Source organism: Streptomyces sp. bgisy027, assembly GCF_057710365.1.
The window spans coordinates 56,299-111,171 of record NZ_JBYIVZ010000024.1; the positions used below are offsets into that span (position 1 = coordinate 56,299).

Consider the following 54,873-nt stretch of genomic DNA (forward strand, 5'->3'; position numbering starts at 1 on the left):
CCTGAACATCGGCTGGACCGCGACCGAGGGCGAGGACGCCACGCAGAGGGCCTTCCACGGTGCCGCGGACGACTGGCGCGAGGCGGCTGCCGCGAGGCTGCCGATGGGCAAGCTGGGCCAGCCGGACGAGATCGCCGACTTCGTGGTGTTCCTGTTGTCGGAACGGTCCGGGGTGGTGACGGGGTCGGTGATCGACTGGGACCAGAACGTCCTGGGCGGCCTGGACTGAAGTAGCAGCACGGACAGCACTCACACCTGACGAAAGCAGTACAGCTCATGCGTATCGGAATCCTCGGCCTCGGCCGTATCGGCGCTTTCCACGCCGAGACCCTCTCCGGTCTCGACGCGGTCGACTCCCTCGTCGTCACCGACCCGTTCGCGGAGGCCGCCAAGGCCGCCGCGGAGCGCTTCGGGGCGGAGGTCGTGGACTCGCCGGAGGCCCTGCTGTCGGCCGGCGTGGACGGCATCGTCGTCGCCGCGGCGACCGACGCCCACCCCGCGCTGATCCTGGCCGGCGTCGAGGCCGGCATCCCCGTCTTCTGCGAGAAGCCCGTCGCGAGGACCATGGCCGAGGGCGTCGAGGTGCTCAAGGCCGTCCAGGGCTCGGACGTGCCGATCCAGATCGGCTACAACCGGCGCTTCGACACCGGGTTCGTCAACGCCCGCGCCGCCGTGCAGAGCGGCGAGCTGGGCAAGCTGCACACCGTGCGCTCGACCACGCTGGATCCGGCGCCGCCGCCGGCCGCTTACATCGCCGCCTCCGGTGGCATCTTCCGGGACTGCTCGGTGCACGACTTCGACATCATCCGCTGGGTGACCGGCCGCGAGGTGAGGGAGGTGTACGCCGTCGGCGGCAACAGGGGTGCCGACTTCATCAAGGAGGCGGGCGATGCCGACACCACCGGCGCGATCCTCACCCTGGACGACGGCACGATCGCGGTGGTCTCCAACTCCCGCCACAACGCCCGTGGTTACGACGTCCGCATGGAGATCCACGGCTTCAAGGACTCCATCGCCGTCGGCCTGGAGGACAAGCTGCCGCTGCGTTCGGTCGAGCCCGGCGTGACGTTCCCCGCGGGCACCCCGCACGACTTCTTCATGGACCGCTTCACCGCGGCCTACCGCGCCGAACTCACCGCGTTCACCGAGGTCGTCGCCGGCACCAGGCCCTCCCCGTGCACCATCGAGGACGCGCTGGAGGCGGGCTGGATCGCGGACGCCTGCACACTGTCGCTGCACGAGCACCGTCCGGTCACGATCGAGGAGGTACGTCAGGGATGAACGACACGGGCCGGGAACCGCTGCGCATCGGCGTGCTGGGCGCGGCACGCATCACCGAGCTCTCTCTCGTGGGTCCGGCCCGGACGACCGGCCACCGCCTCGTGGCGGTGGCCGCGCGCGACCGGTCCCGCGCCGCGGCGTTCGCCGACGAGCACGACGTGGAGCGGGTGGTGGACTCCTACGCCGACCTGCTCGCCGACCCCGAGGTCGAGGTCGTCTACAACCCGCTCGCCAACGGTCTGCACGGGCCGTGGAACCTCGCCGCGCTCGCGGCCGGCAAGCACGTGCTGTCGGAGAAGCCGTCGGCGAGCAACGCCGAGGAGGCGGCCGAGGTGCGAGACGCTGCCGCCAAGTCCGGGAGCGTGTTCATGGAGGCGTTCCACTACCTCTTCCACCCGGTGACCCGGCGTCTGCACGAGATCGTCGACAGCGGCGAACTGGGCGAGCTCCAGCGGGTGGAGACGCTGGTGGCGATCCCGGCCCCCGGCGACTCCGACCCGCGCTGGTCGCTGTCGCTGGCCGGCGGCGCCCTGATGGACCTCGGCTGCTACGGCCTGCATGCGGTGCGGATGCTCGCCCCCTGGGCGGGCGGTGCGCCGCGCCTTGTCTCGGCACGCGGCGAACAGCGGGCGGGCGCTCCCGGCGTCGACGAGTGGCTGGACGCCGACCTGGAGTTCCCCGGCGGGGCGACCGCGTCGGCCCGCTGCCACATGGCGTACGACGACCTGGCGATGGGCTGCCGCGTCATCGGCTCCCGGGGCGAGGCCCTGGCCCCGAACTTCGTCCTGCCGCACCTGGACGACCGTGTCGTGGTGCGCACCCCGGACGGCGAACGCACCGAACGCCTCGGCACCCGTTCGTCGTACACCTACCAACTGGAGGCCCTCGCCGCCCACATCCGCAGGGACACCCCCCTCGCGCTGGACGCGGACGACGCCCTGGCCACGATGCAGCTGATCGACGAGTCGTACCGGGCGGCGGGGTTCGAGCCGCGGCCGCGCACGACGCCGGCGAACTGAGCCGAACACGCCGCAGGGCCGGGGGAGACTCCCCCGGCCCTGCGGCGCGCCGTCGTCAGGCGTACAGCGCGGGTCGTTCGGTCAGGGCCACCGGGACCCGGCCGCCCTCCTGAAGTGCCCGAACCGCCGCCTCGCACACCGCGGCCACCGCATAGCCGTCCCAGGCGCTGGGGCCGGTGACCTCGTCGCGGCGGGTGGCGTCCACCCAGGCCTGGACCTCGCGGTCGTAGGCGTCGGCGAAGCGTTCGATGTAGTCCTGGGCGATGATGCCGCCCCAGCGGCCGGCCGCGTTGGTGACCATGGCGTGGCCGTCGCCGACGCGGGCGGTGCCGCGTTCGCAGACGACCTCGGCCTGGACCTGGTAGCCGAAGCCGCAGTTGACGTAGATCTCGACGTCGACGACGGTGCCGCCGTCCGTCTCGAAGACCACGAACTGCGGGTCGCGGATGCCGTCCGGGGCGTTCGCGGACGGCGTCGGGGCGAGCACGGTGACGGCCGTGATCTCGTGGCCGAGCAGCCAGCGGGTCACGTCCATCTCGTGCGTGACGGAGTCGTTGATGAGCATCTCGGAGGTCCAGCTGGGCGGGCTTGCGACATTGCGGTGCCGGTTGTGCAGCATCAGCGGCCGGCCCAACTGGCCGGTGGCCAGGAGGGACTTGAGCTTCATGTACTCGGCGTCGTAGCGCCGCATGAAGCCGACCTGGACCCGGCGCCGGCCGAGCCTCCGCTCGGCCTGAAGGACCCGCAGCGCGGACGCCGCGTCCGGGGTGAGCGGTTTCTCGCACAGCACCGGCAGGTCGTGCTCGAAGGCGGCGAGGAGGGCCGCCTCGTGGGCGGGGCCCGGCGAGGCGACGATCACCGCGTCGACGTCGGCCGACGCCATCGCGGCGGCCGGGTCGGTGTGGACGGTGCAGCCGTCGACACGGGCCGCGACCGATTTGGCGCGCTCCGCGTCGACGTCCACCACGGCGGTCACCCGTGCCCCGCTGGTGACCTCCTGGATGCGGCGCACATGGTCCGCGCCCATCCTTCCGGTACCGATGACTGCGACTCCGAGCGTGTGCGGACGCTGGGTCATGGTGATCGGCCGTCCTTTCGGATCGTCAGGCGCCGCAGGACCTCAGGAACTTGCGGGTGCGCACCGCGATGGGCATCGGCTTGTCCGGCTCGCAGGGGTACATGTCCTGCTCGACGATGGCGAACAGGTCCACGTCCAGCTTCTGCGCGGCCTCCAGGACCGGGCCCAACGCCGGTACGCCGGAGGGGGGTTCGCACATCACGCCGCGCTGGACCGCAGGCCCGAACGGGATCTCGTTCTTCACCACGTCCGCGAGGATCTCCGGGTCCACCTGCTTGAGGTGCAGATAGCCGATGCGCTCGCCGTAGGTCTCGATCAGCTTGACGCTGTCGCCGCCGCAGTAGGCGTAGTGACCGGTGTCCAGGCAGAGGTTGACCAGGTCGGAGTCGGTCGAGTCGAGGAAGCGCTCGACGTGGGCCTCGGTGTCGATGTGCGTGTCGGCGTGCGGGTGCACGACGATGTCGAGGCCGAACGTCTCCTTGACCTCGTGCCCGAGCCGCTCCATGCCCTGGGTCAGATGGGCCCACTGCTCGGCGGTGAGCTCCGGCGGCTCCAGGATCTCGGCGGTCTTGTCGTCCCGCCAGAAGGACGGGATGACGACCAGGTGCTTCGCCCCCATGGCCTGGGTGAGCGCGGCGACCTCGCTGACGTGGCTCCAGGTCGACTCCCAGACGGCGGGGCCGCGGTGCAGGCCGGTGAAGATCGTGCCCGCGGACACCTTGAGGTTGCGCTTGCCGATCTCGTCGGTCAGACGCGCCGGGTCGGTCGGCAGATAGCCGTAGGGGCCCAGTTCGATCCAGTCGTAGCCGGCCTCGGCGACCTCGTCGAGGAAGCGTTCCCAGGACACCTGGACGGGGTCGTCGGGGAACCAGACGCCCCAGGAGTCGGGGGCCGAGCCGACCCGGATTCGGTCCAGTGCAGGGGCCATGTCAGGACTTCCCTTCCGAGGTGGCCACGGGTGCGGTGAGGTCGGACTCCTCGGGGAGTTCCTCCACGTCGACGCCGCGTACCTGGGACAACTCGTGCTTGAGCGCGGCGAGTTCGGTGCCGCCGGCCATGTGGTTGGTGAGCTCTTCCAGGCTCACCTCGTCACGGGAGGCGTTCAGCTCCATGGTGCCCAGGCGCAGGACGCTGAAGTGGTCGCCGACCATGTAGGCGTGGTGGGGGTTGTGGGTGATGAAGATGACGCCGAGGCCGCGGTCGCGGGCGGCGGCGATGTACTTCAGGACCACGCCGGACTGCTTGACGCCGAGGGCGGCGGTGGGCTCGTCCAGGATGAGGACGCGGGCGCCGAAGTAGACGGCGCGGGCGATGGCGACGCACTGGCGCTGGCCGCCGGAGAGGGTGCCGATGGGCTGTTCCAGGTCGTCCAGGACGATGCCCATGTTGCGCAGCTCTTCGTCTGCGGTCTTCTTCATCTTCTCGATGTCGAGACGGCGCACGGGCCAGGGGCCCTTGGTCATCTCGGAGCCGAGGAAGAAGTTCCGCCAGACCGGCATCAGGGGGACCACCGCGAGGTCCTGGTAGACCGTCGCGATGCCCTTGTCCAGCGCCTCGCGCGGGGTGGAGAAGCGCACCGGTGCGCCGTCGACGAGGAACTCGCCCTCGGTGTGCTGGTGCAGACCCGAGATGATCTTGATGAGGGTCGACTTGCCGGCGCCGTTGTCGCCGAGCACGCAGGTGACCTGGCTGGGGAAGACCTTCAGGTCGACACCGTGCAGGGCGCGGATGTTGCCGTACGCCTTGCCCGCGCCGCGCAGTTCGACGATCGGGGCGTCCTTGTCGGGAACCTCGTCCTTCAGGACGGCGCCGTGGGTGCCGGTTTCTTTGCTGGTCATTCGGGTCACCTCCGGGTCGCCGTGCGCTGGACCCACAGATTGATGAGAACGGCGCCGAGGAGCATCACGCCGAGGAATGCCTTGAACCAGTCCGGGTTCCAGCCGGCGTAGACGATGCCCTGCTGGACCATGCCGAACATGAAGGCGCCGAAGACCGGGCCGATCGCGGAACCGGCACCACCGGTCAGCAGACAGCCGCCGATCACGGCCGCGGCGATGTAGATGAGCTCCTGGCCCACGCCCTCGCCGGACTGCACGGTGTTGAACGAGAACAGCTGGTGCATGCCGACGAACCAGGCGCCGAAGCCGACCAGCATGAACAGCGAGATCTTCGTGAAGGTCACCGGCACACCGACGGCGCGGGCGCTCTCCTTGTTGCCGCCGACCGCGAAGATCCAGTTGCCGTACTTGGTACGCAACAGCACCCACGTGGCCAGCGCCGCGAAGACCAGCCACCACACCACGGTGATCTTCACATTGACCCCGCCGACGTCGAAGGACGAGGCGAAGACCGCCTTGGCCTGCTCGAAGCCGTCCATGTCACTGATGTCGTCGGTGGCGACGTTGCCGGTGACCAGCTTGGTCACGGCGAGGTTCACGCCCTGGAGGATCAGGAACGTGCCGAGGGTGACCAGGAAGCTGGGCAGCCCGGTCCTGACCAGCAGCCAGCCGTTGAACAGACCGACCGCGAGGGACACGATCAGGGCGACGATCACGCCGACCCAGACGTTCATCGTCAGCTGGTAGCTGACCATGCTCGCGGTCAGGGCCGAGGTGATCACGGCGACACCGGCGGACAGGTCGAACTCGCCGCCGATCATCAGCAGCGCCACCGGGAGCGCCATGATCCCGATCGTCGACGACTGATACAGGATGTTCGCCATCGAGCTGCCGTCACGCACGGCCGGGGCCGTGATGAGGAAGAAGATCAGCACCGCGACGGCGCCGAGGAAGACGCCGACCTCGGGACGGGCGAGGAGGCGCAGCGCAAGGGGCCGCTGCCGGGTCCGCCCGTCGGATTCCTTGCCGGGGCCGGAGGCCGGCGGTGTGGTCACCGCCGGCTCAGCCTGTTGGGTCATGCTCATCACCGAGTGCCCTTCGCGGCGAACGCGTCGATCTTCTCGACGTTCGTCTTGTCGACGAAGGCCGGACCGGTCAGCACCGGGGCCTCGCCGCCGCCCATGTAGTTGCCGTTGTTCTTGTAGAGCCACAGGGAGTCGATCGCCAGGTAGCCCTGGAGGTAGGGCTGCTGGTCGACGGCGAACTCGATGTCGCCCTTGCTGATCGCTCCGGTGAGTTCCTTGTTGAGGTCGAAGGTCGCGACCTTCGCCTTGCTGCCCGCCTCGTCCACGGACTGCGCGGCCGTCAGCGCGAACGGGGCGCCGAGGGCGACGACGTAGTCGATGTCGCTGTCCGTCTTGAGCTTGGCGGTGATCGTGGACTTCACGGACGGCATGTCCGTGCCGTTGACGTTCAGGGTCTCGGTCGTGCCCTCGAACGTCTTCTTCACGCCGTCACAGCGCTGGGTGAGGCCGATGTTGCCCTGTTCCTGGATGACACAGACGGCCTTCTTGGCGCCGGCCTCGTTCAGCCGCTTGCCGAGCGCCTCGCCGGCCACCGTCTCGTCCTGGCCGAAGAACTCCATCAGGCCGAGCTTCTGCCACTCGCTGACACCGGAGTTGAGGCCGACGACCGGGATGTTGGCCGCCTTCGCCTTGCCGATGACATCCCTCAGGGCGTCCGGCTTGGCGAGGGTGATCGCGATGCCGTCGACCTTCTGGTCGATCACGTTCTGAACCTTGCTGGCCTGGTTGCCCGCGTTCGGGTCGGCGGCGTAGATCAGCTTGATGTTGTCCTTGGCGGCGGCCGCCTCGGCGCCCTTGCGGACGATGTCCCAGAACGTGTCGCCGGGCGACTGGTGGGTCACCAGGGCGACCGTCATCCGGGGCGTGTTGGCCTTGCCCGCGGAGGCGTTCGCCCCGCCCTCCTCGGACTCCTTGCCACCAGAGCTGCTGGAGCAGCCTGCGAGAGTCAACGCGGCCGCGGCGGCCATGGCCACCATGGGGACCAGCTTGCGGGAGCGGGGGTAAGAGCGGTCCATCTTTCCAGCACCTCACTGTGCGACGGGGTGTGCGACGGGGGAAAGGGATTGATCACTGGGATCCATGACCCGGACCTCGCGGTCCGCGTCCTGTGTGCCGTGGAACACGGCGGTTGCGCTGGGACGGGATCCAATCCCTAGATGCGCCCGCTGTCAATACTTTGTTAAGACATCATTTCACACTCAGGTCCGAATGTAAGTACAAACTATTGACAGCGTCGGCCTTCACGTCCTACACCTGGGAGGCGGCAGGCCCCTTGGGACCCGCAACCCCTGTCCAGCTCTAGGAGCGTCGCGCATGGCCGAGTCAGCCAAGTCCTTCGACTTGATCACGATGGGAAGAATAGGAGTCGACCTCTACCCCTTGCAGTCCGGCCTCCCCCTGGCGCAGGTGGAGACGTTCGGCAAATTCCTCGGAGGCTCCGCCGCGAACGTCGCGGTGGCCGCCGCCCGGCTCGGCCGCGACACCGCCGTGATCACACGCACCGGCGACGACCCGTTCGGCACCTACCTGCACGAAGCCCTCAAGGACTTCGGCGTCGACGACCGCTGGGTGACCCCGGTCGCGGCCTACCCGACGCCGGTGACGTTCTGCGAGATCTTCCCGCCGGACGACTTCCCGCTCTACTTCTACCGGCAGCCCAAGGCGCCTGACCTGGAGATACATTCCGACGAGCTCGACTACTGGGCAGTGCGTTCGGCCCGGGTCTTCTGGATCACCGGCACCGGCCTGAGCGAGGAACCGAGCCGCTCCGCCACGCTCGCCGCCCTCAAGGCGCGCGACAAGGCGGGCACCACGGTCTTCGACCTCGACTGGCGGCCCATGTTCTGGCGCGATCCCGACCAGGCCCGCCCGTACTACGCCGAGGCGCTGCGGCACGCCACGGTCGCCGTCGGCAATCTCGACGAGTGCGAGGTCGCCACCGGGGTCCGTGAGCCCCGCGCGTGCGCCGAGGCGCTGCTGGCCGCCGGTGTGGAGCTGGCGGTCGTCAAGCAGGGCCCCAAGGGCGTGCTGGCGGTGCACCGGGACGGCACGGAGGCCGAGGTGCCGCCGGTGCCGGTCGAGGTCGCCAACGGACTCGGCGCGGGCGACGCCTTCGGCGGCTCGCTGGTCCACGGACTGCTGTCCGGCTGGGAGCTGGAGAAGGTCATGCGGTACGCCAACGCCGCCGGCGCGCTCGTCGCCTCCCGTCTCGCCTGCTCCTCCGCGATGCCCACCGGGGCCGAGGTCGAGGCCCTGCTCGCACAGGCGTCGTGACGGCCGCCCCAGCCACCCCCGAACGGAGCTTTCCTTGAGCATCAGCATCCCCGACCTCACCGCGGTCAGAGCCCGGCACCCCGAGGCGATCGCGGAGGCCGCGGCCCGCCGGGTGCGCCGCCCGCTGATCGGCGACAGCGGCCGCCTGATGATCGTGGCCGCCGACCACCCGGCCCGCGGCGCCCTCGGCGTGGGCGACCGGCGCCTGGCCATGGCCGGCCGCGCCGATCTGCTGGAACGTCTCTGCATCGCGCTCTCCCGGCCCGGCGTCGACGGAGTGCTGGCCACCGCTGACATCCTGGAGGACCTGCTGCTGCTCGGTGTCCTCGACGACAAGGTTGTCATGGGGTCCATGAACCGCGGGGGCCTGGCGGGCGCGTCCTTCGAGATGGACGACCGCTTCACCGGCCACCGCGCCGAGGACATCGCCCGGCTGCACTTCGACGCGGGCAAGCTGCTGGTGCGTATCGACTACGACGACCCCGGCTCGCTGACCACCCTGGAGTCCACCGCCCGTGCCATCGACGCGATGGCGGAGCTGCGGCTGCCGCTGTTCGTCGAGCCGTTCATCTCCCGGCGCGTCGACGGCAGGGTGTGCAACGACCTGTCCGCAGAGGCCGTGACCAGGTCGATAGCCATCGCGTCCGGCCTCGGCGGCACCTCGGCCTACACCTGGCTGAAACTTCCCGTCACCGACGACCCGGACGACATGGCCGAGGTCCTGGAGACGTCCACGCTCCCCGTCGTCCTGCTGGGCGGCGAGGTCGGGGGCGACCAGGAGGGCGCCTACGAGCGCTGGCGCAAGGCGCTGCGGCTGCCCACCGTCCAGGGCATGGTCGTCGGCCGCTCGCTGCTCTACCCGGCCGAGGGCAGTGTGGAGACGGCGGTGGACACGGCCGTCGGCCTGTTGTGACACGCACTGTGACGCGGAGGAACACGATGACGTATCACCTTCCTGCGGGTAAGGCGCTCGGCGGCCCCTACGTCGTGGACGTCACGCCCGAGAAGGCCGGCTGGGGCTATTCCGGCCTGAAGGTGCTCCAGCTGCCGCCCGGCGGCTCGCACACCTTCGAGACCGGCGACAGCGAGTGGATCGTGCTGCCGCTGAACGGCGGCTGCACGGTCGAGGCGACGGACGACTTCGGCCACGACACCTTCCGGCTGACCGGCAGGGAGGACGTGTTCAGCGGGGTCACCGACTTCGCCTACGTCCCCCGGGACTCCCGTACGACCGTCTCGTCCGCCGGGGGCGGACGGTTCGCGCTGACCGGCGCACGCTGCTCGCGCCGGCTGCCCGCCCGCTACGGGCCGGCCTCCTCGGTGCCGGTGGAGCTGCGCGGCACCGGCAACAGCAGCCGGCAGGTGAACAACTTCGGCGCGGCCGGGGTCTTCGAGTGCGACAAGCTCATCGCGGTCGAGGTCATCACTCCCGGCGGCAACTGGTCCTCCTTCCCGCCGCACAAGCACGACGAGCACCGGCCCGGCGAGGAGTCGGTGCTGGAGGAGATCTACTACTTCGAGTTCGCCGACCACGAGGGCACCCCCGGCCTCGGCTACCAGCGGGTCTCCCCGTCCGGCCACGGCCGGAACACCGATGTGCTCGCCGAGGTGCGCGGCGGCGACGTCGTGCTGATCCCCGACGGCTGGCACGGGCCCTCGATGGCCGTGCCGGGCCACCACATGTACTACCTCAACGTCATGGCGGGCCCCGAGGCCGAGCGCGCCTGGCTGATCTGCGACCACCCCGATCACGCCTGGATCCGCGGCACCTGGCCGGACCAGCCCGTCGACCCCCGTCTGCCCCTCTACACCGCTCCGTCCCAGTGAGGTCCCCGATGAGCCCATCCACCGTCCGTCTGACCGTCGCCCAGGCGCTGGTGCGGTTCCTGTCCGCCCAGTACACCGAGCGCGACGGCGTACGGCACCGGCTGATCGCCGGCACCTGGGGCATTTTCGGCCATGGCAACGTGGCCGGCCTCGGTCAGGCCCTCCTCCAGGCGGGCGAGGACGTCATGCCCTACCACCAGGGCCGCAACGAGCAGTCCATGGTGCACGCCGCCGTGGGCCACGCCCGTCAGCTCAACCGGCTCTCCGCGCAGGCCGTGACGACGTCGATCGGCCCGGGCGCGACGAACCTCGTCACCGGTGCCGCGCTCGCCACCATCAACCGGCTGCCGGTCCTGCTGCTGCCCGGCGACTACTTCGCCTCGCACGCCCCGGACCCGCTGCTGCAGCAGCTGGAGCACCCGACCGAGGCGGACGTCTCGGTCAACGACACCCTGCGTCCGGTCTCCCGCTACTTCGACCGGATCACCCGCCCCGAGGCCCTGATCCCGTCGGCGCTGAACGCCATGCGCGTGCTGGCCGACCCGGCCGAGACCGGCGCGGTGACGCTGGCCCTCCCCCAGGACGTGCAGGCGGAGGCGTATGACTGGCCTCAGGAGTTCTTCGCCGACCGCGTCTGGTACGTACGGCGTCCCGCGCCCGACCCGGTCGAGCTGGCGGCGGCCGTCGAGGCGATCCGCGCCGCCCGGCGCCCGCTGATCGTGGCGGGCGGCGGTGTCCACCACAGCGAGGCCGAGGCGGCACTGAAGGCCTTCGTCGAGGCCACCGGCATCCCGGTCTCCTCCACCCAGGCCGGAAAGGGCTCCCTGCGCCACGACCACCCGGCCGACCTCGGCGGCATCGGCCACACCGGCACCTCGGTCAGCGACGACACCGCACGCGCCGCGGACCTGGTGATCGGGGTCGGCACGAGGTACACGGACTTCACCACCGCCTCGGGCACCCTCTTCCGGAACCCGGACGTGCGGTTCCTGAACCTCAACATCACCGGCTTCGACGCGCACAAGCTGGCCGCGCGGACGCTGGTCTGCGACGCGCGCGCCGGGCTCACGGCCCTGACTCAGGCGCTTTCCGGCCATCGCGTGGAGGCCGCGTACGAGGCCGAGTACCGCGCCGGCAAGGAGCGTTGGGACGCCGTGGTCGAGGCCGCCTACCGCGCCGACGACGAGACGGCCATGCCGACGCAGACCCAGGTGCTGGGCGCGCTGGACGCGGTCGTCGGCGACGACGACGTCGTCATCAACGCGGCCGGTTCGCTCCCGGGCGACCTGCACAAACTGTGGCGGTCTCGCTCGCCGCGCCAGTACCACCTGGAGTACGGCTACTCCTGCATGGGCTACGAGATCCCGGCCGGGATCGGCATCCAGCAGGCCGCCCCGGACGTCGCCGTGTGGTCGCTGGTCGGCGACGGCACCTATCTGATGATGCCGACCGAGATCGTCACCGCGGTCCAGGAGGGCCTGCCGGTCAACATCGTCCTGATCCAGAACCACGGCTACGCCTCCATCGGCGGACTGTCCAACGAGGTCGGCGGCGAGCGCTTCGGCACCGACTACCGCTACCGGGCCGCCGACGGCACCTTCAGCGGCGCCCCGCTCCCCGTCGACCTCGCCGCCAACGCGGCCAGCCTCGGCATGGACGTGCTGCGCGCCAAGACGGTGGGCGAGCTGCGCGAGGCGCTGGCCAAGGCCCGCGCCTCCGACCGGCCGACCTGCGTGTACGTCGAGACGGACATCCTGAACGCGACCTCGCCGGGCCCCGAGGCCTGGTGGGACGTGCCCGTGGCCGAGGTCGCCGACCGCGAGGCCGCTGTGCAGGCCCGCGAACGCTACGACCGGCACGTCGCCGGACGCCGCCGTCACCTCTGAACTCCCCCTTACGAAAGGCACTTTCGCACCATGAAGACCATCACCCACTGGATCGACGGCAAGCCGGTCGAGGGCACCTCCGGCCGCTTCGGCCCCGTCTACGATCCGGCCACCGGCGCCCAGGAGAAGCAGGTCGCCTTCGCGACCGTCGACGAGGTGGACGCCGCCGTCGCCTCCGCCAAGGCCGCGTTCGAGAGCTGGGGCGAGTCGTCCCTGGCCAAGCGGACCGCGATCCTGTTCAAGTACCGCGAGCTGCTGGACGCCCACCGGGACGAGATCGCCGAGCTGATCACGGCCGAGCACGGCAAGGTGCACTCCGACGCCCTCGGCGAGGTCGCGCGCGGCCTGGAGATCGTCGAGCTGGCCTGCGGGATCTCCGTGCAGCTGAAGGGCGAGCTGTCGACGCAGGTGTCGACCCGGGTGGACGTGGCCTCGATCCGGCAGCCGCTGGGCGTGGTCGCCGGCATCACGCCGTTCAACTTCCCCGCCATGGTGCCGATGTGGATGTTCCCGCTGGCCATCGCGTGCGGCAACACCTTCGTGCTCAAGCCGTCCGAGAAGGACCCGTCGGCGTCGTACCGGCTCGCGGAGCTAGCCACCGAGGCGGGGCTGCCGGAGGGCGTGCTGAACGTCGTGCAGGGCGACAAGGTCGCCGTGGACCGGCTCCTCGAGCACCCGGACATCGAGGCGGTCTCCTTCGTCGGCTCCACGCCGATCGCGAAGTACATCCAGCTCAAGGCGGTCGAGCACGGCAAGCGGGTGCAGGCCCTGGGCGGCGCCAAGAACCACATGCTGGTCCTGCCGGACGCCGACCTGGACTTCGCCGCCGACCAGGCGATCAACGCCGCGTACGGTTCGGCGGGCGAGCGCTGCATGGCCGTGTCGGTCGTGGTCGCGGTCGGTGACACGGGCGACGAGCTGGTCGGCAAGATCGCCGAGCGGGCGAGGAACCTGCGCATCGGCCCCGGCAACGACCCGGCCTCCGAGATGGGCCCGCTGATCACGCGCGAGCACCGCGACAAGGTCGCCTCATATGTGGCGTCGGCCGCCGGGCAGGGCGCCGAGGTCGTCGTGGACGGCACCGGCTACTCGGTCGAGGACCACCCTGAATGCGCTGACGGCTTCTTCCTCGGTGTCTCCCTGCTCGACCGGGTGCCGCTGACGGCGGACGCCTACCGCGACGAGATCTTCGGCCCCGTCCTGGCGGTGGTGCGTGCTCAGACGTACGAGGAGGCCATCAGGCTGATCAACGACTCCCGCTGGGGCAACGGCACCGCGATCTTCACCCGGGACGGCGGCGCCGCCCGCCGCTTCCAGCTGGAGGTGAAGGCGGGCATGGTGGGCGTGAACGTGCCGATCCCGGTGCCGGTCGGCTACCACTCCTTCGGTGGCTGGAAGGACTCGCTCTTCGGTGACCTGCACATCTACGGCAACGACGGCATCGCCTTCTACACCCAGGGGAAGGTGATCACCACGCGCTGGCCGGACCCGTCCGACGGCGGCATCAACCTCGGGTTCCCCAGCAACTCCTGACCCCCTGACAGGGAGGCCGTCCCATGGCGAAGACCCGCGGCTCCGCACGCACCGCGTCCGCCTCCGCGCTGGACTCGCTGAACTTCGCCCTGGACCGGGGCAGTCCCGTGCCGCTGTACTACCAGCTCGCTCAGCAGCTGGAGGCGGCCATCGAGCACGGGGCACTCGCCCCGGGCAACCTCCTGGGCAACGAGGTGGACCTGTCGGTGCGGCTGGGCCTGTCCCGGCCCACGGTCCGGCAGGCCATCCAGTCGCTCGTCGACAAGGGGCTGCTGGTGCGGCGGCGCGGGGTGGGCACCCAGGTGGTGCACAGCCAGGTCAAGCGTCCGCTGGAGCTCAGCAGCCTCTACGACGACCTGGAGGCGGCCGGGCAGGGCCCGACCACACAGGTCGTCCGCAACGAGCGGGTCCCGGCGACTGCCGACGTCGCCGCCGCGCTCGGCGTCGCGGAAGGCGCGGAGGTCACTCTGCTGGAGCGGCTGCGCTGCACGCACGGCCAGCCGGTGGCCATCCTCTGCAACTACCTGCCCGCGAGCCTGCTCGACCTCGGCACCGCCCGGCTGGAGTCGACGGGCCTGTATCGGATGATGCGGGCCGTCGGCATCACCCTGCACAGCGCCCGCCAGACCGTCGGCGCCCGCTGCGCCACCGCCGAGGAGGCGCAGCGGCTGGACGAGCAGGAGGGCGCCGCGCTGCTGACCATGCAGCGCACGGCGTACGACGACACCGGCCGGCCGGTCGAGTACGGGACGCACATCTACCGCGCGTCCCGGTACGCGTTCGACTTCCAGCTGCTGGTCAGGACTTGAGGCTCGCGGTGAACGGCGTGACCGGCCGCTTCAGGCGTTCGCCGTCCACGACGATGTCCACCGCCTCGTTGTAGAACGCCACCATCCCCCTGATCGGCCCCACCGCGGGCAACGGCTCGGCATAGCTCCACACGATGTTCCGCGGGACTTCGCCCTCAGCACGCCAGGTCCAGTACTGGGCCGTGCCCTTGTACGGGCACCCGGTGTGATGGTCGGTGGGCTCGAACAGGTCGAGCCGGACGTCCTCGGGGGGCACGTAGTACCGGATCGGCAGGCCGGTCTCGAACAGCAGCACCGGACGCAGTGTGTCCGCGACGACCGTGCCGTCGATCTCGACCTGCACATGACGGCTGCTGGGCATGGCGTCCACCCGTTTGTGAGGGTCGCGCGGGTGGATGAAGATCTCTTCCTCCTCCTCGAACCAGTGGTCGAGACCGGTGCCCCGGCGCCGGAACCACTCGAAGGCGATGTGCCCGGCGAGGTCGGCGGAGGGGAAGGTCCACGCCGCGTTCTCCACCAGCTCGCCGTCGGCTTCGAGGTCGTAGAAGATCTGCGAGCCCGTGTGCTTGCCCGGCGACGGATTCCTCGCCGGGCGCAGGAGGTCCGTGCGGACCTCATCGCGTGGGAACGTGTAGCACGGAACGGGCAGATCGGGTTCCCACACGAGGACGGGGTGGCGGCTGTCGACGACGGTGACGTCGCCCTTGAGACCGCGCACCCAGCGCTCGCTGGGCTCCCACAGGAGACCTTCGGGGGTCGTGCGGACGGACCGCTCGTTGGGGAACAGAGGCATGGCCCACTCTCCTTCGGCTCCTCTTCGGAGCGTACTCCCGGGGTGGTCAGTGGGCCGCGTCGAGCCGTTCCCGCTGCTCCGGGGCGAGCTCCAGGTCCACGGCCGCAAGGCTCTCCGCCGGCTGGGCCACGGACGACGCCCCGACCAGGGGGAGGACATGCAGCTCGGCGCCGGTCTGCCACGCCAGGACGACCTGGTTGACGGTGGCGCCGGCCTCCCCGGCGACCTCGCGCAGCACCTTCAGCCGGGCCTGGGGTGCCCGGGTGGTCGAAGTCGCCGGGCAGCGCGACGTCCGGGCGGGTGTTCGCGCCCTTCAGCAGCGGTGAGTAGGCGACCAGCGTCAGACCGGGCTCGGCCCGCAGATGGCTCGACCAGCTCGGCGAACCCTCCGACGGTCTCCTGGAGGGGGACGTTCCGGTCCTCGATGGGATCACCTTCGCCGACAGGCCCTCGGCGTTGTCGACGTAGCCGGTGCCGGGGGCCGGCGGGCGGGCGCCGAGCTTGGTGGACGTCACTCGGCTTCAGGCGCCCTCTTTCGTCCTCACTTGGCGAACGGCCCCTCCAGCGCGGCCCATTGGAGCAGCATGATGGTCTTGGCGTCGGCGATCTCCCCGGTCCGGATCATCTCCAGGGCCCGGCGGAAGGGCAGTTCGAGGATCTCGATGTCCTCGCCCTCCTCGTCCAGGCCGCCGCCCTCGTGGGTGCGGGTCGAGGCGCCGTAGGCGGCGGCGTAGAAGCTGACGCGTTCGGTGACCGATCCCGGGCTCATGTAGATGTCGAAGACGTGCTGGACGTCGCCGATGGTGTGCCCGGTCTCCTCGACGACCTCGCGTCGCACGGCGATCTCCGGGTGCTCGTCATCGTCGTCGAGCAGCCCGCCCGGCGTCTCGATCAGCATGCCGTCGGGGTGGCCGTTGACGTACACCGGGAAGCGGAACTGGCGGGTGAGCAGGACGGTTTCGCGTTCGGCGTCGTACAGCAGCATGGTCGCGCCGTTGCCCCGGTCGTGCGTCTCGCGCTGCTGGGTCCGCCAGGTGCCGTCGGCGTGCTGGAAGTCGAAGGTGGTGGCGCGCTCGACGTACCAGTGGCTGGACAGGAGCTGCACGTCGCGGACCTTGACGCGGGGGTTGCCGGTCAGGTTCCGGCCCGCCCGGTCGAGTCCGGTGCGGCCGCGGCGGTCGGGGGTGTCGATGCCGGCGGTCATCGGGCACCGGCCGGAGGGATGAGCGAGTTGGTCATGGCCCGCTTCTACCATCCGGGCGCGGCCGGCGTCGTACGGTCCGGATGACGGGCGGGCGACCAGCGGGCGTCGTCACCCGTCCGCCGGGCCTCGACGCCGGTCAGGCCCCGGGCGCCACGGCCTGTTCGAAGCCGAGCTCGCGCAGGGCGACGCGGAGCTTGTCCGCGGCCTCGTCCAGGACCGCCGTGTCCGCCACGGGCTTCGCGTGGTCGAAGTTCAGGTTGCCCATGCCCCACATCGGCGCCACGTGGATGTGCAGGTGCGGCACCTCGAAGCCGGCGATGAGCAGTCCGGCGCGCGGCGCGTCCCACGCCCGCTGCACCCCCTGGCCGACCGCCTGCGCGACCTGCATGCAGTGGGCCAGCAGCTCGGCGTCGGCCTGGGTCCACTGGTCGATCTCTCGCCGGGGCACGACGAGGGTGTGGCCGGGCGTGAGCGGCGCGTGGGAAAGGAACGCCGTCGCCTGCGGGTCCCGCCAGACGAACTTGGCGGGAAGCTCGCCGTCCATGATCCGGGAGAAGACGGTGGTCATGCGTGCCCCTTCGCTGCGGAAGATCTCTTCGCAGCGGAGCCTACGCAGTCGGGCGCGCGCTCGGTCGCGTATTCGATCTCCGTTCGGCAACGCGTAAGGGCCTGCGCGGGCTGCTGCCTGCGCAGGCCCTTCGCACCGCCGGAACGGCAGGAGTGGAACCCGCGCCCCCGGGACACCCCCCGTCCAGGACGCCTGCGCGGTCGACGCCCTGTGTGGTGCATCGTCAGTCCGCCGTCACCGGATGCGTAAGGTTCGCTCCGGTCGCCGGGTCGAACACGTGAGCCTTGGCCATGTCGACCTGCAGCTCGACCGGTTCGCCCTCGCGGGCACGCGTGGCGGCGTCCAGGCGGGCCACGATGTTGCGGGTGTCGGCGCCGGTGTCGCGCAGGCCCGAGTCCTTGGCGAGTTCCTCCAGTTCGGTGGTCGTCGCGGGCCCGCCCTCCGCGGTGAAGTAGACATACACATCGGAGCCCAGCGACTCCAGTACCTCCACGTTGGCGGTGAAGACCGGGCCCGTCCGGTCCCTGTCGTGTGACAGGGCCACGTCCTCGAATGCCTCCGGGCGCAGCCCGACGATGACCTCGCGGGGCGCGTTCTGACGTTCCAGCGCCTGCCTCGTACGGTCGTCGAGGGTCAGGTCGCCCAGGGACGAACGCAGGGCACCGTCCTCCAGAGTGGCGTTCAGGAAGTTCATCGCCGGGGAGCCGATGAAACCCGCGACGAAGATGTTGCGCGGCAGGTCGTACAGCTCGGCCGGTGTGCCGATCTGCTGGACCAGGCCCTGCCTCATGACCACGACCCGGTCGCCGAGCGTCATCGCCTCCGTCTGGTCGTGGGTGACGTACACGGTGGTCGTGCCGAGGCTCCGCTGCAGCCGCGAGATCTGCGTGCGCATCTGCACCCGGAGCTTGGCGTCCAGGTTGGACAGCGGCTCGTCCATCAAGAACGCCTTGGGATCACGGACGATGGCCCGCCCCATGGCGACCCGCTGACGCTGACCGCCCGAGAGGTTGGCGGGCTTGCGGTCCAGTTGCTCGGTGAGGTCGAGGATCCGGGCGGCTTCCGTCACCTTGGCGTCGATGGTGTCCTTGTCCACCTTGGCCAGGCGCAGCGGGAAGCCCATGTTCTCCCGGACGTTCATGTGCGGGTACAGGGCATAGCTCTGGAACACCATGGCGACGTCGCGTTCCTTGGGAGCCAGGTCGTTGACGACTCGGTCTCCGATGCGCAGGGTGCCCTCGGTGATGTCCTCAAGTCCGGCGATCATGTTCAGGGTGGTGGACTTGCCGCATCCCGACGGACCGACCAGGATCACGAACTCGCCGTCGGCGATCTCGAGGTCCACGTCCTTCACGGCGAGGGACCCGTCGGGAAAGCGCTTGGTGACTCCCTCGAGGATGATCTCGGCCATGGGTGGTGCCTCCTTGCCTTCATGCCTTCCGGGTCCGGGTACCGCGGTCGGTGTCCCGGACCGGTGGCCTGTCCGCCGCGGTCGGCCCGTTCATCCCTTGACTGCCCCGGAGGTCAGTCCGGCGACGATCCGCCGCTGGAAGAACAGGACGAAAACGATGATCGGGATGGTGATGACCACAGCTGCGGCGGCGATCGATCCTGTGGGCTGCTGGAACTGGGAGCTCCCGGTGAAGAACGCGATCGCGGCAGGCACGGTGCGCGCGGACTCGGTGGACGTCAGGGAGATCGCGAACAGGAAGTCGTTCCAGCAGAAGATGAACACGAGAATGGCCGTGGTGAACACGCCCGGCGCGGCCAGCGGTGCGATGACCAGCCGAAAGGCCTGCGCGGGCGTCGCCCCGTCGACCTTGGCGGCCTTCTCCAGGTCCCAGGGGATCTCCCGGAAGAACGCCGACAGGGTGTAGATCGCAAGCGGCAGGGAGAAGGTCATGTACGGGATGATCAGCCCGATCCAGGTGTCGAAGATCCCGATGATCCGCTCGATGTTGAACAGCGGTGACACCAGGGAGATCGGGGGGAACATGGCGATCAGCAGGGACATCCCGATGAGCACCCGCTTGCCGGGGAAGCGCAGCCGGGCCACCGCGTAGGCGGCCATGGTGCCCAGCGCGACCGCGATCACCGTGGCGATCAGCGCGATACCGATCGAGTTGATCAGCGCCCGGGTGAACTCGCTGGTCTCGAAGATGCCCTGGTAGTTCTCCCAGGTCCAGTCCGTGGGGATGTAGTTGCCGTCCGTCAGCGTGCTGGGGTCCTTGAACGACAGTGCGGCGATCCACCACACCGGGAACAGGGCGTACAGCACCACCACCGCGTTCAGGACTCCCCATCGGACGGCATGCGTCTTTCCCACCGCGGCCATCAGCGCTTCACCTCCGCGCCGGGTGCTGCTGCGCCGAACAGTTTGACGAAGGTGAAGGCGATGATCCCGACGCAGATGAAGATCAGGACCGAGATCGCCGACCCGATACCCAGGTTCAGCGCGGTGAACAGGTTGTCGTACCCGAGAATCGACAGAGAGCCGGTTTCATGGGCGCCCGCGGTCAGGATGTAGATGTTGTCGAAGATCCGGAACGCGTCCAGTGTGCGGAAGAGCAGTGCCACCAGGATGGCAGGCTTCATCAGCGGCAGCATGATCTTGGTGAAACGCTGCCAGGCGGTGGCGCCGTCCACCATGGCCGCCTTCAGGGTCTCCTCGGGGACCAGCGCGAGGCCCGCGAGCAGCAGCAGGGCCATGAACGGCGTCGTCTTCCACACCTCGGCGAGGATGATCAGCCAGAGGGCGGGCCACTGTTCGGTCAGCGGAGCCTCTCCGCTGGGCAACAGTTCGGCGAGATATCCGAGGTCCGGGGTCCAGGCGTACTGCCAGGAAAAGGCGGCGACGACGGTGACGATCCCATACGGAACGAGGACCGACGTGCGGACGGTGCCGCGCCAGAAGATCGTGCGGTGCATCACCAGGGCGAGTCCCATTCCGAGGACCAGTTCGATCGCCACCGACACGGCGGTGATGAAGAGCGTGACCCAGAAGGCGTCCCACCAGAACGGGGAGGACAGCACCGCCCCGTAGTTGCTCAGGCCCACGAACTCCGCTTGTCCGGGAAAGCGCAGGTCGTACCGTTGGAGGGACAGATAGACGGCGTACCCGATGGGGTAGGCGGTCACCGCGATCATGACGACGACCGCGGGCGCGCAGAGCAGCCAGCCGAGCCGCCGCTCCTGCCTGGCGCCCGCCGAGAGTGCCGCCCGGTCCGCCTCCGCCTGCTCCGTCTCCGGCTCGGGGGGCGGCGGTGCTCCGGCCGGTTGCGCCCGTGTGCTCATCTCAGGCCGCCCGAGGACGAGGCCCGTGCGCTGCGGCGCAGCCCGGCGGAGTGGTGCGGTGGGAGGTGGTTCACGGGATCACACCCTCGGATCGCAGGGCATCGTCGATCTGCTCTCCGATGGTGTCGACGGAGCTCACCGGTTTGATTCCGGACGGCGGAGACAGCGTGTGGGAGACCGCGATCGACACGTTCTGGTAGACCGGAGTGATCGGGCGTACGCTCGCCGACTCCAGGGCGGCCAGCACGTCCTTGGAGAAGGGGTACTCCTTCATGAACGCGGGCTCGTCGTACAGGGCGCGCAGGGTGGGCGGCAGACCGCCCTCCAGCGCGGCGGTGAGCTGGTTCTCCCGATCGCGCAGGCACAGCGCCGCCTCGAAGGCCAGGTCGGGGTGGCGCGAGTAGGCGCTCACCGCCAGGTCGATGCCGCCGATGGTGGGCCGTGCCGGGCGGTTCGGGTCGACCCGGGGGTACGGCGCCCAGCGGAAGTTCTTGAACAGTGCGGGGTTGTTCGCCTTCATCGACGGATAGACGAACGGGTAGTTGAGCTCGAAGGCCGCTGCCCCCGACTCCATGGCGAGGCGGTTCTGGTCCTCCATCTGGTTGGACAGGGAAGGATCCGCGGCCGCGGAGTTCGCCAGCTCACGCATGATCCCGGCGGCGCGCACGGCAGGAGGACCGAGCGAGGGCTCGGTCGCGCTCGCGTTGAGGATCGAGCCGCCCGCACTGTTGATCAGCGTGTTGAACCAGACGGTCAGGCCCTCGTACTGGGCGCCCTGGATCTCCACGAAGTGCGGTTTGCCCTGCCGGGCGAGGGCGCCGGCCATGTCCAGCATCTCGGCCCAGGTCCTGGGCGGGGTGGGCACCAGGTCCTTGCGGTACCACAGGAGCTGGGTGTTGGTGTTGTACGGGACGGCGTACAGCTTGCCTTTCCAGGTCGAGGTCTGCAGCGGTACGCGCAGGGTGCCTTCCACGGCCTGTCGCTTGGCCGCCCCCGTCCACTCCCGGATCCAGCGCGCCTCGGCGAACTCCGCCGCCCAGGTGACGTCCAGGCCCAGGATGTCGAGCGAGTCGTCCTCGGCCGCGAGTCTGCGGACGAGCTGCTGGCGCTGGCCGTCCGCGGCACGCGGGAGCTTGTTGTAGCTGATCGTGTAGCGGCCGCCCGACGCCCGGCTGCACCGGTCGGCCGCCTTCTGGAGCGCGCCGGAGTCGTCGGGGAAGTTGTACCAGTTGAGGGTGGGCCTACCGGAGCCCTCGTCACTGCCACAGGCGGCGAGCACCGACGCCAGCAACGGCAGTACGGCGAACGTCCGCAGCCATCGCGTCCCTCTGAGACGCCCCCTATGACCCGAAGCTGGCCGGCAGCCGCACCTCGCGTGCACGCGCTCCACACCTCGATTCCGGACGGTGGCACGGGACTCGGAACTCGCAGCGTTTCCTTCCGGCGAACACTAGAGAGCGCAAAAAGTAAGATCAAGCACAAATCGCCTCAAATAGCCCGGGCGAAGCCTCATGGCTCTCGGCCCCATTCGGCCCAAGAACGACGAAGAGGCCATTTCCAATCAACTGGAAATGACCTCCGACCTGCTCCTTCGCAAGTCGGGACGACAGGATTTGAACCTGCGACCCCTTGACCCCCAGTCAAGTGCGCTACCAAGCTGCGCCACGTCCCGTTGCCTCTCACGCCGTGAACCGCGTGATCGCGCGAACAGCACTTTACCTCACGCCGACGCCCTCCGAAGCGGGTGTCCGTCCGCCCGGGGAGGGGGCGATGGACAATCGGGGGTATGGGCAGCACATCGTCAGGACGGCAGGCGGCGGCGCGGGACCGGGACAGCGAGGGGCGGGCGCGTAACGCGCGGCCCCGGGACGGTCTGGGGCGGCCATTGCCGTACGGCGCGGACGGCGTCGCCCGCCAGCCGGAGGGTGTCGTACGGACGCCGCAGGCCACGGTCGCTCAGGCGCAGGAACTGCTGGACACGGGGAAACCGTTCCATGCGCACGAGGTGTTCGAGGACGCGTGGAAGACCGGGCCGGAGAAGGAGCGGGCCCTGTGGCGCGGGCTGGCGCAGCTGGCGGTCGGGCTCACTCATTCGGCGCGGGGGAACGTGACGGGTGGCGCGAGGCTGCTGCGGCGCGGCGCCGGAGCCGTGGAGGAGTGGGCGGCCGGCGGCGGGGAGCCGCGGCCGTACGGAATGGATCTCGCGGGGCTGGCCGCGTGGGCACGGGAACTGGCGGGGGACGTGGAAGACGGCCCTGGCCGGGTGGACGCTCGGGAGCGGGCGCCGCGGCTGCGCGGGCGGGCGTAGGCGGGTCCGGCACACGGCGCGGCGGGGCCGGTTCCCGCCGTCCGGTGCGCGGCGCAGCGGACGGCGGGAACCGGTGCGCGGCGCAGCGGACGGCGGGAACCGGTGCGCGGCAGCTCGGGGCGGCCGGCTTCCGGTACCCGGTGCGGCCTGCGTGGACTCGGTGACGGCTGTGTCAGTGGCGTGCGGCAGACTCGGGGCGTGCGAAAGATTCATGTCATCGGGATCGGGGCGGGCGACCCGGAGCAGCTGACGCTCCAGGCGGTCAGGGCGCTGCGTGGTACGGATGTGTTCTTCATCCTCGACAAGGGTGAGGTGAAGTCGGACCTCACACGGCTGCGCCGGGACATGCTGGACGCGCACATACCCGAGGGGACGTACCGGGTCGTCGAGGCCCGCGATCCCGAGCGGGACCGGTCGGCCGGCGGCTCGGCCTACTCCCCCGCCGTCGGTGACTGGCGCAGCGCCCGCGCCGGGATCTACGAGCGGCTGATCGCCGAGGAGCTGGGCGAGGACCAGACCGGCGCGTTCCTGGTGTGGGGTGATCCCGCGCTGTACGACAGCACGCTCGGGATCCTTCAGGAGGTGCTGGACAAGGGCGCCGTGGACTTCGAGTACGACGTCGTGCCCGGCATCAGCAGCGTCTCGGCGCTCGTCGCCCGGCATCGGACGGGGCTCAACCGGGTCGCGCGGCCGGTGCAGATCACCACGGGGCGGCGGCTGGCCGAGGGTTTCCCGGAGGACGTGGACGACGTGGTCGTGATGCTCGACGCCCATCAGACCTTCCGGCAGTACGCCGACCAGGACATCGAGATCTACTGGGGCGCCTACATCGGGACCCCGGACGAGATCCTCGCCTCGGGTCCGATCGCCGAGGCCGCGCCCCGTATCGAGCGGCTGCGCGCGGAGGCGCGGGAGCGCAAGGGCTGGATCATGGACACGTATCTGCTGCGCCGCCGGGATGCGGAGGAGGGGGAGCAGCGGTAGGCAGGCGACGAGGTACTGCGGGCCATCGACCGCATCCGGGCCTCGGTCACCCTCCGCTGAGACCGAGACGCTCCAGCACCCCCGCCACATCCCGCACCGCGTCCACACCTTCCGGCAGCGGAGGGCGGCGTACGACCACGACCGGGAGGGCGAGGCTGCGGGCGGCGGTGAGTTTGGCGGAGGTGGCGGTTCCGCCGCTGTCCTTGGTCACCAGGACGTCGATGCGGTGATCGCGCAGCAGGGCGGACTCGCCGGACGGGGTGAAGGGGCCGCGGGCCAGGAGCACCTCGGTGTGCGCAGGCATGGGGGGCTCGGGGGGTTCGACGGAGCGTGCGACGAAGTGCAGGTCGGACAGGTGGGCGAAGGCCGCGAGGCCGAGGCGGCCGGTGGTGAGGAACACGCGCCGGCCGAGGCTCGGCAGCAGCGCGGCGGCCTCGTCGAGGGAGGCGACGTCGTGCCGGCGGTCACCCGGGCCGGGGTGCCAGCCGGGGCGGCGCAGGACCAGTGCCGGGACGACCGCCGACCTAGCGGCGCGGGCCGCGTTCGCCGTGATCGACTCGGCGAAGGGGTGCGTGGCGTCCACGAGGAAGTCGACGTGTTCGGCGCGGAGCCAGTCGGCCAGACCCTCCGCGCCGCCGAAGCCCCCGATCCGCACGTCCCCGTCGACCGCGCCCGGCCGCGACACCCGCCCCGCGAGCGAGGTGGTGACGCGGACACCGGGCCGCGCCGCGAGCACGGCGGCGAGTTCGCGGGCCTCGGTGGTGCCACCGAGGATCAGGATGTGGCGGGGAGACATGGAGTGAGCGTAGTTCGCGCCCCCGGTCCCGTGCCCCTACGAGCAACCTCAGAGCTCACGCCACCCCCGGTCCCGTACACGCGCCCGTGCCCGCTCGGGCGCCCTCCGCGCCCGTATCCGTCAATTCCCGTGCCCGCAGGGGCTCGTGACCGCCCCCGTTCCTGTTCGACCCGGCGAACACTATGAACACAACAGTCAGACCGTGGTCCCTCGGCCCGCCCGCTCCCTAGCATCGCGGCGCACGGCTCGCGACGCGCCGACGAGGACGAGGAGCAGCGTCTTGGACTGGACGAGAACGAACTCAGTGATCCGCAGGTCTGTCCCATCGCCCGCACGGCGACGCACCACGCTCGCCGCGGTGCTGGCAGGTGCGCTCGCCGTCGGCATCCTCGTCGGCGCCTCGAACGCACGGGGCGAGACGGCGGAAGGACCGGCACTCGCCGAGTGCCCCGCGGATCTCGTGGGCACGGCCGACTGCTACACCGGCCGTGACGCCAACGGCGCCTACTACGCCGTCGCCATACCCGACAACTGGAACAAGTCCCTAGTCGTGCACGCCCACGGCGGCCCCGGCCTCGGCGCGGAGTCCGACCCCACGCGCAGCATCGACGACCTCGGCCGCTGGTCGGTGATGGTGAAGGAGGGTTACGCCTGGGTGGGCTCGTCCTACCGCCGGGGCGGCTACGGCACCCGGATGGCCGCCGCCGACACGGAGAGCGCCCGCCGGCTGTTCGTCGAGGAGTTCGGCAAGCCCCGGCGGACGTATGTGCACGGCCAGTCGTGGGGCGGGAACGTAGCCGCGAAGGTCGTGGAGACCTACGCCGGGAAGCCGGGGACGTACAACGGGGCGCTGCTCACCAACGGCGTCCTGGGCGGCGGCTCGCGCGGCTACGACTACCGCGTCGACCTGCGCGTCGTCTACCAGTACTACTGCGGCAACCACCCCCGCCCGACCGAGCAGCAGTACCCGCTGTGGCAGGGCCTGCGCGCCGGCTCGACCATGACGTCCGCCGGGCTGCGCGCCCGCCTCCAGGAGTGCACCGGCTTCTCGTCGCCGGCGGCGGAGCGGACCGCGCTCCAGCAGCGCAACCTCGACGACATCCTCGCGGTCACCCGGATCCCCGAGCGCACGCTGGAGTCGCATCTGCGGTTCGCGACCTTCACGTTCCGGGACATCGTGCACGAGCGCCTCGGCGACCGGAATCCCTTCGGGAACGTGGGCGTCCGCTACTCCGGGTCGCACGACGACGCGGCGCTCAACGCCGGTGTCGAACGCTTCGCCCCCGACCCCACGGCCGTACGGGACCTGTCCTACGACAGCGATCTCACCGGCAAGGTCTCGATCCCGGTGCTCACGCTGCACGCCATCGACGACCCGACGGCGTTCATCGAGCACGAGTCGGCCTACCGGGCCACGCTCCGGGGCGCCGGGCGCGAGGGACACCTGGTGCAGACGTTCACGCGGGAGCACGAGCACAGTGAGCTGAGCGGCGCGGAGTACGCCACGTCCATCGCGGCCCTCGACACCTGGGTGCGCAAGGGGAAGAAGCCCACGCCGCAGTCGGTCGCGGTGGCGTGCGGCGCCTTCGACGAGAGGTACGGCACGGGCTGCCTGTACGACCCCGACTTCCGTCCGGCGCCGTACGCCTCGCGCGTCGAGCCGCGGCCGGGCGGGCTGGACTGGCCGGCCATGACGGCCCGTCAGGAACGGGCCTGGAGCGGCATCGCCGGCGTCGGTATCGCTCCCTGAGCAGAGGTGACGGGACCGGTCCGGCGCGAACGAGCGGGCCGGTCCCCGGCGGCTTCCGGCCGCTATCGTCCTGGTATGGGATCCGTACGGGCCGTCCTCATCGACATCGACGGAGTCCTCACCGTCTCGTGGCAGCCGCTGCCCGGGACGGTCGAGGCGTTGCGGGAGATCCGCGAGGCGGGGCTCGCTGTCGCGCTGGTCACCAACACGACCTCGCGGACCCGGGCGTCGATCGCACGCACACTGGCGGGCGCCGGGTTCCCGGTGTCCGCCGGCGACATCCTGACCGCGCCCGCCGTCACCGCAGCTCATCTCGCCGAGCACTACCCCGGTGCGCGGTGTGCGCTCCTGAACAGCGGTGACATCACCGAGGATCTCGGCGGGGTCGCCCTCGTCGACGAGGACCGGGGCGGCGGCGAGCCGCCCGACGTCGTGGTCGTCGGCGGTGCCGGGCCCGAGTTCGGGTACGCGGCGCTGGACCGGGCCTTCGGGCATCTCCAGCGCGGGGCGCGCCTGGTGGCCATGCACCGGAACCTGTACTGGCGTACCGAGCGGGGGCTGCGGCTGGACACCGGCGCGTTCCTGGCCGGGCTGGAGAAGGCCGCGCGGGTCGAGGCCGAGATCACCGGCAAGCCCTCGGCCGCGTTCTTCGAGGCGGCGCTGGCGCATGTCGGGGTCGGTGCCGGCGAGGCGGTGATGGTGGGGGACGACATCGAGTCCGACGTGCTGGCGGCGCAGCGGGCCGGTGTCACGGGTGTGCTGGTGCGGACCGGGAAGTACCTGCCGCAGACACATCGTGACGCCAGTGGTACTCCGGACCATGTCATCGACTCGTTCGCCGATCTGCCCGCCCTGTTGAGGGGCCTGCGGGGCTCAGCGCAGCAGCAGCTGTAGGCCGCCCACGACGGTCGCCGCGATCACGAGCTGCTCGAACAGCCGCTGGTTGATGCGGTCCACGGCCCACTTGCCGAGCACCGCGCCCGGCACGACGAAGATCACCAGCGCGGCGTCGAGCAGCAGCGAGGACCCGTCGATGAGTCCGAGCCCGGCGCTGAAGGGCACCTTGGAGACGTTGACGATCAGGAAGAAGAAGGCCGACGTCCCCAGGAAGCCGAGCTTGCGGAAGCCCGCCGACAGCAGGTACATCGACATCACGGGGCCGCCCGCGTTGGCGACCATCGTGGTGAAGCCGCCGAGGACGCCGTACGAACGGGCCTTGACCCGGCCGGCCCGGGTGGTGACCGAGTCCGGCTCGGCCTCCTTCTCGGCCGTGCGGCGGCGCCACACCGTGACGCCCGCCATCAGCAGCAGGATCGCGCCGATCGACGTCCGGACGATCTCGTCGTCGGCCCACACCAGGAACACCGTGCCGAGGACCACGCCGGCGGCGACCGCGGGGAACAGCCGCCACAGGGTGGGCCAGTGGGCGTGCCGCCGGTAGGTGAGTACGGCGAGCACGTCGCCCGCGATCAGGATCGGCAGCAGGATGCCGGTGGAGGCGCGGGCGGGCAGTACGGCGGCGAAGACCGCGAGGCTCACCGTGTTGGCCCCGCTCACGGCCGTCTTGGAGAAGCCGACGAGCAGGGCCGCGAAGGCGAGCGCGGCGAACTCCCAGCCTGTTATGTGCCAAAGCGTCATCGTGTCCATGCGGAGACCGATGGTATGTGCAGACAACAGGTACCGGTAAGGACCGTCTCGCCTGTCGGGAGCTCGCTAATGCCTCTCCACCAGCACCGCACTTCCCTGCCCGACACCCACACACATCGTCGCCAGCCCACGCTCCGCACCCGTCCGCCGCATCCGGTGCAGCAGCGTCGTGAGGATCCGTGCGCCCGAGCAGCCCAGCGGATGGCCGAGTGCGATGGCGCCGCCGCTGGGGTTGACCAGCTCGGGGTCGATCCCGAGCTGGTCCACGCAGGCGAGCGCCTGGGCGGCGAACGCCTCGTTGAACTCGGCCTCCTGGACGTCGGCGACCGTCCAGTCGGCGCGGGCCAGAGCCTTGCGGGTGGCGGGGACCGGACCGATGCCCATGACGTCGGGGTGGACTCCGGCGGATGCGCCGGCGACGTAGCGGCCGAGGGACTCCAGGCCCAGTTCGTTCAGGGCCTCCTCGCTGACGAGGAGCAGCCCGGCGGCGCCGTCGTTCATCGGTGAGGCGTTGCCCGCGGTGACGGTGCCGCCCTCACGGAAGACCGGCTTCAGCCGGGACAGCTTCTCGTACGAGGTGTCCTCACGGATGCACTCGTCGCTGTCGACGAGGATGCCGTCCGGGCGGGTCACCGGCAGGAGTTCGTCGTCGAAGTGGCCGTTCTTGCGGGCGTCGGCGGCTCGTTGGTGGCTGCGCAGCGCGAACTCGTCCTGCCGTTGGCGGGCGACGCCGTAGCGCCCGGCGACCTCCTCGGCCGTCTCGCCCATCGACAGCAGGCCGTGGAGTTCCTTCATCGCCGGGTTGACCAGCCGCCAGCCGAGCCGGGTGTCGTGGGTCTCGATGCGGTGCGGCAGTGCCTCGTCGGGGCGGGGCAGGACGAAGGGGGCGCGGCTCATGGACTCGGAGCCGCCGGCGAGCACGATGTCGGCCTCGCCCGCCGCGATGGTGCGGGCGGCGGTCGTCACCGCCTCCAGGCCGGAGGCGCACAGCCGGTTGACCGTGGCGCCCGGCACGGACTCCGGGAGGCCGGCGAGCAGCGCGGCCATGCGGGCGACGTTGCGGTTGTCCTCGCCGGCCTGGTTGGCGGCTCCCCAGTAGACGTCGTCGACGCGCGCCGGGTCGAGGGCGGGGACGTCGGCGACGAGGCCCCTGATCACGGTGGCGGCGAGGTCGTCGGGCCGGACGCAGGACAGTGCCCCGCGCAGTTTGCCGATGGGGGTGCGGCGGGCGGCCGCGAAGTGGACGGGACGCACGACAGGACTCCTGACCGGGCAGCTTGGACGGCACCCTGTTAATTAGCACCGCTAGTTTTGGACTATAGACCGATCTGTCGCACCCTGGGAAGATCCCCCCGGTGACCTTCACCGACGCAGCCGAACACAGCCGATCGGACAGCCGACCACTGCCGGTCGCAGCCGGAGGAGCCATGGCCGACATCCGCGAGCATTCCCTCCACGGCCACCGCGGATCGATCGTCGTGAGCGAATGGCCGAATCCCCGGCCCGGATTCGTCGCACTCGTGGTCCACGGCTACGGCGAGCACGTGGGCCGATACGCCGAGGTGGCGGACGTGCTGGTCGGACAGGGTGCGGCGGTGTTCGGGCCGGATCACGTCGGTCACGGGCGGTCGGCGGGCGAACGCGTGCTGATCGAGGACTTCCAGGGCGTGGTCGCCGATCTGCACGCCGTCGCCGATCTGGCCCGGGCCGCGCATCCGGACGTACCGGTCGTCCTGGTCGGACACTCGATGGGCGGACTCGTCGCCGCACGGTACGCACAGCAGTACGGCGACGCCCTGGCCGCCCTGGTGCTGTCCGGGCCGGTGATCGGCGACTGGGAACTGCCGCGGCGGCTGCTCGCCCGCGCCGAGATCCCCGACACGCCCATCAGCCCGGCCGCCCTGTCCCGCGACCCCGCGGTGGGCGCGGCGTACGCGGGGGATCCGCTGGTCTGGCACGGGCCGATGAAGCGGCCGACGGTGGAGGCGTTCGCCCGGATGCTGGACACCGTGTCCAGGGGCGGCGCGGTCGGAGAGCTGCCGTTGCTGTGGCTGCACGGCGACGACGACCGGCTGGTCCCGCTCGCCGGCAGCCGCGTCGGGATCGAGGAGCTGCGCGGGAAGGACGCGACCGAGCGTGTGTACGCCGGGGCCAGGCACGAGGTGTTTCACGAGACGAACAAGGCGGAGGTCTTCGCGGACCTGATCCGCTTCCTGGACAGCGTGCTCGCACGCTGAGACACGTCGCGTTTGCACCGGTTCGGGCCTGGGCACCCGCGCCGTCATGGAGTGGTCGCAGTGACGGGAGCGGTCGCAGACCGCAGTGACCGAAGTGGCCGGCACCGCGGTGGGACCGGGTGGCCGGACACCGCTTCCGCACCGCGTCGCTCCGTCCGGCCTGGACCCAGCCAGAAGGAGGAGCCCGGAATGACTGGGGTGAACAGCACGCTTCCCGAACCGGCCCGCCGAGTCGCCGGTGACGCACTTCAGGGCACGCTCGTCGACCTTCTCGGACTCTCACTGATCGGCAAGCAGGCGCACTGGAACATCGTGGGCCCGCGCTTCCGGTCGATCCATCTGCAGCTCGACGAGGTGGTCTCCACCGCCCGCTCGTACGCCGACACCGTCGCCGAACGCGCGGCGGCGCTCGGCCTGCCGCCCGACGGCCGCCCGGAGACGATCGCCGCGGCCTACACGCTGCCCGGCCCGAAGGAGGGCTGGATCCGCGACACGGAGGTCGTCCAGCTGGTCGTGGACACCCTGGGGGCGGCCGTCGAGCGGCTGCGTGAGCGCATCACCGCCACCGCCGAGCCGGACCCGGTCACCCAGGACCTGCTCATCGGCATCACCAGCGAGCTGGAGAAGCAGCGGTGGATGTTCGACGCCGAGAACTGGCCGCGCGACGAGTGACCCGACCCGCCGTACCGGACGACCGCCCGCACCCGAAGACAAGGGGCACACCGTGACCGACGCCCTCGAACTCGACGCGCTGTGGGAGGACTTCCACCGCGTGGTGAACATGACCTCGCAGGAACTGGCCGGCTGGCTGCGGGTCAGCGACGCCCGGGAGGACAGCGAGCCGCTGCCGGACCGGGCCGGCCCACCGACCGGGCAGCACGTCCTCTCGATCCTCCAGAAACGGCGCACGGACCTCACGGACGCCGACATCCAAGTCATGTACGACGTCGTGGACACCGTCACCGAGGAGGCGGACCTGGAGAACGAACCCGAGCCCGAACAGACGCGCCGACGCCATCAGTTGATGACGATCGGCCACGACCCGCTCAAGCCGTGAGCGACGGCAGGAGCTCGCGGCGGCGTCCCGTGCCGACGGCCGTGCTCACGGCCGCGTCGGTGCGGGCCTCGCCCGCCGAGGAGGTGGCCGAAGACAGTCTCTGCCGGGCACCGTGATCGTGACAGACTGCTGGGTCAGATCGCCGTCGAACACAGGGGTGTCGCGTGACCGGGTCCGAGCCGGCCATTTCGAGGATCGACACGAGCAGGCCGCACCCGGCCCGGGTCTACGACTGGTTCCTCGGCGGCAAGGACAACTACCCCGTCGACGAGGAACTCGGCCGGCAGATCACCGCGATGCAGGGCGACGCCCCGCGGCACGCACGCGCCAACCGCCGGTTCATGGAGCGGGCCACCCGGGCGATCGTCGAGGAGGCGGGGATCCGCCAGTTCCTCGACATCGGCTCGGGCATCCCGACCGAGCCCAACCTGCACCAGATCGCCCAGTCCGTCGTCCCCGACGCACGGGTGGTGTACGTCGACAACGACCCGATCGTCCTGGCGCACGCGGGCGCCCTGCTGCGCGGCACCCCGCAGGGCGTCACCGAGTACGTGCAGGCCGACGCGCGGGAGCCGGAGCGGATCCTGGAAGCGGCGGGCGCCGTTCTCGACCTGGACCGTCCCGTCGCGCTGTCGCTGATCGCGCTGCTGCACTTCATCGCGGACGACGACGGCGCCCATGAGCTGGTGGACACGCTGGTCGGCGCGCTGGCGCCGGGCAGCTGTCTGGTGCTGTCGGCGATGACCGCGGACTTCGATCCGGAGAACGTCCGGCGGGGCATCGCGGCGTACACGGCGCGCGGGGTGACCCTCGTGGCCCGCTCGCACGCCGAAATGAGCCGTCTCTTCAAGGGACTTGAGGTCCTGGATCCGGGCATCGTGTCCCTGGGGAACTGGCGGCCCGGCGAGGAGGAGGACGACCGCGGCGGGCCGGTGTCCCTGTACGGGGCGGTCGGTCTCAAGCGCTGACCCCCGGTTCAGCCCAGCAACCACCCTCCGTCCACCGCGAGTTCGACCGCGTTGACCGACCGGTTGCGCAGCAGGAAGTCCACCGCGTCCACGACGTCCGCCATCGTGGCGAGCCGTCCACCGGGCGTCCTGGCGCGCAGCCCCGCCAGCACCTCCTCGGGTCTGCCCGCCCAGTACGGGCTGTCACCGACGACCCCGGGATGCACTGCGTTGACGCGCACCGGCGCCAGTTCGACGGCGAGCGTGTGCACCAGGCCGCGCATACCCGCGTTGACGGTCGCCACCGTCGTCGCCCCCGGGTAGGGGCGTTCCTTGGCCTGACCGCCGAACAGGACGACGGCGCTGTCGTCGTGCAGCCGTGGGCCGAGGGCGTGCACGACCTCGGTGTAGCCGACGAGTTTGAGCGTGACGAGACGCAGGGCGGCTTCGATGTCGTAGTCGGCGACCCGGTTCTCGTCCCGTGCGACACCCGCGATCACCAGATGGTCCACGCGTCCGGCCGGGGCGAGCGCGGCGGCGATCTCCTTCGGCCGGGAGAGATCGAGGGCGAGCCCCCGACCGGCCCCGATCTCCTTGGCGACCGTGCCGGCGCGATGGGCGTCGCGGCCGGTGACGACCACCTCGTCGCCCTGCCCCGCGCGCACGCGGGCGAACTCGCGGCCGATCCCGGACGTACCGCCCACGACAAGGACACTGCTCATCGGCCCAGTGCCTCCCTCAGATAATCCCAGTCCCGAGTGAACCGGTACGAGTGCCGCGGCGGCGGCTGCGGCGCCTGTGTCTCCAGCCAGCGCACGGGCCCCTCCCCGGCGTTGGAGAACCCGTGCACACAGCCGGCGCCCGCCCAGGCGACGTCCCCCGGCCCGAGCCGGTACCGCGCGCCGTCGAAGGTGGCGTCGACCAGTCCCTCGACGATCAGGTACGTCTCCTCGAAGGGGTGGTCGTGGCTGCCCGCGACGCCGTCGGGGGCGTACTGCACCATGAACATGGTCGAGGCGACCGCGCCGAGGTCGCTGTCGACCATCATCTTCACGGTGATGCCGCTGTACACGAGGAGCGCGGTCCGCATGCTCGCCGACACCGCGAGCAGGTCCTGCGACTGCTTGCCGGGGTCCATCTGCGCCGCTTCGAAGTGGCCGAGGGACCGGATGCGCGGATCGCGCACGTCGATGCGGACGGGGTCGCGTTCCGGCAGCGCGGGGACTGCCTGGGTGTCGTGGCCGTAGCGGGCCCGCGGCACCGGCGCGAGCATGTCGGCCCAGCGGCCGCCCGTGTCCCCGGCGCCGCGCCAGGCGTGCGGGACGCCGGCCGGGAGGAGTCCGTAGTCGCCCTCCTCCAGGAGGTACGAACCCTCGGGCACGTCGAGGATCACGGCACCGTCGAGGACGTGGAAGCTCTCCTCGTAGGAGTGCACATGGGCGGCGACCCGGCCGTCGGGCCGCAGCTCGCACAGGCCGAAGCCGGTGTGCACGCTGCCGTCCGCCTCTCCCACGAGCTCCCGCCGCCGGTGGCCGAGTGCGTCGTACGGCGGCTCGGGGACGTCGGCGGCGAGGCGCACCAGGTGTCGGGTCATGCGGCGCTCTTCGCCTCCTTCGCGGCCAGGAGCCGGTCGCGGGACTCCTGGACCAGTCGCCGGGCGCGGTCGACATCGGCGACGAGCCGGCCGTCCCGCTTGCGGATCACGCCGTCGACGATGACCGTGTCGACGTTGGAGACGTCGGCCGACAGGGTCACCGCGGCGGCCGCGTCGTGCACGGGGGCGACGTTCAGCGCGGTGGCGTCGACGGCGACCACGTCGGCGCGCTTGCCGGGGGTGAGCGAGCCGGTGCGGTCCTCGACGCCGGCGACATGGGCGCCGTTGAGCGTGGCGAACTCCAGCATCTGACGTGCCGTCAACATGGTTTCCGGCACCGGCATGTTGGCCTTCCAGCAGTCGGCGTTGACGCGGGCGCGCTCGGCGCCGAAGGCGGCTCGCATCTGGGTGAACATGTCGCCGGGCACGGTCGTGACGACGTCGGTGCTCAGCGAGGGGCGCAGTCCGTACTCGACGGCCGTCATCACGGGCGGCCAGCCGTGCCCCATCTGAAGCTCGACCTGTGGCGCGATCGAGACCGTACCGCCGCTGTCGGCGACCATCCGCCACTCCTCCTCGCTGAGATAGCAGCAGTGGATGTAGGTGGTGTCGGCGCCGAGGAGCCCCAGGTCGTTCAGCTGCTTGACCATGCCGAAGCGCCCCGCGAGGCGGCCCATGGCGACATGCACGGTGATCGGGATGTCCAGTTCGCGGGCGAGCGCCCACTCGGCGGTGACGACGTCGTTGAGGCAGAAGCCGGGGCCGCGGGTGGCCAGCGCCATGGTGAGCAGGCCGTCGTCGGAGGAGAAGTGGTTCCCGCGGATCCGCCGGACGTCGTCGCCGGGGATCGCGATCTTGCTCTCGAACCAGTAGTCGGCGAGGGAGGTGTTGGCGCTGCCGTACGCGTACTGGGCGCGGATGCCGCTCTCCGCCAGGCCCTGGATCGCCGCGTCCGGATGCTCGGGGGAGTTGTTGATGTGGGACCAGTCGACGAGCGTGGTGATGCCGGCGTTCAGGCACTCCAGCGCGCCCGCGAGGTTGGCCGCGTACACGTCCTCGGGTGTGTACAGCGGGGCGAAGGTGTCGAGGATGTCGACGAAGTAGTCGTCCAGGGTGGCGTCGGGGGCGACGTTGCGGATGGACGCCTCCCAGGTGTGGCGGTGGGTGTCCACGAAGCCGGGAATCACGATCCGGCCGGTCATGTCGAGCACTTCGGCGTCGGCGCTGATGTCGGGCCGCACCGCCGCGATCCTGCCGTCCTCGATCAGGACGTCCCCCTGGGGCAGGTCCCCGATGTCGGGGTCCATCGACAGCACGTGACCGCCACGCAGGACTGTTCGATTGGTCATCGCCCTTCCTCCCATGGGGTGTTCAGTAGGCGGCGAGCCCGCGCACGGCCGCCACGACCTTCTCGACGGTGGGGATCACCCGTTCCTCCAGCGCGTCGGCGAACGGCAGCGGGACGCACTCCCCCGCCACCCGCCGGACCGGCGCGTCCAGCAGGGTGAACCCCTCGTCGGCGACGACGGAGACGAGCGTCGCGCCCCAGCCGCCCTGGTACGGGTTCTCCTCGACGGTGACGAGCCGCGAGGTCCGCCCGAGCGAGGTCAGTACGGTGGTGACGTCCAGCGGCACCAGGCAGCGCAGGTCGACGACCTCGGCCTCGATGCCCTCACCGGACAGCAGCTCGGCGGCCTTCAGCGCGACCGGCACCATCGAGGCGAGCGCGACGAGGGTGACGTCGGCGCCCTCGCGGACGACGGCGGCGCGACCCAGCTCGACCACATGGTCCGGCGGCGCGGGCGCACCCTTGGACGCGAGGAGTCCCTTGTGCTCGAAGAAGACGACGGGGTCGTCGCTGCGAATGGCCCCCGCCATCATGCCGATCACGTCGGCCGGGGTGGCCGGCGCGGCGATCTTCAGGCCGGGCACGGTGAGGGCCCAGTTCTCGGTGGCCTGGGAGTGCTGGGCACCGAAGCCGAGCCCGCCGCCGTTGGCGGTGCGCACCACGAGCGGGACGGTGACCTGACCGCCCGTCATGTACCGCACCTTGGGGATCTCGTTGGCGAGGTAGTCCCAGCAGCAGGCCAGGAAGTCGGAGAACATGATCTCGGCGACGGGCCGCATCCCGGTCATCGCGGCTCCCATGGCGGCTCCCACGATGGCCTGTTCGGAGATCGGCGTGTCCCACACCCGCTCGGGCCCGAACTCCTTGAACAGCCCCGCGGTCGTCTTGAACACGCCGCCGGCCTCGCCGATGTCCTCGCCCAGGCACACGACGGACGGATCACGCCGCATCTCCCGCGCGATGCCCTCGGCGACCGCCTCCCGGTAGCTGATCACGTCCGCCACGCCGCACCTCCGTCGGCCCACACGTCGGTCAGCGCCTGGTCCGGATCGGGCGCCGGGGCGGCCTTCGCGGCCTCGACGGCCTGCTGTACGACGCTCGTCGCGCGCTCGTCCGCCTCGCTGAGGACGGCCTCGGCCACCCCCATCTCGACCAGCCGACCTCGCGCCAGGTCCAACGGGTCGTGCTTCAGCCAGCGTTCGACCTCCTCGGCCGGACGGTAGGTCGCCGGGTCGGCGCGGCTGTGCCCGAAGTGCCGGTAGGTCTGTGCCTCCAGCAGTGCGGGCCCGCCTCCTGCCCGGGCCCGCGCCGCGAGGCGGGCCACCGCCTGCTGGACGGCGACGACGTCGTTGCCGTCCACGACCTCGCCCTCGATGCCGTAGGCCGGCGCGCGGTCGGCGGCGGGCCGGGGCACGGCGGTGACGTCCGCGATCGGCGTGTACTCCATGTACAGGTTGTTCTCGCAGACGAACAGCACGGGCAGCTTCCACACGGCGGCCAGGTTGAGCGCCTCGTGGAAGGCGCCGATGTTGGTGGCGCCGTCCCCGAAGAAGGCGACGGCGATCTGGTCGGTGCCGCGCAGCCGGGCCGACCAGGCGGCGCCGGCCGCCATCGGGAGGTGGGCGCCGACGATGGCGTAGGAGCCGAGCATGCCGGTGGACGCCTTGGTCAGGTGCATGGAGCCGCCCTTGGCCCCGCACAGCCCCGTTGCCCGGCTCATGAGTTCGGCCAGGCACTCCTCCGGCGTGGCGCCCCGCGCCAGCGCGTGGTGGTGGCCGCGGTAGGTGGCGAAGACGTAGTCGTCGGGCCGCAGGGCGGCGCTCGCGCCGACGGCGACGGCCTCGTGTCCGGCGGCGAGGTGGGTGGTGCCCTTCACCAGGCCCTTCAGGAACAGGTCGTGGGCGGCCTTCTCCGTACGGCGGATGACGGTCATCTGCTCGTAGGCGGCGAGGAGTTCGGCCGGGTCCATCACGACGTCCCGGTGTTCAGGTGGGACTGGGACTCGCGGCGGGTGTTCAGCTCGCCGCCCACCGTCCAGTACTTGCGGCCCGCGACCAGCAGTTCCTCCGCCGGGAACTTGGTGATGACCTCGCAGCCGTCGGCGGTGACGACGACTTCCTCCTCGATGCGGGCGGCGGACCAGCCGTCGGCGGCGGGCCAGTAGGTCTCCAGGGCGAACACCATGCCCTCTTCGAGGACCTCGGGGTGGTCGAGGGAGACCAGCCGGCTGAAGATCGGCTTCTCCCAGATCGACAGGCCGACGCCGTGGCCGTACTGCAGGGCGAACGCGGCGGTCTCGTCGGCGAAGCCGAACTCCTCGGCGCGCGGCCAGACCTCGACGATGTCGGCGGTCGTCGCGCCGGGCCGGACGAGGGCGATGGCGCGGTCCATGTACTCACGGCAGCGGACGTAGGCGTCGCGCTGGGCGCCGGAGGCACTGCCGACCGCGAAGGTGCGGTAGTAGCAGGTGCGGTAGCCGAGGTGGCTGTGCAGGATGTCGAAGAAGGCGGGGTCGCCGGGGCGGATCAGACGGTCGCTGTAGACGTGCGGGTGCGGTGAGCAGCGCTCGCCGGAGATCGCGTTGACGCCCTCGACGTACTCGCTGCCGAGGTCGTACAGGACCTTGCTGACCACGCCGACGCACTCGTTCTCGCGCACGCCGGGGCGCAGATGGCCGTACAGCTCCTCGTACGCGGCGTCGACCATCGCGCAGGCCTGGGTGAGCAGGGAGATCTCGTCCGGGGTCTTGATGCGGCGGGCCTCCAGGAAGACCTGCTGGCCGTCGACGACGTCGATGCCCTCGGCGCGCAGGGCGGTGAGGATCGGCATCTCGGCGACGTCGATGCCGAGCGGCTCGCCGGCCAGGCCGTGCTCGCGCAGCTCGGCGGCGATCTTCGCGGCGACGTCCTCGGCGATGCCGGCGTCCGGGTGGAACGCGCCGCGGAGGGTGGAGATGCCGGCGCGGGCTCCGGTGGGCGGGCCGCCCTTGCCGTCGCTGTAGTCGAGCCACGGGTTGTACAGCTGGTGGTGGCGGGCGGCGGAGCCGAAGTCCCAGACGACGGGTTCGCCGCCGCGGACCAGCAGGGCGAAGCGGATCAGCTTGTCCATCGCCCAGGTGCCGATGTGCGTGGCGGTCATGTAGCGGATGTTGGCGAAGTCGAAGCTGAGCACCGCGCCGAGCTCGGAGCGGTTCAGGGTCTCGTTGAGGCGCGCCAGCCGCTGTCTGCGCAGCCGGTCCAGGTCGACGCGCTCTTCCCAGTCGACGGCATTGGGTCCGAATGTGCGGATCGCCATGGCGACCACCCCCACTCCGGAGTGAACGACTGTCCGGGACGAGTGTCAAGTGTCACTGAACATCTCGGAACGTCTCCGTGGACACGAACCAGGTACCGACGGCCGGTACGTCTCCATCGTTGCGGTAGCGGTGCGGGGTCGTCGACTCGAAGCAGACGGCGTCCCCCGGGCGCAGCGTGTACTCGTCGAAACCGAGGGTGAGGATCAGTTCGCCCGAGGTCAGGCACCCGTACTCGGTGCCGGCGTGGCGCATGAGGCCGCCGGAGCTGGAGGAGGCGCCGCCGGGCCGGTAGGTCACCTGAAGGAAGTCGACGTGCGTGCCGGGGACGTGGCCGAGACGCTCCCACACCACACCCGAGTCCAGCTCCAGCACCTCCCGCTCGTCCGGCGTGACCAGCGGCCCTATGCGTCGGCCGGGGTCGGCGGCGAAGGAGGCGAGGGCGTGCAGGACGGTGCCGGGGGCGGGGTTCGCGGCCGTGCCGGGCCCTGAGCCGAGGGCCGTCGCGGGCGCCGGGGTGAGGGCCGTCGCGGGCGCCGTCACCGCGGGCGCCGCAGTGCCCTCGCCCGCGTCGAAGAGCGATTCGACGGAGATGCCGAGGGCGGTGGTGATGGCGTAGAGGGTGCTCACCGAGGGCTGGCTCTTGCCGTTCTCGATCTGCGAGACGAGGCTCGCCGACACGCCGATCTCACGCGCGAGCGCCCGCAGGCTCGTCCCGTGTGCGAGGCGCGCCTGCCGGATGCGTGCACCGACGGGCGGGACCGCGGCGGGTGACATGGGGCGGCTCCTCTCGGGCGCCGGGAGATAGCACCGTTCGCTCCCATTGAACAGCGAAGAAAGCCCGAAAGGTATCGGTACCGGAAATCGGGGGCGTCAGGCCCTCCCCGCCGGGAAGACCGCCCGCGCCGCCCCGGGACCCGGCACGCGGTTCGCCGCCGAGCGCCCGCCGCGGCCGCCGCCACGCGACCCACGGACTCCCCCGGCGCTCACTCGAACGGTCCGGCGTAGCTGGTGGACCGTCAGAACCGGTGGTGCGCTGGGGACATCCGTCGCGTCCACAGGAGGCATCCCAGATGATCCGTCGCCCGTCCCGTCCTGTCCGTGTGCTCTCCTCGGCCCTGGCCGTCGGTGCGTTGCTGACCACCGCGGCCTGCTCGGACGACGGCGGCGACGTCTCCCAGGCCGGTGCCGTCGCCCGGCAGACGCCGACCGCGTCCCCGACCACCACCCTCACCGAGGCCGGTGCCGTCGCCGCGCTGATCACCCCGGCGGACATCGAGGACGACTGGACGCAGGTGAAGGACTCGGACGTCGCCGACTGGCACGACAGCCTGCGCATCGGCGAGGTCGACGTGGACGACTTCCTCACCGGGAAGACGGACGCCGCGGACTGCCAGCGGCTGCTCGACGGCCTCTACACCGACCAGTTGCTGGGCAAGCCGTCCGGGGCGTCGGCGCTGCGCGGCTTCCAGCAGGGCGAGTCGCGTCTGCTGTACCAGGTGGCCGCCTATGAGCGGTCCGACCCGCAGGAATCCCTGGAGTGGCTGAAGACCCTGCCGCAGGAGTGCGACCAGTTCACCGTCACCGGAAACGGCGGCGGCGAACGCACGGTCCAGGTCATCGAGACGTCGCTGCCCAAGGAGGGCGACGACCGCGTCGGCCTGCGCGTCACCATGACCGGGACGACGAACGGCCAGTCGGCCACCGTCACCGAGGACGTCGCCGCCGTGCGCGTCGGCACCGACGCGATCACCGTCACCGCGGGCGGCCTCGACGGGGGCCAGCCGGACTCCGTCGAACAGGCGGTCAAGCTCGGCACGCAGCGTCTGAACGACGTCCTGGCCGGAAAGACGCCCGCGCCGACGCCCGGCGAGTTCGACTAGCCCGGCCCGCCCCGTTCTCTCCCCGCACACACGCCAACGCCCCCCTCTGCTCTGCCGATTCCCGGGACAGCGTGATCAACGGGGCGGCACAATGGCGACGATGACCGGTTTCGGTCGTTCGTGCGAGGAGAGGACGAGTCGTGAGTGATGGCCACACCCCGTCGGGCGGGTCGGCGAGGCTGAACACCGGTGTGGCGCACAACGCGCGGGTGTGGAACTACTGGATCGGCGGCAAGGACAACTACGAGGTCGACCAGCAGGTCGGCGAGCATGTCGCCGGGATGTTCCCGATCATCCGGGACATCGCCCGCGCCGACCGCGACTTCCTGGGCCGCGCCGTCCGCTTCGTGGCCGGGGAGCGGGGCGTACGGCAGTTCCTGGACATCGGCACCGGCCTGCCGACGGCGGACAACACCCATGAGATAGCCCAGCGCATCGCGCCCGACTCACGGATCGTGTACGTCGACAACGACCCGATCGTGCTGGTGCACGCCCGTACCCTGCTGACGGGCACCCATGAGGGCGTCACCGCGTACATCGACGCCGATGTGCACGACCCGGACGCGATCGTCGAACGCGCGGCGCAGACCCTGGACTTCACGCGGCCGGTCGCGGTGATGATGCTGGGCATCCTCAACTTCGTCCTGGACTACGACAAGGCCCGCGAGATCGTGCGGCGCGTCATGGCCGCCGTTCCCTCCGGCAGCCTCCTGGTGCTCACCCACCCGACCTTCGACTCCGAGGTCGGCGGCGAGGGCCAGATCCCGGCGATGGAGTTCTGGAACGAGAACGCCACGCCGCCGATCACCGCCCGCGGCGGCGCGGACATCGCCGCCTTCTTCGAGGGTCTGGAGCTGCTGGAGCCGGGGATGGTGTCCTGCTCGCAGTGGCGCGCCCCGGGTTCTCCCGCCGCGGTGCCGCAGTACGGAGCGGTGGGCGTGAAACCCTGACGGCCGGCGGGGCGCACCCGCACCGCCGCGGAACGGCCGAGTTCGTCGAGGAGACCGTATGACCACCCTGGCCGACCCCGTCCCGGGCGGACGTCCCGGTGACGTCGAGCGGGCCACCGCGCTGAGCGGCGAGCTGGCCGGGCGGGGCGTGCACGGGATCGTCCTGGCCTACGTCGACACCGCGGGCATCGGCCGGGTGAAGACGGTCCCGACGGCGAAGCTGGCCTCGGCGGCGGCCTGGGGGGTCGGGATGTCGCCGGTGTTCGACACGTTCCTCGCGAACGACTCCATCGTCACCACCGACGTCCTCGGTTCCCCGGACGGCGATCTGCGTCTCTACCCGGACCTGGATCACCTGGTGGAGCTCGCCGGCCAGCCCGGCTGGGCATGGGCACCGGTCGACCGGATCACGCAGGAGGGCGAGCGGCATCCCGGGTGCGGCCGCACCTTCCTGCGGCGGACGGTCCGTGCGGCGGCCGAACGCCATGGCGTCACCTTCCGGGCGGCCATCGAGATCGAGTGGGCCGTCGCCCGGCCGCCCGGCGCCGACGGTGCGTTCGTGCCCGCGGTCACGGGTCCGGCGTACGGCGCCACCCGGCAGGTCGAGCTGAGCGACTGCGCCGCCGATCTGCTGGCGGCGCTCGCACGGCAGGGCGTGGAGGTCGACCAGTTCCATCCGGAGTACGCCGCCGGGCAGTTCGAGCTGTCGGTGGCGGCGCTGGACCCGGTGGCGGCGGCCGACCGCAGTGTGCTGGTCCGGCAGACGATCCGCGCGGTGGCGCACCGGCACGGCCTCGCGGTGTCCTTCGCCCCGGCGGTCCTCGGGCAGGGCGTCGGCAACGGCGGCCATGTCCATCTCTCCGCCTGGCGTGACGGGGTGAACCTGCACGCGGGCGGTGACCGCCGGCACGGGATGCGACCCGAGGCGGAGTCCTTCGTCGCCGGTGTGCTCGGCCATCTCCCCGCCCTCACCGCGGTGACCGTGCCCAGCCCGGCCGGCTATCTGCGGCTGAGACCTTCGCAGTGGGCCGGGGTGTTCACCGCCTGGGGCCGGGAGACGCGGGAGGCGGCCGTGCGGGTGGTCACCGGCACGGCGGGCCACCGCGACCAGGCGGCCAACCTGGAGGTCAAGCCGGTGGACCTGGCCGCCAACCCGTATCTCGCCCTGGGCTGTCTGATCGCCGCCGGCCTGGACGGACTGGAGTCGGGGGCAGTGCTCCCCGAGGAGATCACCGGCGACCCGGCACGTCTCGGGGCGGACGAGGCGGCCGCACGCGGGGTGCGCAGGCTGCCGGTCTCGCTGGGCGAGGCCGTCGAGGAGTTCCGCACCAGCGGCCCGCTGCGGGCGGCCCTCGGCCCGGTGCTGGCGGACGCCGTGATCGCCGTACGGCAGGGCGAGATCGACGCGGTCGCCGGGCTCGACGACGACCAGGTGGCCGCCGCGTACCGGTGGAAGTACTGACATGGGTGCCACAGGGCCGGTCCACGAGGCGCTGGCGGCGCTGCCGCTGGTGGACCATCACTGCCACGGGATCGTCACCGACGGACCGGACCGGGCCGGCTTCGAGTCCCTGCTCACCGAGGGCGAGCCGTGGCCCGGCATCTCCCCCTTCGACACCCCGCTCGGCCTCGCCGTACGCCGCCACTGCGCACCCCTGCTGGACCTGCCCCGCCACGCGCCCGCCGACGTCTACCTGACCCGGCGCGCCGAACTGGGCAGGGACGAGGCCGACCGGCGTTTCCTGACCGCGGCCGGAACGGACGTGTTCTGCGTCGACACCGGTTACGCGCCCCACCCGATCACCACGCCGGGAGAACTCGCGCGGATCGCCGGCGCGACCGCGTACGAAGTCGTACGGCTGGAGTCGGTGGCCGAGGCGGTCGCGGCCGCCGGCGCCGAACCGGAGGCCTACCCCGCCGCGTTCCGCGCGGCCGCCGAGGAGGCGGTGCGCCGGCCGGGCGTGGTGGCCGTGAAGTCGGTGGCCGCCTACCGCACCGGCTTCGACCTGGACCCGGCTCCTCCGCCGGACGCACTCGTCGTCGCGGCGGCCCGGCCGTGGCTGGCGTCCGGCGGCCGGCTGGCCGACCCGGTCCTGGTCCGGCATCTGCTGTGGACGGCGGTCGACCTGGGGCTCCCGCTCCAGCTGCACACCGGCCTCGGCGACAACGACATCCGCCTGCACCGGGTGGACCCCACCCACCTCACGGACTGGCTGCATCTGACCCGGGGCACGATCCCCGTCCTGCTCCTGCACTGCTGGCCGTACCAGCGGCAGGCCGCCTATCTGGCGGCGGTGTTCGAGCAGGTGTACCTGGACGTGGGACTGACCCTGCACCACGTGGGCCCCGTCCGCGCCCGGGCGATCCTGGCGGAGGCCCTGGAGATCACCCCGTTCCGCAAGCTGCTGTACAGCTCGGACGCGTATGGTCTGGCCGAGTTGTACCGGCTCGGCGCACTGGCGTTCCGCCGCGGCCTGGGCGAGTTGCTCCAGGACCTGGTGGACGCCGATGAGCTCGGCCTGCCGGACGCGCTGCGGATCGCGGCGTGGGCGGCCGGTGACAACGCCCGCCGCCTCTACGGACTGCCCGATCCCGTCCCCCGTTCCGATCGCGACTGAGCGTTCGCAATTCCCGGAAAGTATGATCAAGCAATGTCTGACATGACCGAAACCACGCCCGGCTGGCTGAGCAGCGACGAGCTGGAGCAGGCACGCGCCAACATGCCCATCCTGTACGTCGAGGCAGTGCCCGTGCGCGTCGACGACAGCGGTGAGGTCACCAGCATCGGCCTCCTGCTGCGCATCGGACCGGACGGCACGGTCAGCCGGACCCTGGTCTCCGGCCGCGTACTGCACCACGAGCGCGTCCGCGACGCACTCCTGCGCCATCTGGAGAAGGACCTCGGCCCGGTGGCGCTGCCCCGGGTGCCGACGTCCCTCCAGCCGTTCACGGTCGCGGAGTACTTCCCGACGCACGGCGTCACGCCGTACCACGACCCGCGTCAGCACGCGGTGTCCCTGGCCTACGTCGTCCCGGTCACCGGCGACTGCCGGCCTCGCCAGGACGCCCTGGACCTGGTCTGGTTCAGCCCGCAGGAGGCTCTGTCGCCCGCGGTGCAGAGCGAGATGCCCGGTGGGCACGGGGTGCTGCTGAAGCAGGCGCTCGCGCATGTGGGCTGCGTCGTCTGAGAGCTCGGCCCACCTCGGCGCGTCACGTCGGTAACGAAGTGATCGTGGTCGGCGGTGGCCCCGCCGGCCTGATGCCGGCGGCCGGACTGCGGCTGCACGACGTGCACGTGGTCGTGCTGGAGAAGCTGACCGAACCGACCCCGCAGTCCCGTGGGCAGGGCCTGCACGCGCGCGGCGTCGAGATGACGGACCAGCGCGGCCTCCTGGACCGGTTCCCGGGGTCAGTGAGAAGTTCCAGGTCGGCGGCCCGTTCGGCGGCATCGCCAAGGCGTGGCCGGACAGCCTGGCCACGTCTCACCCGTACGGTCTGGCGACCCCGCAGCCGGCCGGCCGTCACTCCTGCGGGCCGGCGGGCTTGCGGTACAGCAGCCGTGTCCCCATGGCCAGCAGCCACCAGTACTTGGCGAGGGTCGGCGAATAGAAGGCCACCGGGATCGACGTGGCGAAGACGAGGACCAGCAGGACGCCGTGGCGGATATCGCCCTTCAGTGCCGTGCGGGAGATGGTCGGCACCGCCGAGTCGGGGTTCACGAACAGCCGCACGTACATGCCGCACATCAGGGCCACGGCCAGGGCGATCGCCGCCGCGTAGCAGGCGGTCGCCGTGGTCGTCTCGCCGTACTCGCTGATCAGCCGGGTCGGGAAGGGCAGCGCTGCGACCAGCGCCAGCAGCGTGAAGTACAGCAGGAGCAGCCAGCGGTCGAGCGCCGCGATCAGGCGGAACAGGCCGTGCTGGACCAGCCAGAGCGTGCCGATGACAGCGAAGCTGAGCAGGTAGGCGCCCATGGTGGGCACGGCATCCGCCACGGCGCCGGCCACGTCGGCCTCGGGCAGTCCGTCCGGGACGGTGATGTCGAGCGCGAGCAGTGTCATCGCGATGGAGAACACGGCGTCACCGAGGGCGAGAAGTCGTTCGGGACCCACGGCCGCTTGACGGCGGTGCAGGCCGAAGGGGTGGTTCGTCATATCGGTGCCACCAGGCGGATCGGCGACGGTCTGGTACGGCGGTGGGGCCGGGGAGGCAAGAAGTACCACGCGCCGCGACGGGGCGCGGGGAGGCGGGTCGGCCCGTTCCGATCGAGGTCGCAATTAATTGTTGCCAAAGCTTACTTCACGTCTTGACGTAAGTGGTCCAGACCTTTAGGTTCACGGGTCAGCCAGACACCCACGAGACGCACTCACCGTTCGGAAGGTGAACGCGGCCCCGGTTGCTCACCCCCACGAAGGGCTTCCGCGCGCATGTCCAGGACTCTCCCCGCGGCCATATCCCTCACCGCGCTCTCCCTCACCACCGGCCTGCTCTCCACTCCCCCCGCACAGGCCGCCGCCCCCTTGGCGTCATCGGCCGTGGCGCCCTACCTCTACAACGGCTGGGGCGGCCCGCCGAACCCCTTCAAGACGATGCTCGCCCACGCCCGGCAGCACCACCTGGCCCGGCTGACGTTCTGGTCCGTCGACCGCGACCGCCTCTGCACCGGCGGCCCCGCCGACAGCTGTTCCGGCGTGAACCAGTCCGACTGGGACTTCACGCGTGTGTTCGCCGGATACACCGGCTGATCCAGCCACCCCCACCAGCGGTCGACCCCTCCCCCGGCTCCGGCCGGGGAACCCCGTATCGCTTCGCTCGGCGAGGAGAATCAGTGCCCACCTTCGTGCGTCCCGCGCTCAGGCGCCTCCGCAGATCCACCGCCGTCACGTTCGTCACCGCGGCGGCCGCATCCCTGCTCACCGCCGCGCCCGCGCCCGCCGGCGCCGCGGAGAGCGCGACGGCGGCGCTGCCCGCCGACTACGCGACCGTCATGAACGCCGCGAGCGGCAGGTGCCTGGACGCCCGGGCGGCGGCCACCGCCAACGGGACCGTCGTACAGCAGTACGCGTGCAACGGCTCGACGGCCCAGAACTGGAGCTTCACGCCCACCAGCGACGGCTACGTCCGCATCAACAACCGCAACAACACCGGCCAGGTCGTGGACGTCGCCGACGTCTTCATCGCCGACGGCGCGCCGGTCCATCTGTGGGCCTACGGCGGCGGCGCCAACCAGCAGTGGCTGCCCGTCGACGAGGGCGGCGGCGTCTACCGCTTCGTCAACCGGGGCAGCGGCAAGTGCCTGGACGACCCGGGCGCTTCGCTCGCCGACAGCGTGCAGTTCGTGCAGTACGCGTGCAACGGCACCGCAGCGCAGCGTTTCCAGGTGGTCCCGGTGAACCAGTCGACCGCGAACCCGGACCTAGGCCCGAACGTGGTCGTCTTCGACCCGTCCATGTCGTCCTCGACCATCCAGAACCGGCTCGGCTCGATCTTCCAGCAGCAGGAGACCAACCAGTTCGGCTCGCAGCGCTACGCCGTCCTGTTCAAGCCGGGCTCCTACAACGCGAACATCAACGTCGGCTTCTACACCCAGGTCGCCGGTCTCGGACTGTCCCCGGACGCGGTCACGATCAACGGCGCGGTGCACGCCGAGGCCGACTGGTTCCCGCCGCAGAACGCGACCCAGAACTTCTGGCGCGGCGCCGAGAACCTGTCCGTCAACCCGACGGGCGGCGCCGACCGCTGGGCGGTCTCGCAGGCGTCGGCGTACCGCCGGATGCATCTGCGCGGCAACCTCGCCCTGGACGACGGCGGCTGGTCCAGCGGCGGCCTGCTCGCCGACACCAAGATCGACGGCCAGGTCGACTCCGGCAGCCAGCAGCAGTGGCTGACCCGCAACTCCCAGCTCGGCAGCTGGACCGGCTCCAACTGGAACATGGTCTTCGTCGGCAGCCATGGCGTCCCCGGCACCAGCTTCCCCAACCGGCCCTACACCACGGTCGCGCAGAGCCCGGTCAGCCGGGAGAAGCCGTTCCTGTACGTCGACGGGGCAGGCGCCTACAAGGTGTTCGTGCCGTCGGTGCGGTCCAACTCCAGCGCGACGAGCTGGGCGGGCGGCTCCCCGTCCGGCAGTTCGCTGTCCCTCGACTCCTTCTACGTGGTGAAGCCGGGCGCGACCGCCGGCGACATCAACGCCGCGCTGGCCGCGGGCAAGAACCTGCTCGTCACCCCCGGCGTCCACCACCTCAACCAGACCCTCCAGGTGAACCGCGCCGACACCGTCGTCCTCGGCCTGGGCCTCGCCACGTTCATCCCGGACAACGGCGTCACCGCCATGAAGGTGGCCGACGTCGACGGTGTGAAGGTCGCGGGCGTCCTCTTCGACGCGGGCACCACCAACTCGCCCACCCTGATGGAGGTCGGCCCGACCGGTTCGTCCGCGTCCCACGCCGCCAACCCGACCTCGCTGCACGACGTGTACTTCCGCGTCGGCGGCGCGGCCGTCGGCAAGGCGACCACCAGCCTCGTCATCAACAGCGACGACGTCATCGGCGACCACATGTGGATCTGGCGCGCCGACCACGGCAGCGGCGTCGGCTGGAACACCAACACCGGCGACACCGGCCTGATCGTCAACGGCGACGACGTCACCGCGTACGGCCTGTTCGTCGAGCACTACCAGAAGTACCAGACCATCTGGAACGGCGACGGCGGCCGGACGTACTTCTACCAGAACGAGATGCCCTACGACCCGCCGAACCAGGCGGCATGGATGAACGGCTCCACGCAGGGCTACGCGGCCTACAAGGTCGCCGACTCCGTGACCAGCCATCAGGCCTACGGCCTGGGCAGCTACTGCTTCTTCAACGTCAACCCGAGTGTGACCGCCGAGCGGGCCATCGAGGCACCGAACAAGGCGGGAGTCCGCTTCACCAGCATGGTGACGGTCTCCCTCGGCGGTACAGGCACCATCCGGCACGTCGTCAACAACACGGGCGGTCCGTCCAACTCCGGCTCCAACGTGGCCAATCTGACGAACTACCCGTAGCGCGTCCCCTGAGCTCTGCGAGCTCTGCCGCCGGCCGCCCCTCGCGAAGAAGGGCGGCCGGCTCACCCCCCGACACCTCAAAGGAGCGTCCTCGATCATGTCCATGACTCAGCTCAGACCCCGGCTCGCGATCTTCGCGGTGCTCACCGCCGTCCTCACCGCCCTGCTCACCGTGACCCCCGCGCGGGCCGCCGACGGCGCGATCACCGGCCTCGCCGGCAAGTGCGTCGACGTGGCGGGCGCGAACAGCGCCAACGGCACCGCCGTACAGCTCTACGACTGCAACGGGACCGGCGCTCAGATCTGGTCCAACTCCGGGGACGGCACCCTGCGCGCGCTCGGCAAGTGTCTGGACGTCGTCGAGCGCAGCACGGCGGACGGCGCGGCGGTCCAGCTGTGGGACTGCTCGGGCGGCGCGAACCAGCAGTGGGTGGTCAGCGGTGCGCGCGACATCGTGAACCCGGCCGCGAACAAGTGCCTGGACGTCCGCGACAACAACAGCGCCAACGGCACCTGGCTGCAGATCTGGACCTGCACCGGCGCCGCGAACCAGAAGTGGAACGCGCCCACGAGCGGGGGCGGCGGCACCCCGTCCGGCTTCGTGGTCAGCGAGGCGCAGTTCAACCAGATGTTCCCGAGCCGGAACTCGTTCTACACCTACAGCGGCCTGGTCGCCGCGCTGAGCGCCTACCCCGGCTTCGCCAAGACCGGCAGCGACACCGTGAAGAAGCAGGAGGCGGCGGCCTTCCTCGCCAACGTCAACCACGAGACCGGCGGCCTCGTGCACATCGTCGAGCAGAACACCGCCAACTACCCCCACTACTGCGACTGGAACCAGCCCTACGGCTGCCCCGCGGGTCAGGCCGCCTACTACGGCCGCGGTCCGATCCAGTTGTCATGGAACTTCAACTACAAGGCCGCCGGTGACGCCCTCGGCATCGACCTGCTCAACAACCCCTGGCGGGTGCAGAACGAGGCGGCCGTCGCCTGGAAGACGGGTCTTTGGTACTGGAACACCCAGTCCGGGCCCGGCACCATGACACCGCACAACGCGATGGTGAACCAGGCCGGCTTCGGTCAGACGATCCGCTCCATCAACGGCTCCCTGGAGTGCGACGGCAAGAACCCGGCGCAGGTGCAGAGCCGCGTCGACGCCTACAACCGGTTCACCTCGGTCCTCGGCGTCTCGCCGGGCGGCAACCTCTACTGCTGAACCGGGAGCCGTGATGCGCAAGTCGAGATCCCTCGCCAGGCTCGCCCTCGGCGCGCTGGGCGCGATGACGCTCGTCGTGGCCCTCCCTGCGAGTGCCCACGCGAACGTCCTGACCCTGCTCCCGCAGAACGCCGACGGCCTGGAGCAGACGTTCTCCCCGGCCTACGACTACGACGGCGACGGCTGCTACGCCACGGCCGCCATCGGCGCCGACGGGACCCTCAACCCGGGTCTCAAGCTCGGCGGCGACGTCAACGGCAAGTGCCACGACCACGCCCAGCTGGCCAACGCCAACACCTACTCGCGCGCGAAGTGCAACAACGGCTGGTGCGCGGTCATGTACGCCAGCTACTTCGAGAAGGACCAGATCACCCTCGGTCCGGCGGCCCTCGGGCACACGCACGACTGGGAGCACGTCATCGTGTGGATCAGCGACAACCAGGCCGAGTACGTGTCGGTGTCCCAGCACAACACCTATCAGCTGGCGGCCCGTTCGGCGATCCGCTTCGACGGCACCCACCCGAAGATCGTCTATCACAAGGACGGCGTCTCCAGTCACTGCTTCCGGTTCGCCAACGGCCATGACGAGCCGGCGGAGAACGCCACCGGCAACTGGTTCTTCCCGCGCCTGGTCGGCTGGGAGGGTTATCCGGCCGGATACCGTGGCAAGCTCATGAGCGCCGACTTCGGCTCCGCCACGATCAAGATCGACGACGGCGACTTCCAGTGGGCTCTCAACTACGCGAAGCCGTCCGGAATCCCGTTCGACGCCTACGCCTGACACTTCGCAACGGCACGGCCCCGCGGGTACTCGCCGACGCTGTTGGTTTATGCAGGGCCGTGCGTGACGTCGGCCTTCGAGACCTGGTTGTGGTCTTGAAGGCCGACGTTGTCGTATGGGGTGGGTGCGGATGTCGATGCAGCCGAAGGGATCTGGGGAGATTCCGGCGGAGACGGTGCGGGTGGCGCGGGCCGCGTTCCCCAAGGGGAGCCTGGCGATCCGGGTGCGCGACGAGCTGGGCCCGTTGTTCAGAGACGAGGAGTTCGCGGACCTGTTCCCGGCGCGGGGCAGGCCGGCCTGGTCGCCGGGCGGGCTGGCGCTTTTGTCGGTGCTGCAGTTCGTGGAGGGGCTGACCGACCGGCAGGCCGCTGAAGCGGTGCGGGCCAGGATTGACTTCAAGTACGCGCTCGGGCTGGAGAAGCGGCTGCTCAAGAGCGCGGGCCGGGCCCGGACGGACTCCACGCATGTGCTGTCGGCAGCGCGCGAACTGTGCTGGCTGGAGATGGTTGCCGAGACGCTGCGCGCGGCGCTCAACGCACTCGCCCAGGCTGCCCCTGCCTGGTTGTCGGAGGTGGCCGAGCCGGAGTGGTTCGGGCATTACGCCACGAGAGCAGACGACACGCGGTTCCCTGTCAGCCGCGTGAAGCGGGAGGAGGTGGGGATGCGGATCGGCCGGGACGGGACACGTCTGCTGGCGGCGGTCTTCAGCGCTGATGCCCCCGCCGGACTGCGCGGGCTTGCCGAAGTGGAGACTCTGCGGCAGATGTGGGTCCAGCACTTCCACCAGGTGGACGGCGAGGTGAGGCGCAGGGACCCAAAAGACCGCCCGCCGGGCGCGCTGCGCCTGGTCACCCCGTATGACACCGATGCACGGGGCAGCGTGAAGCGCGACACGGTGTGGCACGGCTACAAAGTCCACTTCACCGAGACCTGCGAGCCGGACGCCCCGAACCTGATCACGAACGTCGCCACGACGGCGTCCACTGTCCAGGACCGGTCGATGGCCGAGATCATCCACCACCAGCTCGCGGCCCGTGACTGCCTGCCCGCCGAGCACTGGGTGGACGCCGGCTACCCCACCGCCCCCGCCCTGGTCAGCGCCCGACGCGACCACGGCATTGCCCTGCACGGCCCCGTCCAGACCGACAACAGCGCACAGACCAGGGCCGAAGGCGGCTTCGGACAGGACGTCTTCACCATCGACTGGGACAACCAACAGGCCGCCTGTCCCGGTGGCCGCACCAGCACCACCTGGAGCGAACGGCTCTCCCAACGCGGCCAGCCGGTACTGCGGGTGGTGTTCTCGGCCAGCGACTGCCGTCCCTGCACCATGCGGCAGGCGTGCATCAACACCCCCAACCCCACACGGCCCCGTGAACTGCGGCTGCGCCGCCACGACGAACACCACGCGCTCCAGGCGGCCAGAGCCGAGCAGCAGACCGACGCCTGGAAGGACCGCTACAAGGTCCGGGCGGGCGTCGAGGGCACGATGTCCCAGGCCGTCCAACGCTGCGGCCTGCGCAGATCCCGCTACCGCGGGCTGGCCAAGACCAGCCTTCAGCACCAGCTCACCGGCGCCGCCATCAATCTCGCCCGCATCGACGCCCACCTCACCGAAACGCCCCGAGCCCGCACCCGCACCAGCCACTTCGCAGCACTTCGCCCCGCCGAGCTCATCCTCGACGGGGCGAAGTAGGACCAGCCCCGAAAAAACCAACAGCGTCGGTACTCGCCTGCGGGGCCGTGCCACTGGGTGCGGTGGCTCGGTCGTCTCCGGGGCGAGGGACCGCGAGACGAGACCGCCGAGCGCGAGCACCCGGCGTCGTCCTCGAAGCGGCCTTCCAGAGGGACGTGATCCCCACCGTCAGGGAACGAGAAAGGCCGTACCGGCAATTCCGATACGGCCTCTGACTTGCTGCTTCACAAGTCGGGACGACAGGATTTGAACCTGCGACCCCTTGACCCCCAGTCAAGTGCGCTACCAAGCTGCGCCACGTCCCGGTGCCCGTCTGACCTGGGGCTTCCCCTGGCCGAACGTGCAGGAAAACAATACCGCACTCGGGTCGGTGGTCGCGCACCCGTTTATGCGGACCCGTCCGCTTCAGTGCGGCTCGGGCCGCACACGTGCGTCCCTCGGCGCCGGAGCCGACCGTGCCGCCGCCGGGACGTCCGCCCGGACCAGGTCCCGGATCGACCGTACCGAGAGCAGCGCGCCCGCGACGACGAGGCTCATGCCTCCGGCGACCAGGAGCACATGACCGGCGCCGAGGGTCGCGGCGGCCGGCCCCGCGATGGCCTGGCCGACCGGCATCATCGCCAGGGAGCCCGCGACGTCGTACGCGTGGATGCGGTTGAGGACGTCGGCCGGGACCTGTGTCTGGACACTGGTGGCCCACATGACGCTCCAGAAGGCCATGCCGGCACCGGCGACGGCCGCTCCGGCGGCCATGGCGGGTACGCCGAGACCGGCGCCGACGGTCACCGGGAAGCCGGCGAAGGCGAAGAGCCCTGTCGCGCCGGCGCGGAGCATCCGGCGAGGTCTCAGCCGCAGCGCGAGCAGACCGCCGGCGACGGTTCCGGCGCCGAGGGCGGAGTTGATCAGGCCGTAGGAACGCGGGCCGTGCTGCTGGACCACCTCGGTCGCCACGAGCGGGACGGTCGGGCCCCACACGGTGATCATGTAGACGCGCCAGACGGCGATGACGCCCCAGAGCCAGGTACGGGCTCTGAACTCCCGCCAGCCTTCGACCAGATCGGCGCGCAAGGCCCGGGTTCCGCGATCGGTTCGGGTGCCGCCCGGCGGCCTGGGCTGCGCGGGCAGGCGCAGCAGGGAGGAGACATAGGGCGCTGACGGCGTACGTGGCCGCGTGGGCCGTGCACACGCCGCCGGGTGACGCGAAGCCGACGAGGACGCCCGCGCATGCCGGTCCGGCGAGCTGGGCCACGGCCTCGGCTGTCCGCATGGTGCCGTTCGCGCCCTGGACGTCGGCGGCGAGCCGGCGGACGGTGCCGGGGACGCCGGGCTGGAACACCGCGCCTGCGCCGCGTCAACCAAGCCTCCGTGGGAGCCGAGGCCCCCTCCGCCCCGGCTCCCACACCTGTCCTCGGATCATGACACGGGGCGCTGACAACGCCCCATGGGTTTCAGTCCCCCGTAGCCTGCCCCAGCTCCGGATAGGCGTCCAGCAAGCGGGTCGGAGCTGCCTGGCGCCAGGAGTCGGCGAGGATGTCGCGCAGTTCGTCCTCGTCCTCAAGGGCGGCGAGCCGGGCCCGTACCCAGGCGAACTGTGCCTCGTGGCCGGCGATCCAGAACTTCCCGGGCTCGGCCATGACCAGTTCGTCGCGCTCCTCCTTCGGGCAGCGCACCGCGATGGAGGTCTCGTCCTCGGGCAAGGTGGCGAACATCTTGCCCGCGACCCGGAACGTGGGCATGCTCCAGGCGATCTTCTCCGTCGTGTCCGGCAGAGAGAGGGCGATACGGCGTACGTCTTCAGCATCGGGCATGAGAGGCACGGTAACGCCCCTCACTGACAATGACCTGGTGAGAGGGGGCAGCCCGCCCCGAGGCCCGCCCCCTGGAAACTGAAGTCCATGAAGGCCCCGTAGCCGCGCTCGGCCGCCGCGGCGAAGAACGCGACCAGTACCTCGTAGTCGCTCTCCAGCCAGTCCAGCTGTATCTGGAACCCGTCCGTCACGAACTCCAGCGACGCCTCGGCCTCGTCGAACAGGAACTGGAGGCCGCCGAACACCTTGCCGGGGCCGCCTTCCCTGAAGCCGACGGGAGCAGGTCACACGTACTTGAAGTAGATCGTCGTGGGCCGCAGCACTCCCGCCGGGCTCGCCGCGTAGTCCGGGATCACTCCGGCCCGGGTCCAGCCGGCCGAGTCGTAGAGGCGCTCGGCGGAGCTGTCGGTCTCCGTGTCCAGGTGGAGGAGGGTGACACCGGCGTCGGTCGCCGCCTGCTCCGCGGTCGTCAGGAGTCTGCGCCCGAGGCCCTGCCCCCGGGCGTCCCGGTGCACCATCAGCTTGACGAAGTGGCCCGGTGGCGGCTGTTGGGCTTGTCGGCGAAGGCGAGGCTCACCGTGCCGACGGTCCGCCCGTCCCGGCCTGCCACCCACACCGCCAACCGCCCCTCTCCGACGGCGCCCGCGCGCTCCTTCCACCAGGTCAGGGCCGCCGTACGGTCGAGGGGTCCGAGGAATCCGACGGAGGCGCCGTCCGCCACGGTGTCGACCAACAGGTCGGCCAAGTCTCCGATGCACTCCGTCAGTTGAGCCCGGTCCAGTCGCGTCACCTTCACGGCAGCACCACCGCCAGCGCATACCGCACCGCCCCCGGCCCGATGCAGCGGAACCGCGTCGGCCCCCACACCCGCATCCGCAGACAGTCCCCGGCGCCGAGATGGTGCTCGACCTCCTGGACCGTGACCTCCAGCGCCCCTTCCAGCACCCAGACGTGCTGCTCCAGTCCGGGCACCGGCGGCCGGTCGTACGCGATGTCGGCGCCCGCGGTGAGGCGTCCCTCGACGAGTTCGGCGCGCAGTCCGGCGTGC

The 54,873-nt window shown here is 70.8% G+C and carries 52 protein-coding genes, 2 tRNA genes and 5 pseudogenes (2 of these 59 cut by a window edge); 28 read left to right on the forward strand and 31 right to left on the reverse strand.

Annotation, left to right across the window (positions count from 1 at the left end; all coding sequences use genetic code 11):
- The 3 genes in view from AC3ETA_RS24500 to AC3ETA_RS24510 are tightly spaced (at most 47 nt apart) and all read left to right on the forward strand, a layout consistent with a single transcriptional unit that may run on beyond the window.
- Positions 1 to 229 carry the final stretch of an SDR family oxidoreductase gene (locus tag AC3ETA_RS24500; protein WP_432195048.1) on the forward strand. Its footprint begins 548 nt before the window's first position, so only the last 229 of its 777 coding nucleotides appear in the window; the start codon falls outside the window, past its left edge; the stop codon is at positions 227 to 229.
- 47 nt (positions 230 to 276) lie between these two features.
- Positions 277 to 1,281 (forward strand): Gfo/Idh/MocA family protein, encoded by a 1,005-nt coding sequence (locus AC3ETA_RS24505; protein ID WP_432195049.1) that lies wholly within the window; start codon positions 277 to 279, stop codon positions 1,279 to 1,281.
- Entirely contained in the window at positions 1,278 to 2,300 is a 1,023-nt protein-coding gene (locus AC3ETA_RS24510) for a Gfo/Idh/MocA family protein (protein ID WP_432195050.1), read from the forward strand. The genes AC3ETA_RS24505 and AC3ETA_RS24510 overlap by 4 nt, the downstream gene beginning before the upstream one ends.
- A 55-nt stretch (positions 2,301 to 2,355) precedes the next feature.
- On the opposite strand, the gene AC3ETA_RS24515 is transcribed toward AC3ETA_RS24510, so the two are convergent.
- Genes AC3ETA_RS24515 through AC3ETA_RS24535 form a run of 5 tightly spaced genes read right to left on the reverse strand, consistent with a single transcriptional unit; the run spans position 2,356 to position 7,317 of the window.
- On the reverse strand, positions 2,356 to 3,378 hold the full coding sequence (locus AC3ETA_RS24515; protein ID WP_432195051.1) for a Gfo/Idh/MocA family protein: 1,023 nt from the start codon (positions 3,376 to 3,378) through the stop codon (positions 2,356 to 2,358).
- 25 nt (positions 3,379 to 3,403) lie between these two features.
- Positions 3,404 to 4,306 (reverse strand): sugar phosphate isomerase/epimerase family protein, encoded by a 903-nt coding sequence (locus tag AC3ETA_RS24520; RefSeq protein WP_432195052.1) that lies wholly within the window; start codon positions 4,304 to 4,306, stop codon positions 3,404 to 3,406.
- Position 4,307: 1 nt separating this feature from the next.
- Complete coding sequence (locus AC3ETA_RS24525) at positions 4,308 to 5,216, reverse strand: ATP-binding cassette domain-containing protein (RefSeq protein WP_432195053.1); 909 nt, start codon at positions 5,214 to 5,216, stop codon at positions 4,308 to 4,310.
- A 5-nt stretch (positions 5,217 to 5,221) separates the two neighbouring features.
- Positions 5,222 to 6,301 carry an ABC transporter permease gene (locus AC3ETA_RS24530; protein ID WP_432195054.1) on the reverse strand — a complete coding sequence of 360 codons (1,080 nt, stop codon included), beginning with the start codon at positions 6,299 to 6,301 and terminating at the stop codon, positions 5,222 to 5,224.
- Positions 6,301 to 7,317 carry a sugar ABC transporter substrate-binding protein gene (locus tag AC3ETA_RS24535; protein ID WP_432195055.1) on the reverse strand — a complete coding sequence of 339 codons (1,017 nt, stop codon included), beginning with the start codon at positions 7,315 to 7,317 and terminating at the stop codon, positions 6,301 to 6,303. Before AC3ETA_RS24535 ends, AC3ETA_RS24530 begins: the two co-directional genes overlap by 1 nt.
- 298 nt (positions 7,318 to 7,615) lie before the next feature.
- On the opposite strand from AC3ETA_RS24535, the gene iolC reads away from it, so the two are divergent.
- Genes iolC through AC3ETA_RS24565 form a run of 6 tightly spaced genes read left to right on the forward strand, consistent with a single transcriptional unit; the run spans position 7,616 to position 14,630 of the window.
- Positions 7,616 to 8,575, forward strand: a complete 960-nt coding sequence (iolC, locus tag AC3ETA_RS24540) for a 5-dehydro-2-deoxygluconokinase (protein WP_432195056.1) — start codon at positions 7,616 to 7,618, stop codon at positions 8,573 to 8,575.
- 34 nt (positions 8,576 to 8,609) lie between these two features.
- The gene (locus tag AC3ETA_RS24545) at positions 8,610 to 9,488 is read left to right on the forward strand and encodes a Cgl0159 family (beta/alpha)8-fold protein (RefSeq protein WP_432195057.1); all 879 of its coding nucleotides are present in this window, start codon (positions 8,610 to 8,612) and stop codon (positions 9,486 to 9,488) included.
- Positions 9,489 to 9,514: 26 nt separating this feature from the next.
- A complete protein-coding gene (iolB, locus tag AC3ETA_RS24550) occupies positions 9,515 to 10,402 on the forward strand; it encodes a 5-deoxy-glucuronate isomerase (RefSeq protein ID WP_432195058.1) in 888 nt (295 codons plus the stop codon).
- An 8-nt stretch (positions 10,403 to 10,410) separates the two neighbouring features.
- Positions 10,411 to 12,288, forward strand: coding sequence for a 3D-(3,5/4)-trihydroxycyclohexane-1,2-dione acylhydrolase (decyclizing) (gene iolD / locus AC3ETA_RS24555; protein ID WP_432195059.1), 1,878 nt, complete (start codon positions 10,411 to 10,413; stop codon positions 12,286 to 12,288).
- A gap of 30 nt (positions 12,289 to 12,318) precedes the next feature.
- Positions 12,319 to 13,821 carry a CoA-acylating methylmalonate-semialdehyde dehydrogenase gene (locus AC3ETA_RS24560; protein WP_432195060.1) on the forward strand — a complete coding sequence of 501 codons (1,503 nt, stop codon included), beginning with the start codon at positions 12,319 to 12,321 and terminating at the stop codon, positions 13,819 to 13,821.
- Positions 13,822 to 13,844: 23 nt separating this feature from the next.
- Positions 13,845 to 14,630, forward strand: coding sequence for a GntR family transcriptional regulator (locus AC3ETA_RS24565; protein ID WP_432195061.1), 786 nt, complete (start codon positions 13,845 to 13,847; stop codon positions 14,628 to 14,630).
- On the opposite strand, the gene AC3ETA_RS24570 is transcribed toward AC3ETA_RS24565, so the two are convergent.
- The 9 genes and pseudogenes from AC3ETA_RS24570 to AC3ETA_RS24610 all read right to left on the reverse strand — a co-directional run bounded on the left by AC3ETA_RS24570 (position 14,620) and on the right by AC3ETA_RS24610 (position 22,161).
- A complete protein-coding gene (locus AC3ETA_RS24570; protein ID WP_432195062.1) occupies positions 14,620 to 15,423 on the reverse strand; it encodes a DUF427 domain-containing protein in 804 nt (267 codons plus the stop codon). The genes AC3ETA_RS24565 and AC3ETA_RS24570 overlap by 11 nt on opposite strands.
- Positions 15,424 to 15,469: 46 nt before the next feature.
- Positions 15,470 to 15,938, reverse strand: a pseudogene (locus AC3ETA_RS24575) (aldo/keto reductase); the annotation flags it as partial.
- A 26-nt stretch (positions 15,939 to 15,964) separates the two neighbouring features.
- Complete coding sequence (locus AC3ETA_RS24580) at positions 15,965 to 16,627, reverse strand: NUDIX domain-containing protein (RefSeq protein WP_432195063.1); 663 nt, start codon at positions 16,625 to 16,627, stop codon at positions 15,965 to 15,967.
- Between the two features lie 136 nt (positions 16,628 to 16,763).
- Complete coding sequence (locus AC3ETA_RS24585) at positions 16,764 to 17,195, reverse strand: HIT family protein (RefSeq protein WP_432195064.1); 432 nt, start codon at positions 17,193 to 17,195, stop codon at positions 16,764 to 16,766.
- Positions 17,196 to 17,418: 223 nt separating this feature from the next.
- A complete protein-coding gene (locus tag AC3ETA_RS24590; RefSeq protein ID WP_432195065.1) occupies positions 17,419 to 18,606 on the reverse strand; it encodes an ABC transporter ATP-binding protein in 1,188 nt (395 codons plus the stop codon).
- 90 nt (positions 18,607 to 18,696) lie between these two features.
- Positions 18,697 to 19,530, reverse strand: a complete 834-nt coding sequence (locus AC3ETA_RS24595; RefSeq protein ID WP_030967155.1) for a carbohydrate ABC transporter permease — start codon at positions 19,528 to 19,530, stop codon at positions 18,697 to 18,699.
- The gene (locus AC3ETA_RS24600; protein ID WP_432195066.1) at positions 19,530 to 20,489 is read right to left on the reverse strand and encodes a carbohydrate ABC transporter permease; all 960 of its coding nucleotides are present in this window, start codon (positions 20,487 to 20,489) and stop codon (positions 19,530 to 19,532) included. Before AC3ETA_RS24600 ends, AC3ETA_RS24595 begins: the two co-directional genes overlap by 1 nt.
- 70 nt (positions 20,490 to 20,559) lie before the next feature.
- Positions 20,560 to 21,780: an ABC transporter substrate-binding protein gene (locus AC3ETA_RS24605; protein ID WP_432195067.1), complete on the reverse strand. Its 1,221-nt coding sequence runs from the start codon at positions 21,778 to 21,780 to the stop codon at positions 20,560 to 20,562.
- 307 nt (positions 21,781 to 22,087) lie between these two features.
- Positions 22,088 to 22,161 (reverse strand) — tRNA-Pro (locus AC3ETA_RS24610).
- A 114-nt stretch (positions 22,162 to 22,275) separates the two neighbouring features.
- Here AC3ETA_RS24610 and AC3ETA_RS24615 point away from each other — a divergent pair.
- Positions 22,276 to 22,797, forward strand: a complete 522-nt coding sequence (locus AC3ETA_RS24615; RefSeq protein ID WP_432195068.1) for a DUF309 domain-containing protein — start codon at positions 22,276 to 22,278, stop codon at positions 22,795 to 22,797.
- Positions 22,798 to 22,995: 198 nt separating this feature from the next.
- Entirely contained in the window at positions 22,996 to 23,781 is a 786-nt protein-coding gene (gene cobF, locus AC3ETA_RS24620) for a precorrin-6A synthase (deacetylating) (RefSeq protein ID WP_432195069.1), read from the forward strand.
- Positions 23,782 to 23,827: 46 nt separating this feature from the next.
- Here cobF and AC3ETA_RS24625 read toward each other — a convergent pair whose 3' ends face one another.
- The gene (locus tag AC3ETA_RS24625; RefSeq protein WP_432195070.1) at positions 23,828 to 24,577 is read right to left on the reverse strand and encodes a cobalt-precorrin-6A reductase; all 750 of its coding nucleotides are present in this window, start codon (positions 24,575 to 24,577) and stop codon (positions 23,828 to 23,830) included.
- A 304-nt stretch (positions 24,578 to 24,881) separates the two neighbouring features.
- Between AC3ETA_RS24625 and AC3ETA_RS24630 the strand changes: the two genes are divergently transcribed.
- Together AC3ETA_RS24630 and AC3ETA_RS24635 are read left to right on the forward strand one after the other, a co-directional pair.
- The gene (locus AC3ETA_RS24630; protein ID WP_432195126.1) at positions 24,882 to 26,327 is read left to right on the forward strand and encodes an alpha/beta hydrolase family protein; all 1,446 of its coding nucleotides are present in this window, start codon (positions 24,882 to 24,884) and stop codon (positions 26,325 to 26,327) included.
- Between the two features lie 75 nt (positions 26,328 to 26,402).
- On the forward strand, positions 26,403 to 27,221 hold the full coding sequence (locus AC3ETA_RS24635) for an HAD-IIA family hydrolase (protein ID WP_432195071.1): 819 nt from the start codon (positions 26,403 to 26,405) through the stop codon (positions 27,219 to 27,221).
- Here the strand turns inward: AC3ETA_RS24635 and AC3ETA_RS24640 are convergent.
- Positions 27,201 to 27,974 carry a sulfite exporter TauE/SafE family protein gene (locus tag AC3ETA_RS24640; protein ID WP_432195072.1) on the reverse strand — a complete coding sequence of 258 codons (774 nt, stop codon included), beginning with the start codon at positions 27,972 to 27,974 and terminating at the stop codon, positions 27,201 to 27,203. The genes AC3ETA_RS24635 and AC3ETA_RS24640 overlap by 21 nt on opposite strands.
- Positions 27,975 to 28,040: 66 nt before the next feature.
- Positions 28,041 to 29,228 (reverse strand): thiolase family protein, encoded by a 1,188-nt coding sequence (locus tag AC3ETA_RS24645; protein ID WP_432195073.1) that lies wholly within the window; start codon positions 29,226 to 29,228, stop codon positions 28,041 to 28,043.
- Positions 29,229 to 29,401: 173 nt separating this feature from the next.
- Between AC3ETA_RS24645 and AC3ETA_RS24650 the strand changes: the two genes are divergently transcribed.
- From AC3ETA_RS24650 to AC3ETA_RS24665, 4 genes are all read left to right on the forward strand, one after another.
- The gene (locus tag AC3ETA_RS24650) at positions 29,402 to 30,211 is read left to right on the forward strand and encodes an alpha/beta hydrolase (RefSeq protein ID WP_432195074.1); all 810 of its coding nucleotides are present in this window, start codon (positions 29,402 to 29,404) and stop codon (positions 30,209 to 30,211) included.
- Positions 30,212 to 30,400: 189 nt separating this feature from the next.
- Positions 30,401 to 30,883 carry a Dps family protein gene (locus AC3ETA_RS24655; protein WP_432195075.1) on the forward strand — a complete coding sequence of 161 codons (483 nt, stop codon included), beginning with the start codon at positions 30,401 to 30,403 and terminating at the stop codon, positions 30,881 to 30,883.
- Positions 30,884 to 30,935: 52 nt separating this feature from the next.
- A complete protein-coding gene (locus AC3ETA_RS24660) occupies positions 30,936 to 31,268 on the forward strand; it encodes a DUF3140 domain-containing protein (protein WP_432195076.1) in 333 nt (110 codons plus the stop codon).
- 164 nt (positions 31,269 to 31,432) lie between these two features.
- A complete protein-coding gene (locus AC3ETA_RS24665) occupies positions 31,433 to 32,236 on the forward strand; it encodes an SAM-dependent methyltransferase (protein WP_432195077.1) in 804 nt (267 codons plus the stop codon).
- A gap of 8 nt (positions 32,237 to 32,244) precedes the next feature.
- Here AC3ETA_RS24665 and AC3ETA_RS24670 read toward each other — a convergent pair whose 3' ends face one another.
- The 7 genes from AC3ETA_RS24670 to AC3ETA_RS24700 are packed head-to-tail and all read right to left on the reverse strand — an operon-like array spanning position 32,245 to position 39,226.
- Positions 32,245 to 32,937, reverse strand: coding sequence for an SDR family NAD(P)-dependent oxidoreductase (locus tag AC3ETA_RS24670; protein ID WP_432195078.1), 693 nt, complete (start codon positions 32,935 to 32,937; stop codon positions 32,245 to 32,247).
- Complete coding sequence (locus AC3ETA_RS24675) at positions 32,934 to 33,809, reverse strand: cupin domain-containing protein (RefSeq protein ID WP_432195079.1); 876 nt, start codon at positions 33,807 to 33,809, stop codon at positions 32,934 to 32,936. The genes AC3ETA_RS24670 and AC3ETA_RS24675 overlap by 4 nt, the downstream gene beginning before the upstream one ends.
- On the reverse strand, positions 33,806 to 35,158 hold the full coding sequence (locus AC3ETA_RS24680) for an amidohydrolase family protein (RefSeq protein WP_432195080.1): 1,353 nt from the start codon (positions 35,156 to 35,158) through the stop codon (positions 33,806 to 33,808). The genes AC3ETA_RS24675 and AC3ETA_RS24680 overlap by 4 nt, the downstream gene beginning before the upstream one ends.
- A 22-nt stretch (positions 35,159 to 35,180) precedes the next feature.
- A complete protein-coding gene (locus tag AC3ETA_RS24685; protein ID WP_432195081.1) occupies positions 35,181 to 36,161 on the reverse strand; it encodes an alpha-ketoacid dehydrogenase subunit beta in 981 nt (326 codons plus the stop codon).
- Positions 36,149 to 37,126, reverse strand: coding sequence for a thiamine pyrophosphate-dependent dehydrogenase E1 component subunit alpha (locus AC3ETA_RS24690; protein ID WP_432195127.1), 978 nt, complete (start codon positions 37,124 to 37,126; stop codon positions 36,149 to 36,151). The genes AC3ETA_RS24685 and AC3ETA_RS24690 overlap by 13 nt, the downstream gene beginning before the upstream one ends.
- Positions 37,126 to 38,451: a M24 family metallopeptidase gene (locus AC3ETA_RS24695; protein WP_432195082.1), complete on the reverse strand. Its 1,326-nt coding sequence runs from the start codon at positions 38,449 to 38,451 to the stop codon at positions 37,126 to 37,128. Before AC3ETA_RS24695 ends, AC3ETA_RS24690 begins: the two co-directional genes overlap by 1 nt.
- 52 nt (positions 38,452 to 38,503) lie before the next feature.
- Complete coding sequence (locus AC3ETA_RS24700; protein WP_432195083.1) at positions 38,504 to 39,226, reverse strand: helix-turn-helix domain-containing protein; 723 nt, start codon at positions 39,224 to 39,226, stop codon at positions 38,504 to 38,506.
- 296 nt (positions 39,227 to 39,522) lie between these two features.
- On the opposite strand from AC3ETA_RS24700, the gene AC3ETA_RS24705 reads away from it, so the two are divergent.
- From AC3ETA_RS24705 to AC3ETA_RS24730, 6 genes and pseudogenes are all read left to right on the forward strand, one after another.
- Positions 39,523 to 40,332, forward strand: coding sequence for a hypothetical protein (locus AC3ETA_RS24705; protein WP_432195084.1), 810 nt, complete (start codon positions 39,523 to 39,525; stop codon positions 40,330 to 40,332).
- Positions 40,333 to 40,472: 140 nt separating this feature from the next.
- A complete protein-coding gene (locus AC3ETA_RS24710; protein WP_432195085.1) occupies positions 40,473 to 41,282 on the forward strand; it encodes an SAM-dependent methyltransferase in 810 nt (269 codons plus the stop codon).
- Positions 41,283 to 41,340: 58 nt separating this feature from the next.
- Positions 41,341 to 42,744: a type I glutamate--ammonia ligase gene (locus AC3ETA_RS24715; protein ID WP_432195086.1), complete on the forward strand. Its 1,404-nt coding sequence runs from the start codon at positions 41,341 to 41,343 to the stop codon at positions 42,742 to 42,744.
- Between the two features lies 1 nt (position 42,745).
- Positions 42,746 to 43,900 carry an amidohydrolase family protein gene (locus AC3ETA_RS24720; RefSeq protein WP_432195087.1) on the forward strand — a complete coding sequence of 385 codons (1,155 nt, stop codon included), beginning with the start codon at positions 42,746 to 42,748 and terminating at the stop codon, positions 43,898 to 43,900.
- Between the two features lie 42 nt (positions 43,901 to 43,942).
- Positions 43,943 to 44,470 (forward strand): NUDIX hydrolase family protein, encoded by a 528-nt coding sequence (locus AC3ETA_RS24725; protein WP_030955617.1) that lies wholly within the window; start codon positions 43,943 to 43,945, stop codon positions 44,468 to 44,470.
- Positions 44,471 to 44,541: 71 nt separating this feature from the next.
- Positions 44,542 to 44,795, forward strand: a pseudogene (locus AC3ETA_RS24730) (FAD-dependent monooxygenase); the annotation flags it as partial.
- 8 nt (positions 44,796 to 44,803) lie between these two features.
- Here the strand turns inward: AC3ETA_RS24730 and AC3ETA_RS24735 are convergent.
- Positions 44,804 to 45,436, reverse strand: a complete 633-nt coding sequence (locus tag AC3ETA_RS24735; protein ID WP_432195088.1) for a TMEM175 family protein — start codon at positions 45,434 to 45,436, stop codon at positions 44,804 to 44,806.
- A 426-nt stretch (positions 45,437 to 45,862) separates the two neighbouring features.
- On the opposite strand from AC3ETA_RS24735, the pseudogene AC3ETA_RS24740 reads away from it, so the two are divergent.
- The 5 genes and pseudogenes from AC3ETA_RS24740 to AC3ETA_RS24760 form a co-directional block, all read left to right on the forward strand.
- Positions 45,863 to 46,027: pseudogene (locus tag AC3ETA_RS24740) on the forward strand (chitinase); the annotation flags it as partial.
- A 95-nt stretch (positions 46,028 to 46,122) separates the two neighbouring features.
- Positions 46,123 to 48,327 (forward strand): RICIN domain-containing protein, encoded by a 2,205-nt coding sequence (locus tag AC3ETA_RS24745; RefSeq protein WP_432195128.1) that lies wholly within the window; start codon positions 46,123 to 46,125, stop codon positions 48,325 to 48,327.
- A gap of 103 nt (positions 48,328 to 48,430) precedes the next feature.
- The gene (locus AC3ETA_RS24750) at positions 48,431 to 49,540 is read left to right on the forward strand and encodes a glycoside hydrolase family 19 protein (RefSeq protein WP_432195129.1); all 1,110 of its coding nucleotides are present in this window, start codon (positions 48,431 to 48,433) and stop codon (positions 49,538 to 49,540) included.
- Positions 49,541 to 49,553: 13 nt separating this feature from the next.
- Positions 49,554 to 50,321 carry an NPP1 family protein gene (locus AC3ETA_RS24755; protein WP_432195089.1) on the forward strand — a complete coding sequence of 256 codons (768 nt, stop codon included), beginning with the start codon at positions 49,554 to 49,556 and terminating at the stop codon, positions 50,319 to 50,321.
- A 130-nt stretch (positions 50,322 to 50,451) separates the two neighbouring features.
- Positions 50,452 to 52,017, forward strand: a complete 1,566-nt coding sequence (locus AC3ETA_RS24760) for a transposase (RefSeq protein ID WP_432195090.1) — start codon at positions 50,452 to 50,454, stop codon at positions 52,015 to 52,017.
- A gap of 231 nt (positions 52,018 to 52,248) precedes the next feature.
- On the opposite strand, the gene AC3ETA_RS24765 is transcribed toward AC3ETA_RS24760, so the two are convergent.
- The 6 genes and pseudogenes from AC3ETA_RS24765 to AC3ETA_RS24790 all read right to left on the reverse strand — a co-directional run.
- Positions 52,249 to 52,322 (reverse strand) — tRNA-Pro (locus tag AC3ETA_RS24765).
- 100 nt (positions 52,323 to 52,422) lie between these two features.
- Positions 52,423 to 53,362: pseudogene (locus tag AC3ETA_RS24770) on the reverse strand (MFS transporter); the annotation flags it as partial.
- A 103-nt stretch (positions 53,363 to 53,465) separates the two neighbouring features.
- Positions 53,466 to 53,825, reverse strand: a complete 360-nt coding sequence (locus AC3ETA_RS24775) for an MmcQ/YjbR family DNA-binding protein (protein WP_432195091.1) — start codon at positions 53,823 to 53,825, stop codon at positions 53,466 to 53,468.
- Positions 53,826 to 53,845: 20 nt separating this feature from the next.
- Complete coding sequence (locus tag AC3ETA_RS24780; RefSeq protein ID WP_432195092.1) at positions 53,846 to 54,070, reverse strand: hypothetical protein; 225 nt, start codon at positions 54,068 to 54,070, stop codon at positions 53,846 to 53,848.
- A 39-nt stretch (positions 54,071 to 54,109) separates the two neighbouring features.
- Positions 54,110 to 54,621: pseudogene (locus tag AC3ETA_RS24785) on the reverse strand (N-acetyltransferase family protein).
- On the reverse strand, positions 54,618 to 54,873 hold the final stretch of the coding sequence (locus AC3ETA_RS24790) for a helix-turn-helix domain-containing protein (protein WP_432195093.1). Its footprint extends 344 nt past the window's final position; 256 of the gene's 600 nt are visible here — the last part of the coding sequence; its start codon lies off the right edge, out of view; the stop codon is at positions 54,618 to 54,620. The pseudogene AC3ETA_RS24785 and the gene AC3ETA_RS24790 overlap by 4 nt, the downstream one beginning before the upstream one ends.

What these genes read in the sequence shown, in the direction of transcription:
- AC3ETA_RS24530 (WP_432195054.1), bottom strand. Translation starts at nt 6,301, where the DNA reads ATGAGCATGACCCAACAGGCTGAGCCGGCGGTGACCACACCGCCGGCC.
- AC3ETA_RS24695 (WP_432195082.1), bottom strand. Translation starts at nt 38,451, where the DNA reads ATGGCGATCCGCACATTCGGACCCAATGCCGTCGACTGGGAAGAGCGC.
- AC3ETA_RS24675 (WP_432195079.1), bottom strand. Translation starts at nt 33,809, where the DNA reads ATGACCCGACACCTGGTGCGCCTCGCCGCCGACGTCCCCGAGCCGCCG.
- AC3ETA_RS24580 (WP_432195063.1), bottom strand. Translation starts at nt 16,627, where the DNA reads ATGACCGCCGGCATCGACACCCCCGACCGCCGCGGCCGCACCGGACTC.
- AC3ETA_RS24570 (WP_432195062.1), bottom strand. Translation starts at nt 15,423, where the DNA reads ATGCCTCTGTTCCCCAACGAGCGGTCCGTCCGCACGACCCCCGAAGGT.
- AC3ETA_RS24720 (WP_432195087.1), top strand. Translation starts at nt 42,746, where the DNA reads ATGGGTGCCACAGGGCCGGTCCACGAGGCGCTGGCGGCGCTGCCGCTG.
- AC3ETA_RS24755 (WP_432195089.1), top strand. Translation starts at nt 49,554, where the DNA reads ATGCGCAAGTCGAGATCCCTCGCCAGGCTCGCCCTCGGCGCGCTGGGC.
- AC3ETA_RS24525 (WP_432195053.1), bottom strand. Translation starts at nt 5,216, where the DNA reads ATGACCAGCAAAGAAACCGGCACCCACGGCGCCGTCCTGAAGGACGAG.
- iolB (WP_432195058.1), top strand. Translation starts at nt 9,515, where the DNA reads ATGACGTATCACCTTCCTGCGGGTAAGGCGCTCGGCGGCCCCTACGTC.
- AC3ETA_RS24635 (WP_432195071.1), top strand. Translation starts at nt 26,403, where the DNA reads ATGGGATCCGTACGGGCCGTCCTCATCGACATCGACGGAGTCCTCACC.
- AC3ETA_RS24725 (WP_030955617.1), top strand. Translation starts at nt 43,943, where the DNA reads ATGACCGAAACCACGCCCGGCTGGCTGAGCAGCGACGAGCTGGAGCAG.
- AC3ETA_RS24680 (WP_432195080.1), bottom strand. Translation starts at nt 35,158, where the DNA reads ATGACCAATCGAACAGTCCTGCGTGGCGGTCACGTGCTGTCGATGGAC.
- iolC (WP_432195056.1), top strand. Translation starts at nt 7,616, where the DNA reads ATGGCCGAGTCAGCCAAGTCCTTCGACTTGATCACGATGGGAAGAATA.
- AC3ETA_RS24505 (WP_432195049.1), top strand. Translation starts at nt 277, where the DNA reads ATGCGTATCGGAATCCTCGGCCTCGGCCGTATCGGCGCTTTCCACGCC.
- AC3ETA_RS24625 (WP_432195070.1), bottom strand. Translation starts at nt 24,577, where the DNA reads ATGTCTCCCCGCCACATCCTGATCCTCGGTGGCACCACCGAGGCCCGC.
- AC3ETA_RS24595 (WP_030967155.1), bottom strand. Translation starts at nt 19,530, where the DNA reads ATGGCCGCGGTGGGAAAGACGCATGCCGTCCGATGGGGAGTCCTGAAC.
- AC3ETA_RS24565 (WP_432195061.1), top strand. Translation starts at nt 13,845, where the DNA reads ATGGCGAAGACCCGCGGCTCCGCACGCACCGCGTCCGCCTCCGCGCTG.
- AC3ETA_RS24520 (WP_432195052.1), bottom strand. Translation starts at nt 4,306, where the DNA reads ATGGCCCCTGCACTGGACCGAATCCGGGTCGGCTCGGCCCCCGACTCC.
- iolD (WP_432195059.1), top strand. Translation starts at nt 10,411, where the DNA reads ATGAGCCCATCCACCGTCCGTCTGACCGTCGCCCAGGCGCTGGTGCGG.
- AC3ETA_RS24515 (WP_432195051.1), bottom strand. Translation starts at nt 3,378, where the DNA reads ATGACCCAGCGTCCGCACACGCTCGGAGTCGCAGTCATCGGTACCGGA.
- AC3ETA_RS24615 (WP_432195068.1), top strand. Translation starts at nt 22,276, where the DNA reads ATGGGCAGCACATCGTCAGGACGGCAGGCGGCGGCGCGGGACCGGGAC.
- AC3ETA_RS24510 (WP_432195050.1), top strand. Translation starts at nt 1,278, where the DNA reads ATGAACGACACGGGCCGGGAACCGCTGCGCATCGGCGTGCTGGGCGCG.
- AC3ETA_RS24655 (WP_432195075.1), top strand. Translation starts at nt 30,401, where the DNA reads ATGACTGGGGTGAACAGCACGCTTCCCGAACCGGCCCGCCGAGTCGCC.
- AC3ETA_RS24650 (WP_432195074.1), top strand. Translation starts at nt 29,402, where the DNA reads ATGGCCGACATCCGCGAGCATTCCCTCCACGGCCACCGCGGATCGATC.
- AC3ETA_RS24760 (WP_432195090.1), top strand. Translation starts at nt 50,452, where the DNA reads ATGTCGATGCAGCCGAAGGGATCTGGGGAGATTCCGGCGGAGACGGTG.
- AC3ETA_RS24560 (WP_432195060.1), top strand. Translation starts at nt 12,319, where the DNA reads ATGAAGACCATCACCCACTGGATCGACGGCAAGCCGGTCGAGGGCACC.
- AC3ETA_RS24640 (WP_432195072.1), bottom strand. Translation starts at nt 27,974, where the DNA reads ATGGACACGATGACGCTTTGGCACATAACAGGCTGGGAGTTCGCCGCG.
- AC3ETA_RS24715 (WP_432195086.1), top strand. Translation starts at nt 41,341, where the DNA reads ATGACCACCCTGGCCGACCCCGTCCCGGGCGGACGTCCCGGTGACGTC.
- AC3ETA_RS24705 (WP_432195084.1), top strand. Translation starts at nt 39,523, where the DNA reads ATGATCCGTCGCCCGTCCCGTCCTGTCCGTGTGCTCTCCTCGGCCCTG.
- AC3ETA_RS24750 (WP_432195129.1), top strand. Translation starts at nt 48,431, where the DNA reads ATGACTCAGCTCAGACCCCGGCTCGCGATCTTCGCGGTGCTCACCGCC.
- AC3ETA_RS24670 (WP_432195078.1), bottom strand. Translation starts at nt 32,937, where the DNA reads ATGAGCAGTGTCCTTGTCGTGGGCGGTACGTCCGGGATCGGCCGCGAG.
- AC3ETA_RS24690 (WP_432195127.1), bottom strand. Translation starts at nt 37,126, where the DNA reads ATGGACCCGGCCGAACTCCTCGCCGCCTACGAGCAGATGACCGTCATC.
- AC3ETA_RS24600 (WP_432195066.1), bottom strand. Translation starts at nt 20,489, where the DNA reads ATGAGCACACGGGCGCAACCGGCCGGAGCACCGCCGCCCCCCGAGCCG.
- AC3ETA_RS24735 (WP_432195088.1), bottom strand. Translation starts at nt 45,436, where the DNA reads ATGACGAACCACCCCTTCGGCCTGCACCGCCGTCAAGCGGCCGTGGGT.
- AC3ETA_RS24700 (WP_432195083.1), bottom strand. Translation starts at nt 39,226, where the DNA reads ATGTCACCCGCCGCGGTCCCGCCCGTCGGTGCACGCATCCGGCAGGCG.
- AC3ETA_RS24775 (WP_432195091.1), bottom strand. Translation starts at nt 53,825, where the DNA reads ATGCCCGATGCTGAAGACGTACGCCGTATCGCCCTCTCTCTGCCGGAC.
- AC3ETA_RS24585 (WP_432195064.1), bottom strand. Translation starts at nt 17,195, where the DNA reads ATGACCACCGTCTTCTCCCGGATCATGGACGGCGAGCTTCCCGCCAAG.
- AC3ETA_RS24590 (WP_432195065.1), bottom strand. Translation starts at nt 18,606, where the DNA reads ATGGCCGAGATCATCCTCGAGGGAGTCACCAAGCGCTTTCCCGACGGG.
- AC3ETA_RS24535 (WP_432195055.1), bottom strand. Translation starts at nt 7,317, where the DNA reads ATGGACCGCTCTTACCCCCGCTCCCGCAAGCTGGTCCCCATGGTGGCC.